The organism is Synechococcus sp. RS9902, assembly GCF_014279635.1.
Classification (GTDB): Bacteria; Cyanobacteriota; Cyanobacteriia; order PCC-6307; family Cyanobiaceae; genus Parasynechococcus.
The window spans coordinates 2,422,938-2,479,019 of sequence record NZ_CP047949.1; the positions used below are offsets into that span (position 1 = coordinate 2,422,938).

At 61.8% G+C, this 56,082-nt stretch carries 55 protein-coding genes and 1 pseudogene (2 of these 56 running past the window's edge); 35 read left to right on the plus strand and 21 right to left on the minus strand.

Translation table 11 applies throughout. The annotated features are described in order from the left end of the window. A protein-coding gene (locus tag SynRS9902_RS13205; protein WP_255446146.1) for a molybdenum cofactor guanylyltransferase crosses the window boundary here: on the minus strand, window positions 1-445 show its 5' portion. 152 nt of this gene lie to the left of the window's left edge; the window shows 445 of its 597 coding nt (coding positions 1-445); it begins with the start codon at window positions 443-445; the stop codon falls past the left edge of the window. Window positions 446-707: 262 nt separating this feature from the next. Here SynRS9902_RS13205 and SynRS9902_RS13210 point away from each other — a divergent pair. Both SynRS9902_RS13210 and SynRS9902_RS13215 read left to right on the plus strand, forming a co-directional pair. After that, window positions 708-2,248: pseudogene (locus SynRS9902_RS13210) on the plus strand (NarK family nitrate/nitrite MFS transporter). 82 nt (window positions 2,249-2,330) lie between these two features. Beyond that, a complete protein-coding gene (locus SynRS9902_RS13215) occupies window positions 2,331-4,562 on the plus strand; it encodes a nitrate reductase (protein ID WP_186509467.1) in 2,232 nt (743 codons plus the stop codon). Here SynRS9902_RS13215 and SynRS9902_RS13220 read toward each other — a convergent pair. Then, complete coding sequence (locus SynRS9902_RS13220) at window positions 4,543-5,010, minus strand: nitrate reductase associated protein (protein WP_186509468.1); 468 nt, start codon at window positions 5,008-5,010, stop codon at window positions 4,543-4,545. The two genes, SynRS9902_RS13215 and SynRS9902_RS13220, sit on opposite strands and share 20 nt — an antisense overlap. A 278-nt stretch (window positions 5,011-5,288) precedes the next feature. On the opposite strand from SynRS9902_RS13220, the gene SynRS9902_RS13225 reads away from it, so the two are divergent. The 4 genes from SynRS9902_RS13225 (at window position 5,289) to glp (ending at window position 8,072) form a co-directional block, all read left to right on the plus strand. After that, window positions 5,289-5,600 carry a hypothetical protein gene (locus SynRS9902_RS13225; protein WP_186509469.1) on the plus strand — a complete coding sequence of 104 codons (312 nt, stop codon included), beginning with the start codon at window positions 5,289-5,291 and terminating at the stop codon, window positions 5,598-5,600. A 66-nt stretch (window positions 5,601-5,666) separates the two neighbouring features. Beyond that, window positions 5,667-6,365 carry a carbonic anhydrase gene (locus tag SynRS9902_RS13230; protein WP_186509470.1) on the plus strand — a complete coding sequence of 233 codons (699 nt, stop codon included), beginning with the start codon at window positions 5,667-5,669 and terminating at the stop codon, window positions 6,363-6,365. Continuing rightward, window positions 6,362-6,838 carry a cyclic pyranopterin monophosphate synthase MoaC gene (gene moaC / locus SynRS9902_RS13235; protein WP_186509471.1) on the plus strand — a complete coding sequence of 159 codons (477 nt, stop codon included), beginning with the start codon at window positions 6,362-6,364 and terminating at the stop codon, window positions 6,836-6,838. The genes SynRS9902_RS13230 and moaC overlap by 4 nt, the downstream gene beginning before the upstream one ends. After that, window positions 6,822-8,072 (plus strand): gephyrin-like molybdotransferase Glp, encoded by a 1,251-nt coding sequence (gene glp / locus SynRS9902_RS13240; RefSeq protein WP_186509472.1) that lies wholly within the window; start codon window positions 6,822-6,824, stop codon window positions 8,070-8,072. The genes moaC and glp overlap by 17 nt, the downstream gene beginning before the upstream one ends. Here the strand turns inward: glp and SynRS9902_RS13245 are convergent. Then, window positions 8,057-8,866 carry a hypothetical protein gene (locus SynRS9902_RS13245; RefSeq protein ID WP_186509473.1) on the minus strand — a complete coding sequence of 270 codons (810 nt, stop codon included), beginning with the start codon at window positions 8,864-8,866 and terminating at the stop codon, window positions 8,057-8,059. The genes glp and SynRS9902_RS13245 overlap by 16 nt on opposite strands. Before the next feature lie 59 nt (window positions 8,867-8,925). Here SynRS9902_RS13245 and SynRS9902_RS13250 point away from each other — a divergent pair, with 59 nt between their 5' ends. Continuing rightward, window positions 8,926-9,789, plus strand: a complete 864-nt coding sequence (locus SynRS9902_RS13250; RefSeq protein WP_186509474.1) for an NAD-dependent epimerase/dehydratase family protein — start codon at window positions 8,926-8,928, stop codon at window positions 9,787-9,789. On the opposite strand, the gene SynRS9902_RS13255 is transcribed toward SynRS9902_RS13250, so the two are convergent. After that, on the minus strand, window positions 9,753-10,181 hold the full coding sequence (locus SynRS9902_RS13255; RefSeq protein WP_186509475.1) for a molybdenum cofactor biosynthesis protein MoaE: 429 nt from the start codon (window positions 10,179-10,181) through the stop codon (window positions 9,753-9,755). The two genes, SynRS9902_RS13250 and SynRS9902_RS13255, sit on opposite strands and share 37 nt — an antisense overlap. A 3-nt stretch (window positions 10,182-10,184) precedes the next feature. Further along, the gene (locus tag SynRS9902_RS13260) at window positions 10,185-10,421 is read right to left on the minus strand and encodes a MoaD/ThiS family protein (protein ID WP_186509476.1); all 237 of its coding nucleotides are present in this window, start codon (window positions 10,419-10,421) and stop codon (window positions 10,185-10,187) included. 45 nt (window positions 10,422-10,466) lie between these two features. Here SynRS9902_RS13260 and moaB point away from each other — a divergent pair, with 45 nt between their 5' ends. Next, on the plus strand, window positions 10,467-10,964 hold the full coding sequence (gene moaB / locus SynRS9902_RS13265) for a molybdenum cofactor biosynthesis protein B (RefSeq protein WP_115009764.1): 498 nt from the start codon (window positions 10,467-10,469) through the stop codon (window positions 10,962-10,964). A 21-nt stretch (window positions 10,965-10,985) separates the two neighbouring features. Here the strand turns inward: moaB and cobA are convergent, their stop codons facing one another. Both cobA and SynRS9902_RS13275 read right to left on the minus strand, forming a co-directional pair. Continuing rightward, window positions 10,986-11,774, minus strand: coding sequence for a uroporphyrinogen-III C-methyltransferase (cobA, locus tag SynRS9902_RS13270; RefSeq protein ID WP_006851537.1), 789 nt, complete (start codon window positions 11,772-11,774; stop codon window positions 10,986-10,988). Next, a complete protein-coding gene (locus tag SynRS9902_RS13275; RefSeq protein ID WP_255446149.1) occupies window positions 11,771-12,418 on the minus strand; it encodes a DNA mismatch repair protein MutS in 648 nt (215 codons plus the stop codon). Before SynRS9902_RS13275 ends, cobA begins: the two co-directional genes overlap by 4 nt. Before the next feature lie 42 nt (window positions 12,419-12,460). Between SynRS9902_RS13275 and SynRS9902_RS13280 the strand changes: the two genes are divergently transcribed. The 5 genes from SynRS9902_RS13280 (at window position 12,461) to SynRS9902_RS13300 (ending at window position 16,433) form a co-directional block, all read left to right on the plus strand. Continuing rightward, window positions 12,461-12,775, plus strand: a complete 315-nt coding sequence (locus SynRS9902_RS13280; protein WP_186510686.1) for a hypothetical protein — start codon at window positions 12,461-12,463, stop codon at window positions 12,773-12,775. A 258-nt stretch (window positions 12,776-13,033) separates the two neighbouring features. Then, window positions 13,034-14,575 (plus strand): ferredoxin--nitrite reductase, encoded by a 1,542-nt coding sequence (locus SynRS9902_RS13285; protein WP_186509478.1) that lies wholly within the window; start codon window positions 13,034-13,036, stop codon window positions 14,573-14,575. A gap of 70 nt (window positions 14,576-14,645) precedes the next feature. Then, on the plus strand, window positions 14,646-14,780 hold the full coding sequence (locus tag SynRS9902_RS13290; RefSeq protein WP_006851080.1) for a hypothetical protein: 135 nt from the start codon (window positions 14,646-14,648) through the stop codon (window positions 14,778-14,780). Window positions 14,781-14,815: 35 nt separating this feature from the next. Further along, window positions 14,816-15,703, plus strand: a complete 888-nt coding sequence (locus tag SynRS9902_RS13295) for a formate/nitrite transporter family protein (protein ID WP_186509479.1) — start codon at window positions 14,816-14,818, stop codon at window positions 15,701-15,703. Window positions 15,704-15,710: 7 nt separating this feature from the next. Then, the gene (locus SynRS9902_RS13300; RefSeq protein ID WP_186510672.1) at window positions 15,711-16,433 is read left to right on the plus strand and encodes a HEAT repeat domain-containing protein; all 723 of its coding nucleotides are present in this window, start codon (window positions 15,711-15,713) and stop codon (window positions 16,431-16,433) included. A gap of 56 nt (window positions 16,434-16,489) precedes the next feature. On the opposite strand, the gene cynS is transcribed toward SynRS9902_RS13300, so the two are convergent. Then, the gene (cynS, locus tag SynRS9902_RS13305; protein WP_186509480.1) at window positions 16,490-16,924 is read right to left on the minus strand and encodes a cyanase; all 435 of its coding nucleotides are present in this window, start codon (window positions 16,922-16,924) and stop codon (window positions 16,490-16,492) included. Between the two features lie 218 nt (window positions 16,925-17,142). On the opposite strand from cynS, the gene SynRS9902_RS13310 reads away from it, so the two are divergent. Both SynRS9902_RS13310 and SynRS9902_RS13315 read left to right on the plus strand, forming a co-directional pair. Beyond that, window positions 17,143-17,292 (plus strand): cyanate hydratase, encoded by a 150-nt coding sequence (locus SynRS9902_RS13310; RefSeq protein ID WP_370586309.1) that lies wholly within the window; start codon window positions 17,143-17,145, stop codon window positions 17,290-17,292. A gap of 72 nt (window positions 17,293-17,364) precedes the next feature. After that, window positions 17,365-18,435 carry an anthranilate phosphoribosyltransferase family protein gene (locus SynRS9902_RS13315; protein WP_186509482.1) on the plus strand — a complete coding sequence of 357 codons (1,071 nt, stop codon included), beginning with the start codon at window positions 17,365-17,367 and terminating at the stop codon, window positions 18,433-18,435. Here SynRS9902_RS13315 and SynRS9902_RS13320 read toward each other — a convergent pair. After that, window positions 18,396-18,863: a GNAT family N-acetyltransferase gene (locus SynRS9902_RS13320; protein WP_186509483.1), complete on the minus strand. Its 468-nt coding sequence runs from the start codon at window positions 18,861-18,863 to the stop codon at window positions 18,396-18,398. The two genes, SynRS9902_RS13315 and SynRS9902_RS13320, sit on opposite strands and share 40 nt — an antisense overlap. Between SynRS9902_RS13320 and SynRS9902_RS13325 the strand changes: the two genes are divergently transcribed. From SynRS9902_RS13325 to SynRS9902_RS13340, 4 genes are all read left to right on the plus strand, one after another. After that, entirely contained in the window at window positions 18,862-20,151 is a 1,290-nt protein-coding gene (locus tag SynRS9902_RS13325) for an MFS transporter (RefSeq protein WP_186509484.1), read from the plus strand. The genes SynRS9902_RS13320 and SynRS9902_RS13325 overlap by 2 nt on opposite strands. Window positions 20,152-20,196: 45 nt before the next feature. Further along, window positions 20,197-22,335 (plus strand): polyphosphate kinase 1, encoded by a 2,139-nt coding sequence (ppk1, locus tag SynRS9902_RS13330; RefSeq protein ID WP_186509485.1) that lies wholly within the window; start codon window positions 20,197-20,199, stop codon window positions 22,333-22,335. 202 nt (window positions 22,336-22,537) lie between these two features. After that, complete coding sequence (locus tag SynRS9902_RS13335; RefSeq protein WP_186509486.1) at window positions 22,538-23,524, plus strand: RpoD/SigA family RNA polymerase sigma factor; 987 nt, start codon at window positions 22,538-22,540, stop codon at window positions 23,522-23,524. Between the two features lie 5 nt (window positions 23,525-23,529). After that, window positions 23,530-24,180, plus strand: coding sequence for a diacylglycerol/polyprenol kinase family protein (locus SynRS9902_RS13340; protein WP_255446150.1), 651 nt, complete (start codon window positions 23,530-23,532; stop codon window positions 24,178-24,180). 16 nt (window positions 24,181-24,196) lie between these two features. Here SynRS9902_RS13340 and SynRS9902_RS13345 read toward each other — a convergent pair whose 3' ends face one another. After that, window positions 24,197-25,264 carry a 3-deoxy-7-phosphoheptulonate synthase gene (locus tag SynRS9902_RS13345; RefSeq protein ID WP_186509487.1) on the minus strand — a complete coding sequence of 356 codons (1,068 nt, stop codon included), beginning with the start codon at window positions 25,262-25,264 and terminating at the stop codon, window positions 24,197-24,199. Between the two features lie 96 nt (window positions 25,265-25,360). On the opposite strand from SynRS9902_RS13345, the gene acnB reads away from it, so the two are divergent. The 3 genes from acnB to SynRS9902_RS13360 are packed head-to-tail and all read left to right on the plus strand — an operon-like array spanning window position 25,361 to window position 31,050. After that, window positions 25,361-27,943, plus strand: coding sequence for a bifunctional aconitate hydratase 2/2-methylisocitrate dehydratase (gene acnB / locus SynRS9902_RS13350; RefSeq protein WP_186509488.1), 2,583 nt, complete (start codon window positions 25,361-25,363; stop codon window positions 27,941-27,943). 18 nt (window positions 27,944-27,961) lie between these two features. Continuing rightward, window positions 27,962-29,407: a ClC family H(+)/Cl(-) exchange transporter gene (locus SynRS9902_RS13355; RefSeq protein WP_186509489.1), complete on the plus strand. Its 1,446-nt coding sequence runs from the start codon at window positions 27,962-27,964 to the stop codon at window positions 29,405-29,407. 56 nt (window positions 29,408-29,463) lie between these two features. Further along, window positions 29,464-31,050: a radical SAM protein gene (locus tag SynRS9902_RS13360; RefSeq protein WP_255446151.1), complete on the plus strand. Its 1,587-nt coding sequence runs from the start codon at window positions 29,464-29,466 to the stop codon at window positions 31,048-31,050. Here SynRS9902_RS13360 and SynRS9902_RS13365 read toward each other — a convergent pair. Together SynRS9902_RS13365 and purU are read right to left on the minus strand one after the other, a co-directional pair. Next, the gene (locus SynRS9902_RS13365; RefSeq protein WP_186509490.1) at window positions 30,968-32,245 is read right to left on the minus strand and encodes an O-antigen ligase; all 1,278 of its coding nucleotides are present in this window, start codon (window positions 32,243-32,245) and stop codon (window positions 30,968-30,970) included. The genes SynRS9902_RS13360 and SynRS9902_RS13365 overlap by 83 nt on opposite strands. Continuing rightward, window positions 32,242-33,096: a formyltetrahydrofolate deformylase gene (gene purU / locus SynRS9902_RS13370; RefSeq protein ID WP_186509491.1), complete on the minus strand. Its 855-nt coding sequence runs from the start codon at window positions 33,094-33,096 to the stop codon at window positions 32,242-32,244. Before purU ends, SynRS9902_RS13365 begins: the two co-directional genes overlap by 4 nt. Window positions 33,097-33,169: 73 nt before the next feature. Here purU and psbQ point away from each other — a divergent pair, with 73 nt between their 5' ends. Next, window positions 33,170-33,619, plus strand: a complete 450-nt coding sequence (gene psbQ, locus SynRS9902_RS13375; protein ID WP_115081364.1) for a photosystem II protein PsbQ — start codon at window positions 33,170-33,172, stop codon at window positions 33,617-33,619. 14 nt (window positions 33,620-33,633) lie between these two features. Next, window positions 33,634-34,701 (plus strand): FAD-binding oxidoreductase, encoded by a 1,068-nt coding sequence (locus tag SynRS9902_RS13380; protein WP_186509492.1) that lies wholly within the window; start codon window positions 33,634-33,636, stop codon window positions 34,699-34,701. 44 nt (window positions 34,702-34,745) lie between these two features. Here SynRS9902_RS13380 and dnaK read toward each other — a convergent pair whose 3' ends face one another. Next, window positions 34,746-36,659 (minus strand): molecular chaperone DnaK, encoded by a 1,914-nt coding sequence (dnaK, locus tag SynRS9902_RS13385; RefSeq protein ID WP_186509493.1) that lies wholly within the window; start codon window positions 36,657-36,659, stop codon window positions 34,746-34,748. A 116-nt stretch (window positions 36,660-36,775) separates the two neighbouring features. On the opposite strand from dnaK, the gene SynRS9902_RS13390 reads away from it, so the two are divergent. The 4 genes from SynRS9902_RS13390 (at window position 36,776) to SynRS9902_RS13405 (ending at window position 38,991) form a co-directional block, all read left to right on the plus strand. Further along, the gene (locus SynRS9902_RS13390; RefSeq protein ID WP_186510675.1) at window positions 36,776-37,645 is read left to right on the plus strand and encodes a shikimate dehydrogenase; all 870 of its coding nucleotides are present in this window, start codon (window positions 36,776-36,778) and stop codon (window positions 37,643-37,645) included. Next, the gene (locus SynRS9902_RS13395) at window positions 37,635-38,147 is read left to right on the plus strand and encodes a Tic20 family protein (protein ID WP_255446152.1); all 513 of its coding nucleotides are present in this window, start codon (window positions 37,635-37,637) and stop codon (window positions 38,145-38,147) included. Before SynRS9902_RS13390 ends, SynRS9902_RS13395 begins: the two co-directional genes overlap by 11 nt. 80 nt (window positions 38,148-38,227) lie before the next feature. After that, entirely contained in the window at window positions 38,228-38,602 is a 375-nt protein-coding gene (gene rpsF, locus SynRS9902_RS13400) for a 30S ribosomal protein S6 (protein ID WP_114988800.1), read from the plus strand. Between the two features lie 41 nt (window positions 38,603-38,643). Beyond that, window positions 38,644-38,991: a hypothetical protein gene (locus SynRS9902_RS13405; protein WP_186509494.1), complete on the plus strand. Its 348-nt coding sequence runs from the start codon at window positions 38,644-38,646 to the stop codon at window positions 38,989-38,991. On the opposite strand, the gene SynRS9902_RS13410 is transcribed toward SynRS9902_RS13405, so the two are convergent. Together SynRS9902_RS13410 and SynRS9902_RS13415 are read right to left on the minus strand one after the other, a co-directional pair. Further along, window positions 38,983-40,194, minus strand: coding sequence for an argininosuccinate synthase (locus SynRS9902_RS13410; protein ID WP_114988802.1), 1,212 nt, complete (start codon window positions 40,192-40,194; stop codon window positions 38,983-38,985). The genes SynRS9902_RS13405 and SynRS9902_RS13410 overlap by 9 nt on opposite strands. Further along, window positions 40,194-40,334: a hypothetical protein gene (locus SynRS9902_RS13415; RefSeq protein ID WP_186510687.1), complete on the minus strand. Its 141-nt coding sequence runs from the start codon at window positions 40,332-40,334 to the stop codon at window positions 40,194-40,196. The genes SynRS9902_RS13410 and SynRS9902_RS13415 overlap by 1 nt, the downstream gene beginning before the upstream one ends. A gap of 152 nt (window positions 40,335-40,486) precedes the next feature. On the opposite strand from SynRS9902_RS13415, the gene SynRS9902_RS13420 reads away from it, so the two are divergent. The 4 genes from SynRS9902_RS13420 (at window position 40,487) to SynRS9902_RS13435 (ending at window position 42,622) form a co-directional block, all read left to right on the plus strand. Next, window positions 40,487-40,756 (plus strand): DUF3134 domain-containing protein, encoded by a 270-nt coding sequence (locus tag SynRS9902_RS13420; RefSeq protein ID WP_006850710.1) that lies wholly within the window; start codon window positions 40,487-40,489, stop codon window positions 40,754-40,756. A gap of 138 nt (window positions 40,757-40,894) precedes the next feature. Then, window positions 40,895-41,929: a phospho-N-acetylmuramoyl-pentapeptide-transferase gene (gene mraY / locus SynRS9902_RS13425; protein ID WP_255446286.1), complete on the plus strand. Its 1,035-nt coding sequence runs from the start codon at window positions 40,895-40,897 to the stop codon at window positions 41,927-41,929. A gap of 277 nt (window positions 41,930-42,206) precedes the next feature. After that, window positions 42,207-42,455: a hypothetical protein gene (locus SynRS9902_RS13430; RefSeq protein WP_186509496.1), complete on the plus strand. Its 249-nt coding sequence runs from the start codon at window positions 42,207-42,209 to the stop codon at window positions 42,453-42,455. Next, window positions 42,455-42,622, plus strand: coding sequence for a hypothetical protein (locus SynRS9902_RS13435; RefSeq protein ID WP_170951322.1), 168 nt, complete (start codon window positions 42,455-42,457; stop codon window positions 42,620-42,622). Before SynRS9902_RS13430 ends, SynRS9902_RS13435 begins: the two co-directional genes overlap by 1 nt. A gap of 4 nt (window positions 42,623-42,626) precedes the next feature. On the opposite strand, the gene SynRS9902_RS13440 is transcribed toward SynRS9902_RS13435, so the two are convergent. Continuing rightward, the gene (locus SynRS9902_RS13440) at window positions 42,627-43,049 is read right to left on the minus strand and encodes a M23 family metallopeptidase (protein ID WP_186509497.1); all 423 of its coding nucleotides are present in this window, start codon (window positions 43,047-43,049) and stop codon (window positions 42,627-42,629) included. Between the two features lie 171 nt (window positions 43,050-43,220). On the opposite strand from SynRS9902_RS13440, the gene SynRS9902_RS13445 reads away from it, so the two are divergent. Continuing rightward, window positions 43,221-43,820, plus strand: a complete 600-nt coding sequence (locus tag SynRS9902_RS13445; RefSeq protein ID WP_186509498.1) for an alpha/beta hydrolase — start codon at window positions 43,221-43,223, stop codon at window positions 43,818-43,820. 101 nt (window positions 43,821-43,921) lie between these two features. Here the strand turns inward: SynRS9902_RS13445 and SynRS9902_RS13450 are convergent, their stop codons facing one another. Continuing rightward, window positions 43,922-44,512: a L,D-transpeptidase gene (locus SynRS9902_RS13450; protein ID WP_370586344.1), complete on the minus strand. Its 591-nt coding sequence runs from the start codon at window positions 44,510-44,512 to the stop codon at window positions 43,922-43,924. A 119-nt stretch (window positions 44,513-44,631) separates the two neighbouring features. On the opposite strand from SynRS9902_RS13450, the gene purT reads away from it, so the two are divergent. Further along, window positions 44,632-45,810: a formate-dependent phosphoribosylglycinamide formyltransferase gene (purT, locus tag SynRS9902_RS13455; RefSeq protein WP_186509500.1), complete on the plus strand. Its 1,179-nt coding sequence runs from the start codon at window positions 44,632-44,634 to the stop codon at window positions 45,808-45,810. Here purT and SynRS9902_RS13460 read toward each other — a convergent pair. The 4 genes from SynRS9902_RS13460 to recN form a co-directional block, all read right to left on the minus strand. Then, window positions 45,796-47,919: an HAD family hydrolase gene (locus SynRS9902_RS13460; protein WP_186509501.1), complete on the minus strand. Its 2,124-nt coding sequence runs from the start codon at window positions 47,917-47,919 to the stop codon at window positions 45,796-45,798. The genes purT and SynRS9902_RS13460 overlap by 15 nt on opposite strands. A 207-nt stretch (window positions 47,920-48,126) precedes the next feature. Next, a complete protein-coding gene (locus SynRS9902_RS13465) occupies window positions 48,127-49,623 on the minus strand; it encodes an alpha/beta fold hydrolase (RefSeq protein WP_186509502.1) in 1,497 nt (498 codons plus the stop codon). Continuing rightward, complete coding sequence (gene uvrA, locus SynRS9902_RS13470; protein ID WP_186509503.1) at window positions 49,623-52,586, minus strand: excinuclease ABC subunit UvrA; 2,964 nt, start codon at window positions 52,584-52,586, stop codon at window positions 49,623-49,625. Before uvrA ends, SynRS9902_RS13465 begins: the two co-directional genes overlap by 1 nt. A gap of 45 nt (window positions 52,587-52,631) precedes the next feature. Further along, entirely contained in the window at window positions 52,632-54,314 is a 1,683-nt protein-coding gene (recN, locus tag SynRS9902_RS13475) for a DNA repair protein RecN (protein WP_186509504.1), read from the minus strand. 77 nt (window positions 54,315-54,391) lie between these two features. On the opposite strand from recN, the gene SynRS9902_RS13480 reads away from it, so the two are divergent. Beyond that, a protein-coding gene (locus SynRS9902_RS13480; RefSeq protein ID WP_186509505.1) for an AarF/ABC1/UbiB kinase family protein crosses the window boundary here: on the plus strand, window positions 54,392-56,082 show its 5' portion. The gene runs 169 nt beyond the window's last position; 1,691 of the gene's 1,860 nt are visible here — the first part of the coding sequence; it begins with the start codon at window positions 54,392-54,394; its stop codon lies off the right edge, out of view.

The following is a 56,082-nucleotide window of genomic DNA, read 5'->3' on the forward strand; positions in this document are numbered from 1 at the left end:
GAGAACCGGAGGGGATCACCGCCAGCAACGGCTGCAGCCGTTGCCCGTCATGGGCCACCGCTGCTTGATCCGGGGCACGATTCCAAGCTGCGATGAGTTGCTGGACAACGGCGGTGTGCAAACGGGGCATGTCCACCGGCAGAACCAACAAAGCCTCCCCAGGCCGAGACGGCAACAGCCTGGCCAGCGCCTGCAGAGGGCCATTCCAGGGAGGGGGCTCCAGCAGCACGGAACATCCCGGCCGGTGGGCCAGAAGCTCTGCGTGGGCGGGATGACGACTCAACACCTGCACCGGATGACCGAGCGGCAACAGCTGGTCGACCAGGGCCGTGAGCCAAACACCACCCGAGGGATGCGGCAGAAGGGCCTTGTCACGCCCCATGCGACGGCTGCTTCCGCCACTGAGCACACAAACCCGCAAGCCTTGGTTCACATCGCCGACCAACAATCTGCACCAGCGGAGTCCAAGAACGCACAAAAGTTGCAACCGCTACCAAATCGCTGCGGCACAAGATCACCTGATCTGATCAATCAGCCCCATTGATGTTTGCTTGGCAACACAAAAACACAAATCGGTAACCAATCTGACCAAACAAGGGGTCGGCGAATTGATTAACTGCGCGGGTCAAACGGATTCTCTTTTCGACCGTTTTGCCATCCCCGGGCACCTTTCCTTTTGAAGCCCGAGGTTCCCTCTCTTCTCCTCAATGCTTGGCGACCTTTGGTCGTTCCAGGGCAGGTACCGAACCCTTCACCTGACCTGGATCGCCTTCTTCCTGACCTTCGTGGTCTGGTTCAACCTGGCCCCTCTGGCCACCACCGTGAAAGCGGACCTCGGTCTGACCGTTGGTCAGATCCGCACCGTGGCCATCTGCAACGTGGCCCTCACCATTCCGGCGCGCGTGCTGATCGGCATGCTGCTGGACAAATTCGGACCCCGGATCACCTACTCCTCGATCCTGGTGTTCTCGGCGATTCCCTGCCTGCTGTTTGCCTCCGCTCAGGACTTCAACCAGCTGGTGGTGGCCCGTCTGCTGCTCTCCATCGTTGGCGCCGGCTTCGTGATCGGCATCCGCATGGTGGCCGAGTGGTTCCCGCCCAAGGAAATCGGCCTGGCTGAAGGCATCTACGGCGGTTGGGGCAACTTCGGATCCGCCTTCTCCGCCCTCTCCATGGTGGCCCTCGCTGGCTTCCTCTCCTTCTCCGGCGGCTTCGAACTGCCCACCGGCGCTGTTCTGAACTGGCGCGGTGCCATCGCTCTGACCGGCATCGTCTCCGCCGTCTACGGCCTCTTCTACTTCTTCAACGTCACCGACACCCCCCCGGCAAGACGTATCAGCGCCCTGAGAAAACTGCAGGTCTGGAAGTCACCTCCATGCGCGACTTCTGGGGTCTGCTGGGCATGAACGTGCCCTTCGCAGCCATCCTCTGCGTGCTCTGCTGGCGCCTGTCCAAGGTGGGCTTCCTCACCGCAAGCACCTACCCCCTGGCCCTCGGTGCCGTTGCCGTCTGGTTTGCCTTCCAGACCTGGGGAATCATCCGCACCAACCGCGACCTGATCCTCGGCAACAAGGTTTATCCCAAGGAAGACCGCTACGAGTTCCGCCAGGTGGCGATCCTCGAGCTCACCTACATCGTGAACTTCGGCTCCGAACTGGCCGTGGTTTCGATGCTGCCCACCTTCTTTGAAACCACCTTCGATCTGCCGAAGGCCACCGCCGGAATCCTGGCGTCCTGCTTCGCTTTCGTGAACCTGGTCGCCCGCCCTGCTGGCGGTCTGATCTCCGACAGCGTCGGCAGCCGCAAGAACACCATGGGCTTCCTCACCGCCGGTCTCGGCGTGGGCTACCTGGTGATGAGCATGATCAAGCCGGGTACCTTCACCGGCACCACCGGCATCGCCGTTGCCGTGGTGATCACCATGCTCGCCTCCTTCTTTGTGCAGTCCGGTGAAGGCGCCACCTTCGCGCTGGTGCCCCTGGTCAAGCGTCGCGTCACCGGTCAGGTGGCCGGCCTGGTGGGTGCCTACGGCAACGTTGGTGCTGTGACCTACCTGACCATCTTCAGCCTCCTACCGATGTGGATGGGCGGCGGCGGCGAACCCACCCCCGAGGTGATCGCGGCTTCCAACAGTGCCTTCTTCCAGATCCTGGGTGTGGCCGGTCTGATCGTGGCCTTCTTCTGCTTCTTCTTCCTGAAGGAGCCCAAGGGGTCCTTCGCAGACCTGCACGAAGGCGAAACCGCCTGATCCATCAACCTCCGCAGCACTTTGTCGCTGCACAACGACCCGGAGCTTCGGCTCCGGGTTTTGTTCTTTTTTTGGTTCCTGCATGACCAACTCACCCCGCAGTGTGCGCAGCCAGTGCCCCTACTGCGGCGTTGGTTGTGGCCTGGAGCTCTTGCCTCCTGCCGTGAAGGGTGAGGCCGTGAAGCGGGATGCTGAGGGCAACCCGATGTGGACCGCCCGCGGCGACCGCGAACACCCCTCCAGCCTTGGCCAGGTCTGCATCAAGGGCGCCACCATCGGCGAAACCCTGGCCCCAGGCCGCCTGCGCCAACCCCTGTTCCGCCAGACCCTTGAGGACGACTTCGCGCCGATCAGCTGGGACAACGCCCTCAACAAAATCACCGGCCAGATCCAAGCGAGCGTGGCCCGGCGCGGCAACGCCGATGGCATTGCCATGTATGGCTCCGGTCAATTCCACACCGAGGATTACTACCTCGCCCAGAAACTGCTGAAAGGCGCCCTGGGCACCAACAATTTCGACGCCAACTCACGGCTGTGCATGAGCTCAGCGGTGGCGGGCTACACCCGCAGCCTGGGCTCCGATGGTCCCCCCTGCAGCTATGAGGACCTCGACCACTGCACAGTGGCGTTTCTGATCGGCACCAACACGGCCGAATGCCACCCGGTGCTGTTCCAGCGGCTGCTGAAGCGAAAACGCAAAAACCCCGGCAGCGTGAAGATCGTGGTGGTGGATCCACGCCGCACCGACACCGCCAAAGCCGCCGATATCCACTTGCCGATTGCACCGGGCAGCGACCTGGCCCTGCTGCACGGCATTGCCCACCTGGTGCTGCGCGAAAACGGCCAGGATCCGGCCTTCATCGACGACCACACCGAGAATTACGACGCCTTTTTTGACGTCGCCGCCCGCTGGACCCCAAGACGGGTGGCCCTGTTCTGCAACATCCCCGAAAAACGCCTGCGGGAAGTGGCGGCTCTGTTCCACCGGCGCGAGAAGGTGCTCAGCCTCTGGTCGATGGGGGTGAACCAACGCCGTGAAGGAACGGCCGTGGTGCAGGGGCTGATCAATCTGCATCTGCTCACCGGCCAGATCGGCAAGCAAGGAGCGGGCCCGTTTTCCCTCACCGGCCAACCCAACGCCATGGGTGGACGCGAAGCCGGAGGCCTGGCCCACCTGCTGCCGGGCTACCGCCTTGTGGCCAACGCCGAACACCGCGCGGAAGTGGAGCAGGCCTGGCAACTGCCGGCAGGACGAATCAACGCCAAGCCCGGATTGGCGGCCTGGCAGCAGATCGAAGCCATGGAACAGGAGGCGCTGGATCTGTGGTGGGTGGCCGCCACCAACCCCCTGGTGAGCCTCCCGGATCTCGACCGGGTGAAGTCAGCCATGCAGAAGTGCCCGCTGGTGGTGGTGAGCGAGGCCTACGCCGACTCGGAAACGTCCCACTACGCCCATCTGCTGTTGCCCGCAGCCCAGTGGAGCGAGAAGGCCGGCGCCATGACCAATTCCGAACGGCGGGTCACCTACTGCCCGGCCTACCGGCGTCGTTTCGGCGAGAGCCGTCCCGACTGGGAGGTGTTTGCCGAGGTGGGCCGGCGCCTGGGTTACAGCGAGCAGTTCAACTTCGAATCAGCAGCTGAGGTGTACGCCGAATTCACGGCTCTCACCCAGGGCAGGCTTTGCGATGTGAGCGGCCTCAGCCATGAACTTCTGGAAGGCGAAGGACCGCAGCAATGGCCCTATCCCAGCGGCAGCACCCCCACCACAGAAGCCAAACGCCTCTACGAAGACCATCAATTCGCCACCCCCAACAAACGCGCCCGCTTCAGCACCGATCAACCGCTGGGACTGGCGGAACCCCCCTGCGACACCTATCCGCTGGTGCTGACGGTGGGCCGCTACCTGGGCCAGTGGCACACGATGACCCGCACCGGCAAGGTGGAACGGCTGATGAAACAGCATCCCGAGCCGCTGCTGGAGATTCACCCCGGTGACGCGCAGGACTTGAAACTGCGCAACGGTGAACTGGCGGCGATCAGCTCACGCCGCGGCCACCTCACCGCCACGGTGAAAGTCACCGATCGCATCCGGCGTGGATCGGTCTTCCTGCCGATGCACTGGGGATTCACCCAGGAGAAGGCCTGCGAAGCCAACACCCTCATGCACGACGAGGCCTGCCCTGTGTCAAAGCAGCCTGAACTCAAGGCCTGCGCAGTGATCGTGGCTCCCGCCGTCTCGGTGGTGAAGCCCGTTGAACAGCAGAAAGGGCGGTTGGAGGCCCTGCGCCGGCTGCTCACACCAGCACTTCGCTGAAGGCTGCCTCAAGGTTGTGGTGGTCGTGCCCAGGCCGGGCCAACTTGCACAAGGCAAAGCGATCCAGCTCACTGAGCCGGGTCCACTGCTCCAGGGTCAGCACCACGCCCCGCACTGTGGCCGCCTCCTGCACCACAGCGGGCAGCTCCGCCTGCTGTTGCCAAGGGGCACCACTCACCGGAGGCAGATCCTTGGCCATTCCATCGGCCATGGAGCGCGTGCAATCGCGCAGGTGTTGGCGCAGATGCTCGAGAGCATCGGCGGCATCCGGCCAATCCACCAGGGCTTGACGTTGCTCCTGGGAAAGCTCAAGCCAGTGGTTGAGCTTTAACTTCACCCCACACAGATCCAATTTGCGTCGCACACACAAAGGGATGCAGCGCCAGTTGCCGATGAAGTCCTGTTCAAAGGCAAAGCAATGGCTGGCGGAATCACAACGGCTTGACATCAACCAAAGCCTTGATCGGTGTCAATGATGACAACGGAAGTCCACGAAAACAGAGATGTTTATATCGATACAAATCTCGGCCTGTGCGCTTCGCCCTCTCCCTCGGAATGCTGCTGGGAATGTCCCATGGATGGGTCACGGCTGAAGCACTCCAACAGCAACCCATGCAGGGCTTTGATTCCATAGAAACTGTTAATTCCGCTACACAATTCAAACCGTTTAGTAGTCGTCCACACCAATTTTTTCCATACTGAAGCTCTGTTCAAAGAGTTTCTGCCGTGACCAGCAGCATCTCGTCCGCTTCCGGCCGCAGCCCGATCACCCTGGCCGCCGGTTTCCTGGGTGCCTTCATCGTTGGTTCCCTCGCCGTACAGCTGGTGCGCAGCCAGACAGCCTCCGTTCAGGCTGGTGCCGCTGCAGTGGAACCGGTGATCGCCGGTCCTGCTGCTCTCTGGGCTCCCTTGGCCGAGCGCGACATCGCCAGTGCCACCGCAGGCGCGACAGCCCAACCAACTGCTGCCATCCAGCCCGCTGTTGAGCCTGTTGTGGGCTCCGAAGCCACCCTCTGGGCTCCCTTCGGCGAGCGCTGATCGCAGGGCCCAAATAAAACAGCCCAGATCGCACGTCCCACCAGCCGGCCCGCATAAGGTGCCGGCATGGGGATTCAGCGCCGTCACTTCCTACAGCGAACGGGCGGCCTGGCCTTGGCCGCCCTGATCCAAGCGCGCCCCGTTGAGGCAGCAGAGAAGGGGTTCTGCATCCCGAATGATCCACTCGAGGCCCTGATGGCGGGAAACCGCCGGTTTGCCAAGGCCTGGCGCCTGGCCGAGCAAAACAACGGAACGACGCCCCGAACGGCGGGCGCTAACCCGCGCTGCTTCAACTCCCCCAGGGCGTTGGCCACCAACCAACATCCCTGGGCCACCGTGCTCACCTGCTCTGATTCACGGGTGTCGCCGAGCTGGGTGTTCGACACCACGCCTGGCGAGCTGTTCGTGATCCGCAACGCCGGCAACACCGCATTCACCGAAGCCATTGCCTCGGTTGAATACAGCGTCAGCGTTCTCAAGACGCCACTGCTGATGGTGATGGGACACAGTGGCTGCGGAGCCGTGACGGCGGCGATGGACACCAACCCGCTGACCCCCTCCCTGGACCGACTGATCCAACCCATCCGGGAGAACATCAACGGCAGCAGCGATATCGAGGACGCCGTGAAGCGCAACGCCCTCGCCAGCGCCTCCACCTTGATTCAACGCAGCGCCGTTCTGGCTGAAGCCAAAGCCAGCGGTGCGCTGAAACTGGTGGTGGGTTGTTTCCAACTCAATAGCGGTGTTGTGAGCTTGATCGAATGACGCAAGACCTGAGTCACCTGAACCAGCAAGGCGAGGTTCACATGGTGGACGTGGGGGACCGGCCGACCAGCCACCGCGAAGCCCATGCCCGTGGCGCCATTCGCATGGACGCCTCAACCCTCGGCCTGATCCAGCGGGGCGAGACACCGAAAGGAGATCTGCTGGCGGTCGCCCGGGTGGCAGCGATCCAGGCCGCCAAACGCACCTGGGAGCTGATTCCCCTGTGCCATCCGCTGCCACTCAGTGGCATGGATGTGTCGATCGACGCCGACGCCTCCCTGCCTGGCCTGGTGGTCCACTGCCGTTGCCGCACCACAGGTCAGACCGGGGTGGAAATGGAGGCGATGACGGCCGTATCCGTGGGGCTACTGACCCTTTACGACATGCTCAAGGCGGTTGATCCAGCCATGACGATCGAGGCGATCCAGCTGGAGTTCAAAGAAGGAGGGCGGAACGGTGTCTGGAAACGCTGAGCCCTACGGACGCGAAGGGCTACCTCTGGAAGAGGCACGTCGACGGGTTCTGGCGGCGCTTCAGCCGATCACAGCCAGCAACACAGTGCCGCTGCAGCAAGCCCTCGGCAGGGTGAGCGCTGCGGATGTGCTGGCCAGCGCGGCCGTTCCGGGATTCCGGGCTTCGATCATGGACGGCTACGCCCTGGGGCAGAGCCACCAGCCCAAACCTGGGGACACCTGGCAGCTGAAGGGACGCTCCGCCGCCGGCCAGCCCTTCAACGGGACCCTGGCCAACGGCGATGCGATCCGCATCCTCACCGGCGCTCCACTGCCGGACGGTGCCGGCTGGGTGCTGCCCCAGGAGCTGATCAGCGTGGAAGGCACCAGCGTCCAGCTGGTGAAAGAGGCGTCGGATCGTGCCTGGATTCGCCCCGAGGATGAGGAATGCCGACCGGGGGACCTGCTGCTGGCCGCTGGACAGCGCCTCGGTGCCGCCGATCTCGCACGCCTTGCCAGCTGCGGCATCGCCGACCTAACCGTTGCGCAGCAACCCCGCATCGGACTGCTGATCAGCGGGGACGAGCTGGTGCCACCCGGCACAGCGCGGCAACCCGGTGCCATCTGGGAGAGCAACGGCACGCTTCTGGAGACGATGCTCCGGGCCCTCGGGCAATCGGTGACCAAGCGACGGGTGGTGGCCGATCAACCCGACGCCCTGCGCCAGGCCCTGCTGGATCTGGCCCATGACTGCGACGTGGTGGTGAGCACCGGCGGTGTCTCCGCTGGCGACACCGATTGGATCCGACCACTGGTGGCTGAGCTGGGTGCCGTGGACTTCTGGAAACTGTTCCTACGCCCGGGGCGCCCCTTCGCCTTCGGCAGCATCGGCGAAGGCGTGCCATTTTTCGGTCTGCCGGGCAATCCCGTGGCGGCGGCGGTCACCGCCCTGCAACTGCTCTGGCCCGCCCTGCAGGTTCTGGAGGGCCAGAGCGAACCGGAACTGTTCCCCCGGGTGATGGTGGAACTGGCCGACCCGTTGTCCCGCCGACCGGGACGACCGGAATTGGCTCGGGCCCGCCTCGACACCAACGCCGCAGGAACGCTGCTGGCACGGGTGGATGGCTCGCAGGCCTCGTCCAGGATCGGTTCCCTGCAACAGGCCGATCTGCTGCTGGAACTGCCAGCGGAAGCAGGCCCGCTCGAAAGCGGCACCCGTCTCTGGGCCCAGCTGATTCGTCAGCGGATTTTCTGAGCCGGATCAGGCTGAAAGCAGCGGCGCTCCCAGGCCATGAGCTGGCCCGATGAATCGAAATGGATGCTGATCTGCTGAAACAGGTCAGCGCCGAGACGGCCACCGATCTCGAGGCTGAAGGGCGCACTGGGGAGCTCACTGGGCACCGAGAACACCAGGCCGTCGGGCATCACCGCTGAGCAGACGTTATGCAACAGCTGGCTTGGATCGAACACCAGCGAAGCGGCGTCCTCCGCCTGGCCGTTCACCCCCGCCTGCGGCTTGAGCATCTGCCGCTCGCCACTCCATCCCTGCAGCGGCGCCAGCAGGGCCTCGGGTGTCCCGCATGCGGGACGGTCGGGTTCGGGATCGGTGCTGTTCAAGCAACGGAAACCAACCGCCCCAACACGCTGCAAACGCCAGCCGCCGTCAAGCGGTTCCCAGAGCAGCACCAGCATCGAGCGGGAACGACCGCAGAACAGGTTGATCTCATGGCCGAAGCGGGGACGCTCGGCATCCAACCCCCGGCTGGACTGACCGCCCGCCCCGGGGAACTGCCAGCAGCCTCCGCCGGCGTTGTAGGTGGCCCGGCTGATGGGATAGGTGGCCTTACCCCCGGGGGCAAAGGCCAGACCCGATCCATCCCACACCCCGTGGTCGTCATCGGAAAAGGAAATCGCGTAGGTGGTGGGGTCGATCCGACGAGTCGGATGCTGCAGATCCAGCCGACCGCTGCCGTCCCGCTCAAACCAAGAACCACAGCCCTGCCAATGGCCCGAGAAATTGCGGCGGTTGAGGGTCCATTGATCAGTCATGTCCGTGACGGCATGGAACGGTCGATCTCCTTAGGGTCGCGCCAACAGCCATCTCGGCCATGGACCTGACGATCGTTGGCTGCGGCTACGTGGGACTCGCTCTGGCGGAGCGGCTGCAACCAAGACGCCCCCAGCTGAAGCTGACGCTGACCACCACCACCAGCGCACGGCTGGAGCAACTCAGCTCCCTGGCCGATCGGGTGGAGCTGTGCGACGCCACAGACCCCGTGCAATTGCGGAACGCCCTGCGGCAGAGCAGCAGCGCCGTGTTCTGCCTCGGGCCTAAGGGAGATCGCCAGGTGGATGCCAACGGCTACCGCCGCACCTTCGTCGACAGCTTCCATTGCCTGAAGTCGCTGTTGCCACAACTGCCGAAACTGCGGCAGATCGTCTACACGGGCAGTTGCTCGGTGTACGGCGATGCCGCGGGGGACTGGGTGGATGAGCAAACGCCTCCCGCGCCAGGCCGCGGCCATGGCGATGTTTTGCTGGAAAGCGAACGACTGCTCAGCGGCATCAGCGGCCTGCGGGTGTGCATCCTGCGCCTCGGGGCGCTCTATGGCCCTGGCCGCGATCTCAACCGACGCCTGCGCGGGCTCGCCGGACTGGAACGCCCTGGCAGCGGCTCTACCTACAGCAACTGGCTGCATGTGGCGGATGCTGCCGGTGCCCTGGAAGCAGCTCTCGATGCTGAATGGGCCGGCCTGGTGAATGTGGTCAACGACGAGCCGATTCGGCTGCGGGACCTAGTGGGGCGCAGCCTGCAGCGCCAGGGCCTGGCGCCCGTGCGCTGGCTTGGGCAGGACGAACCGGGCTCAGGGGGCCGGCGGATCCGCAACAACCGGCTCAAACAGCTGGGCTACCAGCTGCAGCACCCACGCCTTGATCAGAGTGGCGTGTTGGCCTCCAACCAGGTGCCCTGACCAGCGCACCACTCCCGCTTCCAGAACGGGGCCTGGTGCTTGAGTTGCTCCAACAAGGCGGCGGCGCAGCGCTGCGCCGCCCCACGACGATCGGCCTGCACCGCCACCAGCACGATCGGCTCACCGGGGGCGAGCTTGCCCACCCGATGCAGCACCAAAATCGGCCCCGTCCGGTGCTCCTGCTGCAGGCGCTGCGCCATGGCCGTGATCTGACGTTCGCAAAGGCCGGGGAAGTGCTCCAGCTCAAGTGCCTCCAGAGGCCGGCCATCCATCGTGGAGGGACGCACCCGACCAATGAAGATCGCCGCGGCCGCGGCATCCCCGCTCCAAAGCGCCAGTTGCTGCCAAGGATCAAAGGGATCCGGGCACACCTCCACACGGCAATCGGTCACGCTTCACCCCCCCGTGAACGGTGGAAGAAAGGCCAGCTCATCACCGGCCTGCAACGGCTGATCGGCACCGACCAACTCCTGGTTCACCGCAATGCTGATGCCCTCCAGCGGACCAAGATCCAGCTGATTCCAGACCTCACGAGCCGTCGAGACGCTTGGTGTGAAGGGAAGGGAACGATCGGCCCAACCGGCGCGTTCTCGCAGGGAAGCGAACAGCAGCACCTTCAGCACCGCGTCCATTGCAGCTGGAGTGGTTCTAGCGTCCGAGGGCTCCGCCGCTGTGCCATGGGCCTCTCCATCGCCCTGCTCACCATCTCCGACACACGCACCCTGGCGGACGACAGCAGCGGAGATCAGCTGCAGCGCAGCCTTGAAGACGCGGGGCATCGCCTTCAGGAGCGACAACTCTGCCCGGATGATCGCTATCAAATCCGCCGTGAACTGAGCCGCTGGATCGCCGATCCTGCGGTTGATGTGGTGATCACCAGCGGCGGAACCGGGCTCACCGGCCGCGATGGCACCCCCGAAGCGGTGGCACCGCTGCTGGACAAAACCATCGAAGGATTCGGTGAACTGTTCCGTGTGCTCTCCTTCGAGAGCATCGGCACCAGCACCCTGCAAAGCCGCTGCCTGGCCGGCGTGGCCAACGGCACATTCGTGTTTGTGCTGCCGGGATCTCTGGATGCGGTGACCACCGCTTGGAACCGGCTCATCCGGGCTCAACTCGATGCCGACACCCGACCGTGCAACCTGGCCCAGCTCCGGGCTCGCTTGAAGGAATAGAGCGGAATCAAACGGAGCCGTTCAGAACGGAATCGGCATCGTGACCGCTGCCGGTGTTGGCATGCAGGCTTCAACCTGCTGATCAATCACCTCACCCACCACAACGATCGAGGGTGATTTGAAGGCTTCGGCTCGGCATTGGTCGGCAACGTCAACCAAGGTGGCTTTGAGGCAGCGTTGCCCCGCCACCGTGCCCTGCTGGATCACCGCCACGGGGGTAGTCGCAGCCAAACCACCCGCCATCAGCTCCTCTGCGATCCGAGGCAGGTTGTGCAGCCCCATGTAGATCACCAATCCGTCACTGGCCGCAGCCAGGGCACGCCAATCCACGGAAGGACGGCGCTTGTCGATTTCCTCATGACCGGTGACGAAGGTCACCGATGACCCCGCCCGCCGGTGGGTGACGGGAATTCCGGCGTAGGCAGGGGCAGCAATGCCAGCGGTGACACCAGGCACCACCTGAACAGGAATGTTTCGCTCCGCCAGGTAAGCGGCTTCTTCCCCTCCACGACCAAACAGGAAGGGATCACCCCCCTTCAAGCGCACCACGGTGCTGTGCTTCTGGGCCATTTCAACCAGCACGGCATTGGTGCTGGGTTGGGGCACCGAATGATGTCCGCGACGCTTGCCGACAAAACGACGTTCGCAGGTTGCCGGCACAAGATCCAGCACTTCCTCGGGCACCAGCGAGTCGTACACCAGGGCATCGCACTGGCTCAGCAGCCGATGCGCCTTCAGCGTGAGCAACTCGGGATCACCGGGACCGGCTCCCACCAGATAAACGGTTCCGGTTTGTTCAGCGGTGGTCACGGCAGAGAAACAAGCAGATCGATCAGGGCCTGACGGGTGGGGGGATGCTCCAGCAGAGGAGGCAATCCACCAGCTTCGCTCAACGCATCCGTCATGCGGTTTGGCGCGAGGGTTAATGGAAGTGGCCAAGCCCTGGGGTGGCGCTGCTGGAACGCTGGCCAGGCATCAAAGGGAACCAACGGCAAAGCCAGGCGAGACGCCAGCATCGCGAGGAAGCGATCCGCCACCCCCGGGCGCAGGGGATGGTGCACCAGCACGGCATCAGCACGATCAGACGACGGCAGTGCTGAGAGCACAGCGTTCCACCACGTGGTCCAAGAGCCCAGAAAGGGCAGCAACCGCACACTGGCTCCGGATCCACGAAGCCTGCTGCGAATCGCCGGCACATCCGTGCGGGCGTGCGCCCCAGGCAGCAGTAGCAACGGAACGATCCAAGAGGATTGGGGAAGCGCCGATACGGGTTGTTCAGCCGTCAGCACCTCCAACTGCACGGGCGCTGAGCGCCGCTGAGCCAGAAGGTCCGGCAGAGAAGCCAGACACTCAGGAACAACACCGCCACTGCGGCCATGCACCACCAGATGCAACCCTTGCCGCCCCCCATCGGAAGCATCATTCCGTAGCAATGGCCACGGATTGATGACCATGCCGGCTGATGTCATCGGGTTGTTGTGAACGTTGGATGAGTCATGGCGCCCCGCCGTCGTTTTGATCGTGCCCCATTGGACAGCCGCTCCTACCGGGAGCCGCTGGACGGACGGATGGAGCGGTACGACTCCCGAGACGACAGGTACGACGCCCGGGACGACCGGTACGACAGGTACAACTGGGGATACGAGCCCAGGGAGGCCCGTTACGACCGGCATGACCGGTACGACCGAAGCTTCGACCGCCCCGCTGGACCCTCCGAACTCGACCAAGACTTCGCTGCGATGAAGCGGGTTTGGCAGATGCTCCGGGCCGGAGCGGTACGCATGGTTGGCGAAATCGGACGCCAATACTGAGGCAGAAACAAGTTGCCTTTTACGGCCTCGCGGGAACCGTCAGATGTAGCCGGTTTTACAAATCCGAGAGGACAAAGCCCCTGGAATGGATCAACACCAAAAGTGTTCCATTTGTTACGGACCAGGGTTGCCGTCGCAGTGTTTATTCAGTCAACCCAACGCTCCCCTTCGTTTTGAAGCGTTGTCGGTCTTCGGGCCATCTCGATTGATTCGCGCCTCGTCTTTGAGCAATCAATCCGCCCACTCGTTAATCGACTTATGACCCTTAGCTCTCCCTCCAGGCCATATCTGGATGGCAAGAAGCTCAACAAGATCGAGCAGAACAAGGCGGCCAAAGATGGCCTGTTGGTCGGCAGCGAAATCGAAAAGTTTGCCGAGCTCGGCTGGGAGCAGGTGGATGAAACCGACCTTCAATTGCGTTTGAAGTGGTACGGCATGTTCTGGCGTCCGAAAACGCCAGGCAAATTCATGCTGCGCCTGCGGGTGCCCAATGGTGTGCTGACGGCCGATCAACTGCGGGTGGTTGGCTCCATCGTTGAGCGCTACGGCGAGAACGGCAGCTGCGACATCACCACCCGTCAGAACCTGCAACTGCGGGGAGTGCTGCTGGGAGACCTGCCGGAAATTCTCAAGCGTCTGAAGGAAGCCGGCCTCAGCACGATCCAATCCGGCTTCGACAACCCCCGCAACGTCACCGGCAACCCCATCGCCGGCATTGATCCCAACGAGATCGTCGACACGCGTCCTTACACCACCGAGCTGCAGAACTTCCTCACCAACAACTGCCAGGGCAACCCTGAATATTCGAACCTGCCCCGCAAGTGGAACACCGCCGTTGCCGGTGCGAAGGACAACTTCCTCCTGCACAACGACATCGTTTTCCACCCCGTGGAACGGGACGGGGTGATGGGATTTGGCGTCTGGATCGGCGGTGTTCTGTCATCGCAGATGAACGCCTATGCCGTTCCCCTGAACGCCTGGGTGAAGCCAGAGGAAATCTGCAAGATGACCGATGCCGTGATCCGGCTCTGGCGCGACAACGGTGAGCGCGACAAGCGCCCCAAAGGCCGCTTCCGCCTCTACCTGGATCAGGTGGGCCACGACGTGTTCCGCAGCCAGGTGGAAGAACTCTTCGGTCCGTTGACCCCAGACCCGGGCTCTGTTTTCAACACCACGCCCCGCTCCCATTACGGCTTCCATCCCCAGAAACAGGAAGGTCTCTCCTACGCCGGACTGCACGTTCCGGTGGGTCGCCTGACCGCCCAGGATCTGCAGGATCTGGCAACCGCAAGCCTCAGCTACGGCAGTGGTGAGGTGCGTCTTACCGAAGATCAGAACGTCATCCTCGTTGGCCTTCCCAACGACAAACTCGACGCCCTGAAGGCAGACGCCCTAGTGCAACGCTTCCCGCTGGAGCCCGGTCACATCTCCGCAGGAACGGTGTCCTGCACCGGCAACACCTACTGCGGATTCGCCCTCACTAACACCAAAGACCAAGCGCTCGAAGCAGCCAAGGAACTCGACCATGAGCTCAATCTTCCTGAAGAGCTGAAGATCCACTGGACCGGCTGCCCCAACACCTGCGGCCAGGCCTACATGGGTGCCATCGGCCTCACCGGCACCAAGGCCAAAAACAGTGAAGGCGTGATGGGAGAGGGCTACACGATGACCATCGGTGGGTCCCAAGGCGCCAACCCGAGCATCGGCGAAATCCACCGCAAGGCCATCCCCGCCGATGAGATCAAGGCCGCTCTCAAAGAGGTGTTGATCGAGAAGTTCGGGGCCACCCCGAAGGCCTGATCGCAGCGGTTGCCGTGACGCTTCCTTTTGAAGTCACGGCTCCCCGCATCGACCACTTCCCCTCACCGTCATGGCCAACCGCAACGACGTGTTCTCTCGTTTCGTCAACTGGCTCAGCGCCAGTGGTCGCGATGGAGCCGCCATCAACCGTCAGGGCGGAAGCCCTGATCTGTTCTCCCGCCTGATGAACCGCATCAGCGGCTGACATCAAAACCTTCGTCCAACTCTCAATCTCATCTGATGGACTACGTCCTTCCCAATGAGCTTGTCGACGGCATGATTGCCGCCGGCGGCAAAAAATCAACGGTCAGCGTGAAGAACCTGCTGATCCGTGGCTTTTACTCCGGGGCCATCCTTGGCCTGGCGGTGATCCTGGCCCTCACCGTGGGCATCACCGTCAAAGCCCCCTTCGTGGGCTCGCTGCTGTTCCCCTTCGGCTTCGCCAGCATCGTGCTGTTCGGCATGGAACTGGTGACCGGCAACTTCGCCCTGCTGCCGATGGCCACATGGGCTGGTAAGAGCACCTGGGGTGCCACGTTCCGCAACTGGGTCTGGGTGTGGATCGGCAACTGGATCGGCACCGCCGTTGTGGCCGTGATCATGGCCATCAGCCTCACCAGCGGCACCATGGATGGCGCTGGTGAGGCTGATGGCCCGCCGATCTGGGATGCCGTGGCCCAGAAGATCATGGCCCTCAATCAAATCAACGTTGAGAAGAAGTACGAGGCCCTGGGAAGCATGGGATTCTTCCTCGCCTTCCTGCGCGGACTCGTTGCCAACTGGTTGGTTTGCCTGGGCGTGACCATGGCTCTGGTGAGCAAAAGCGTTCCCGGCAAGATCCTGGCCTGCTGGCTTCCGATCACCGCCTTCCAATCGATGGGCATGGAGCACATCGTGGTGAACCAGTTCCTGCACACCGCTGGCCCAATCCTCGGTTCAGGCGTTCCCTTCACCAAGGTGATCTTCTGGAACTTCCTGCCAGTCACCCTCGGCAACATCGTGGGCGGCATGGTGTTCATCGGCATGCTCTTCTACAGCACCCATCGCACCCCGATGGAGAACGTGCTGCCCACCGAGCACGATGAAAAGCTGGAGCGTGAGCTCGCTGCTGAACTGGGTGCCCGCTGATCCATCCATGAACGACGAAGCCGTTCTCTGGGAACGGCTCGCCCGATCTCGACGCGCTCCGTTGGAGCCCGCTTGGCTGGGGGAGGTCTACTCTCCCAGCCTTTCTGTTGATCTGAGGCGAGCCCTCTGCGAAAAACTTGGCATGCAGGCCGAGCGTGGCTGGCCCGTGATCCAAGACCTCCTCGCCAACCACGGAGTTCTTCCCGACTTGGTGATGGCGGCAGGGCTGTGCCACCAGAGCGAAGCCCGCGATTGGTTGTTGGCTCAACTCGAGCAAACCTCGGACAATGAAGCCGCCAACCTGATGGTGGTGCAGGCTCTCGCCTGTTGGGGCGCCGAAGTACCCGAATCAGTGGTGGTGAATTGCCTACATCACCCGGGCCAACTGCACCGACTTGCCGGCCTGCAACTGCTCAGCTTCCGGTCCCACTGCCTGGACGACGGTGAACTGCTGCAGTTCTGCCAAGAGGTTTTGAATGATTTTCGCGATCCAGTCGTTGTGGCAGCCATTCGGGTTCTGCAACGCCGCGATGGCGTGTTAATCAGCGAAAAGCTTGCAGAGCTTTGTGAAAACGGTTCCCTGCCTGTTGCCGAAGCCGCCTTCCGCGCGCTCGGTTGCATTGCCACACCTGCCAGTCAGCGCTACCTGCTGGAGTTGAGCCAGGAGCTGAATGACGACGTTCGGCGGAAAATGGCCAGCACCCAACTGAGCCAACAATTCCGCCAATAAAAAAGCCCCGCTGTTGCGGGGCTTGGTGACTGACTTCAATCAAGACACTTGGTTGTTTACCACTTTTTGTAAGGCAGGAACTTGCCGCACATGGTGATTTTGACGCGATCACCTTTGGGATCCTCCACTTTGTCGACATCAAGCGTGAAGTCGATCGCGCTCATGATGCCGTCACCAAAATGCTCCTGGATCACATCCTTCAGGGGCATGCCATAGACCTGCATGATCTCGTAGAAGCGATAGATCAAGGGATCAGTTGGGATCACCGGATCGAGGCTTCCCTTGGTGGGGAACTCCTGCAAAGCAGCGGTGATGGCCGGATCAAGGGAGAGCAGCTCAGCCAGCTTTTCAGCCTCTTCCTTGGAGGCCGTGGCTTGTCCATAGAACAAGGAAGCAATCCAGACCTCATCAAGGCCCATGGCCGCCTCCAAATCGGCAAAGCTCATGCCTTTGGCTTTCTTGGCAGCCATCAAGGCAGCAGTAACAGTCATGATTGAACGAAAAAATGTTGTGGCCGCTTCAAAAACAGCATTCCAGGCAGGAACGTCTCAGCAGCTTGGAAACTGTTGCGCATACGCTGACTGAACAATGAAACATCAGCTACAAAACAACAGCCTTTTTTGAAGCAACAAGCACAGCCAGAAGGCCAATGATGAGTGTGAGATTATTCCTATTGAAGACATTTAAAATGAGTCAATTTTTCCAATCCATGGCGACCCTGCTTCAGACACAATTTTTGCCACCAACCACCGCTCCCCAGCTGATCCTGGAGCGGCTCTACTACGCCGAAGGACGCCACCACCCGCAGCATCCACGCCACGGCAGCTTCGAGGGGTTATCCCGACTGAGCAAGCCGTGAGCTTTCGTAGCAATTGCTACCCCTGCTGGGTCAGTCGCTCCTGAAGACTGAACTCAGCCTGAGGCCGGACCTTTGACGAGCACAGTTCTCTCCGGCCGCGACCGCTTCAAGCAGCACCTGCGCAAGGTGGGAAGCGGTGAACACACCAGCAAAGGCATGAGTCGCGAGGAAGCGGCTGATGCCATGGAGCTGATGCTGCAGGGCGAAGCGACCCCGGCACAGATCGGCGCCTTCCTGATTGCCCATCGCATCCGACGGCCCGAACCCCAGGAACTCACGGGGATGCTCGACACCTACCGAGCCCATGGCCCGGTGCTGCAATCCACCGCTGGCAGTCGAGCACCGCTGTGTTTCGGGATGCCCTACGACGGACGCACGCGCACAGCGCCGATTTACCCGCTCACCGCGCTGGTGCTGCTGGCCTGTGATCAGCCAGTGGTTCTGCAGGGCGGTGACCGGATGCCGATCAAATACGGCGTCACCGCTGTTGATCTGTTCCGCCTTCTCGATCTCGACCTCACAGGTCTGCCGATCAGCGCCGTTGCCGACGGGTTCCAGCAGAACGGTTTCGCCCTGATTCACCAGCCGGATCACTTCCCGATCGCGGAAACCCTGATCGGCTACCGCGAAGAACTGGGCAAGCGTCCCCCGGTTGCCAGCCTGGAACTGCTCTGGACACCCCACGAGGGCGACCACCTCCTGGTGAGTGGCTTTGTCCACCCACCAACAGAAGCCCGCGCCTGGGAAGCCCTCAAGCAAGCCGGCGAAACCGATATTCTCACCGTGAAGGGGTTGGAAGGAGGCACCGACCTGCCCATCGGACGCGCCTGCATCACAGCCCGGGTGCGGAACGGCAAGGCGGAACGATTGATCCTGCACCCCCGTGACCATGGCTGTCACGACGCCGACGTGGAATGGGCTGACGACAACACCTGGGCCGATCAGGCACGCAACGCCCTGCGGAACAAAGGCCCTCTCTGCGACGCCCTGCGCTGGAACGCCGGCACCTATCTGTGGTTCGCCGGCTGCAGTGAATCCCTGGAACAGGGCATTCAACGGGCAGCATCCGTTCTGCAGACGGGTCAGGCCCAATCCATGCTCGATCAACTCTGCACTTGGCGGAGCAGCTTGACCATCCGATAGCGCTCGAACGGAACGCCTCCGATCAGGATCGTTTCCGGCGCCTCCACCACCCAGCCACGGCGCTCCAGCAACGGTCGGCTGAACTGGCTGGCCTCCGTTCGGAATTGTTGGACGCCGGACTCCAGGGCATCCCCTTCGACCTGGTTCAGAAGGGCACTGCCATGCCCCCGCCTCGAGGCACAACCACGGCAATAGAGCAGCGAGAGACGATCGTCGGGATGGCGGATCGCAAAGGCCGAACCATCGGTGGTGAGCCATCCCGAGCCCTCCCGAAAACTCGCATCGAGCACGCCGGGCAACCAGGCCAAAGCCGCCCAGGCCCTGACTTGTTCCTCTGAATAAAGGAGGGGAGCCTGCGATTCGATCGCATCGGCATAGATCTCCCGCAACAGCGGTTGATCCTCCGGAGCGATCGGACGCAAAGCCATGGCAGCCGCCTGTGGGAATGTGAGTCTCTCCTGCGTGGCAGCAAGCTTGCAGCGTCCTCGGATTCCCACACTGCTCAGCGCGTTTCTCACGCTGCTCAACGACCGGCTCAGCGAAAGCATTGTTTTTCCGCTGTTGCCCTTTCTCCTGGCCCAGTTCGCCCCAGACGGACGCACCCTGGGGCTGTTGGCGGGAAGCTATGCCCTGGCTCAGTTCCTGGTCACTCCCTTGATCGGGGCGCTCAGTGATCGCTACGGCCGCCGCCCCGTGATCAGCATCTGCGTCGCAGGATCCGTGGTGGGGCTCGGCCTTTTTGCGGTGACGGTTTCACTGCCTTGGCCCAGCCAAAGCCTGCTACCCCTGCTGTTGCTGTTCGCAGCACGAATCATTGACGGCATCAGTGGAGGTACGGCGGCAACAGCCAGCGCCGTGCTCGCTGACATCACTCCTCCCGACAAGCGAGCCCGTGCCTTCGGCTTGATCGGCGTGGCCTTTGGATTGGGTTTCATCCTTGGCCCCTTCGTTGGCGGGCAACTGGCTCGAGTGGCGGTGTCGCTTCCCGTTTGGGTGGCCACAGGCTTCGCTGCACTCAACCTCTTGGTGGTGCTCAATCTGCTGCCGGAAACCCATCCCCAGGAGTCCCGCAAAAACCTGCCCAGAAAACGCGACCTCAATCCGTTTGCACGGCTGAGCCAGGTGCTGATGAACCCCAGCGTGGGGCGACTGTGCGGAGCTTTTTTCCTCTTCTTCCTGGCCTTCAACGGCTTCACCGCCATCCTGGTGCTCTATTTCAAGCAGCGCTTCGGCTGGGGCCCTGAGCTCGCCACCACCGCCTTCCTTGTGGTGGGGGTGGTCGCCACCGTGGTGCAAGGAGGGCTGATCGGGCCGCTGGTGAAACGGTTTGGTGAATGGCGTCTGACCTTGCTGGGCCTGGGCCTGGTGATCATTGGATGCCTGCTGATCCCCAGCGTCGGCGCATCCGATCGGGCCGGTGCGATCTTCACCGCCGTCGGCATCCTGGCCCTGGGCACCGGCTTGGTCACACCAAGCCTGCGCAGCCTGGTGTCACGGCGCCTGGGTCGGGAGGGGCAAGGCAGCGCCCTCGGCAGCCTTCAGGCCCTGCAGAGTTTGGGCAGTTTTCTCGGCCCCCCCTTGGCGGGATTGAGCTACGACCTGCTGGGTCCAGTGAGCCCGTTTGCGGCTGCAGCAACCGTGCTGGTGATCGTGATCGGCCTGGTGGCCGGCAGTCCTCTGCCGGACATCTCAGACACACAACCAAGCCAGTCCTGATTGCTACGTTTCGGCTAACGACACCAGCGCCGAGCCGTTCAGCCCATGTGCGCAGCAGCCTTAGCCCCGGAGCACTACATCAACCGGGAGCTGAGCTGGATCGCCTTCAACAAGAGAGTGCTGGCCCAGGCCCTGGATCCGCGCACACCTCTGCTCGATCAAGCCAAGTTCAGCGCCATCTTCAGCAACAACCTCGACGAATTCTTCATGGTTCGCGTGGCGTCACTGAAGTCTCAGGTGGAGGCGGGCGTCAGCAAGCCAAGTGAGGATGGCAAATCGCCGTTGGAGCAGCTGCTGGCGATCCGAGAACGGCTGATTCCCCTGCTGCGAGAGCAACAGGTGCATTACCGCCAGCACCTGAGGCCGAAGCTGCTGGAACACAGGGTTGAGCTGCTCGATTACAAACAGCTGAACGACGACCAACGCCAGTGGGTTGACGACACCTTTCAGACCTCAGTGTTTCCGGTGCTCACCCCCCTGGCGGTGGACCCGGCCCATCCGTTCCCCTTCGTCAGCAACCTGAGCCTCAACGTTGCGGCCGTGGTTGTTGATCCGGAAACAGGGCAACGGCAATTTGCCCGGGTGAAAGTTCCCCAGAAAAATCTGCCTCGCTTCATCGCCATCCCCTCGAATCTGAGCGGCCAGGAGCACAAACCGGTTCACACCGCCATCGCCCTCGAGCAGGTGATCGCCTTCAACCTGAAGGAGCTGTTCCCTGGAATGACGATCGAGGGGCACTACTTCTTCCGCGTGACGCGGGATGCGGATCTGGAGCTGAGGGATCTGGAAGCCGATGACCTGATGCTGGCCCTGGAACAGGGACTGCGAAAGCGACGCATGGGCGGTGAGGTTGTCCGCCTCGAGGTGCCCAACGAAATGCCTCAGGACGTGGTGGAGATGCTGATGACAGGACTCAGCGTTGAAGAGGAAGACCTCTATGTGATCGATGGCCCTCTGGGCCTGGACGACCTGCTCAGCCTGACCGCACTACCGCTGCCGAAACTCAAGAGCCAAAGCCACGGAGGCCAGACACCAACGGTGCTAGCCCGCAGTCAGCAGCACTTGCTGGATGAGGGAGCAATCAAGCCGGATGAGTTCAGATCGATCTTCTCGGTGATTCGCCGTCAGGACATCCTTCTGCACCATCCCTACGACCTCTTCTCAACAACCGTCGAAGAGTTCATCAACCAGGCAGCGGACGATCCCCAGGTGATGGGCATCAAGATGACGCTCTACCGCACCTCCAAAGACTCGCCGATCATCGCTGCACTGATCCGTGCCGCCGAAAACGGCAAGCAGGTGATGGCACTGGTGGAATTGAAGGCACGATTTGACGAAGACAACAACATCCAATGGGCCCGGCACCTGGAGCAGTCCGGAGTGCATGTGGTCTACGGGGTGCTGGGGCTGAAAACCCACACCAAGATTGTCCTGGTGGTGCGCAAGGAGAAGGACAAGCTGCAGAGCTATATGCACATCGGCACGGGCAACTACAACTCCAAAACCTCCAAGCTCTACACCGACCTAGGCCTGCTCACCGCCAACCAGGAGCTGGGTCAAGACCTGGTGGAACTGTTCAATTACCTCACCGGTTTTTCCAAGCAGCAAAGTTTTCGTCGCCTGCTCGTGGCCCCCGTCACCCTGCGGAAAGGCATGGAGCTGTTGATCCGCCGCGAAATTGAACATGCCCAGCAGGGCCGAGAGGCCGTGATCCGAGCCAAGATGAATTCCCTGGTGGACCCAACGATCATTGCGCTTCTTTATGAAGCCTCCCAAACCGGAGTGACGATCGAATTGATCATTCGCGGGATGTGCAGCCTCTATCCCGGTTGTGAAGGACTGAGTGAAAACATTCGGGTGATCAGCATCATCGGCCCGTTCCTGGAACACTCGAGAATCTTTTCATTCGCTAACGGCGGCTCACCGGAGGTGTACATCGGTAGTGCCGACTGGATGAGCCGCAACCTCGACCGCCGCATTGAAGCAGTCACACCGATCGAAGACCCCGAGCATCGCCAGAAACTGGAACGCCTGCTGCAGCTGTACTTGAATGACAACCAGGCTGCCTGGGACATGCAGAGCGACGGCACATTTGTGCAGCGCAAACCCGAAAACGACACCTCGGAACGCAATTCCCAGATTCAATTGATCAAGGAATGGAGCAACGGCATCCAATCCTTGTGATTCTTTTGGTTTTCAAAGGGATTGCGTCTGTGACATCCGATACAACATTCCTTCAAAAACAAACTTGAAGCCTGCACGATCACAGCCAAACCAGTTGTTTTGAAAGCCCAAAGATTCAGCTCCTGAAATTCTTTCGATTCGAAACAGTCAACACTGTTGCCTGGTGCTAAATTCGGCCCAAATTCATCAGGAGACCAGGGTGATGGGGATCCCTCTGGAATCTTCCGGCACGACAAAACAGTCGCGCCGGAAGGAACCTGCGTTGCCGTCCACCGGACGTCGACCTTCAACTCGACAAGGAGGGCGGCTTGCCACCGACTCCATCGGTTTTTATCTGAGCAGCATCGGACGTATCCCCTTGCTTACGGCAGCTGAAGAAATCGAACTTGCACACCATGTGCAGGCGATGAAGCAACTTCAGGAGCTACCGGAAGAGGAGCTGACCTCCCGGCATCGCCACAAGATCCGCATGGGCAAACGGGCCCGCGACAGGATGATGGCCGCCAACCTCCGCCTCGTGGTGAGCGTGGCGAAGAAATATCAGAACCAGGGCCTGGAGCTGCTCGATCTGGTTCAGGAAGGTGCCATCGGCCTGGAGCGAGCGGTCGACAAGTTCGACCCCGCCATGGGCTACAAATTTTCCACCTATGCCTACTGGTGGATTCGCCAAGGCATGACGCGGGCCATCGACAACAGCGCCCGCACCATTCGCCTGCCGATCCACATCAGCGAAAAGCTCTCCAAGATGCGTCGCATCTCCCGGGAGCTGTCCCACCGCTTCGGTCGTCAACCGAATCGGCTGGAGTTGGCGAGTGCCATGGGCATCGAGCCCCGGGAACTGGAGGATCTGATCTCCCAGAGCGCACCCTGTGCATCCCTGGATGCCCATGCCCGTGGCGAGGAAGATCGCAGCACCCTGGGTGAACTGATCCCGGATCCCAACGGTGAAGAACCGATGGAGGGGATGGATCGCAGCATCCAGAAGGAACATCTGGGGGGCTGGCTCTCGCAGTTGAACGAGCGCGAACAGAAGATTCTGAAGTTGCGGTTCGGCCTTGGTGGTGAAGAGCCTCTGACCCTTGCCGAGATCGGTCGTCAGATCAATGTTTCGCGTGAGCGCGTCCGACAGCTGGAGGCCAAAGCGATACTTAAGCTGCGCGCCATGACCAACCACCAACAAGCCGCCTAAGCCACTTGCTTCCCATCACCGGACCCATCGCCATCCTGCTCTGGATGGCGATGGTGGTAGCAGGCGCCGTGTTGTGCCGCCGGCTTCGGCCGAACCAACGGGAACTGAGCCGAAAAATTGTGCACATCGGAACCGGAGCCGTGGTTCCTTTGGCCTGGTTCTTTGAAATTCCCTTCGTTGTTGCCCTGCCTGTTGCGGCGGTGATCACCGTTGTGACGACGATCAACCACCAATGGCGCTTCATCCCCTCCGTTGAGGATGTTGATCGCAACAGCTACGGCACCATCGCCTACGGCATCGCAATCACAACGCTGCTTCTGCTGTTCTGGCCAACCCGAGCCGATGCGGTGTCCGCCGGGGTTCTCGTGATGGCCCTGGGGGATGGGCTTGCAGGGTTGATCGGCCGCAACGTCGCGTCCCCGAAGTGGGTTCTGTTTGGTCAGACCAAATCAAGCGTCGGCACGATGACCATGGCCGTTGTCTCAGGCCTGGTGCTGATCGGCCTGGCGCGATGGTCGGGGGTGGACCTGTCCCTGCCAGCAGCCCTTGGCATGGTGGCCATGGCAACCGGTTTGGAGCAGCTCAGCTGGCGCGGTCTCGACAACCTCAGCGTTCCCCTCAGCGTGGGGGTGCTGTGGAGTCAACTGGTGGTTTGAACCAAGACGTTGATGCTCAGGCGGTAACTGTCTGTTTGCGACTGGCCACAGCCGCGGCCAGATCCTCCAACAGGGTTTCGGTGGTCTCGAGGCTGATGCAGGCATCCGTGACGCTCTGGCCATAGGTCAACTGCGTCAGGTCTGCGTTGAGCTTCTGATTGCCTTCCACCAGATGGCTCTCGATCATCACGCCCATCACGTGATTGGAGCCCCCACGCAACTGCTCGGCAACGCTGGCCAGCACCTCCGCCTGTCGGCGGAAGTCTTTGTTGCTGTTGGCATGGCTGCAATCCACCATCAGACGATCCTGCAGACCGGCTTTGCTCAACTCGGCTGCGGCTTCCTGCACAGCTTCCAAGTGGTAATTGCTGCCCTGGCTGCCGCCGCGCAGCACGAGGTGGCCGTAGGGATTGCCCGTGGTGCTGACGATCGAGGCATGACCATCGCGATTGATGCCGAGGAAGTGATGCGGCTTGGCCGCCGCCTGCATGGCATTGATCGCGATGGTGGCGCTGCCGTTGGTGCTGTTCTTGTAGCCGATCGGCATCGACAACCCTGAGGCCATTTCGCGGTGGGTCTGACTTTCCGTCGTCCTGGCACCGATCGCGGTCCAGCTGATCAAATCAGCGATGTACTGCGGGACCACCGGATCGAGCAGTTCCGTTGCAGCAGGCATCCCCTCCCGGGCGAGATCCAACAGCAGTCCCCGGGCCCGGCGCAGGCCGGTGTTGATGTCGTAGGAGTCGTCGAGATGGGGGTCATTGATCAGTCCCTTCCAACCAACCGTGGTGCGAGGCTTCTCGAAATACACTCGCATCACCACCTCGAGCTGATCCTTCAGGCGCTCGCGGATCGGAGCCAGGCGCTGGGCATACTCCCGGGCAGCCTTGACGTCATGAACAGAGCAGGGGCCCACCACCACCAGCAGACGCTGATCACAGCCACTGAGGATCTCTTGAATACGCCGGCGGGCTGACGCCACGGTCTCGAGCGCCGCCGCGTCCATGGGCAGCTCCTGATGCAACACAGCAGGGGCTACCAAGGGACGTGTCTCCACCACATGCAAATCGGAGGTGGTGGCCATGACTGGACGCGAGACTCCGACCAAGGCTACGCACCCCGCTCACTGGCAACAGACACGGTCCGGAAGAATGGTGGTCATCCCTAAACAGAGATCTCCATGCTGAGCGCTTACCGCGAGCTGGCCGCCGCCCGGGAAGCCAAGGGCGTTCCCGCTCTTCCGCTCAACGCGGAGCAAACCCAGGGACTGACCGAATTGCTGCAGAACCCTCCCGCCGGCGAGGAGGAGTTCCTGCTGCACCTGCTCAGCGAGCGGATCCCACCGGGTGTGGATGAAGCGGCTTATGTGAAGGCCACCTGGCTCAGTGCCGTGGCTCAGGGAGACGCCAAAAGCCCCCTGGTGTCACCACTGGAGGCCACCCGGCTGCTGGGAACGATGGTGGGGGGATACAACGTCGCCGCCCTGATCGAGCTGCTGAAGCACTCCGACGCTGCACTGGCTGGCTGTGCTGCTGAGGGACTCAGCCGAACGCTGCTCGTCTACGACGCCTTCAACGAAGTGATGGATCTGGCGGCGGACAACCGCTTCGCCAAGCAAGTTGTGGACAGCTGGGCCGCAGCCGAGTGGTTCACCGCCAAGCCCGAACTGGCCGAGAGCATCACCGTGACGGTGTTCAAGGTTGAAGGCGAAACCAACACGGACGATCTGTCACCGGCCACCCACGCCACCACCCGGCCGGACATCCCCGTCCATGCCCTGGCGATGCTCGAGACCCGCGATCCGGAGGGCCTGAAGACCATCGCGAGCCTGAAAGAGAAAGGCCATCCCGTGGCCTATGTCGGTGATGTGGTGGGAACCGGCAGCTCCCGCAAGAGCGCCATCAATTCGGTGCTCTGGCACACCGGCAATGACATTCCCCATGTGCCCAACAAACGGGCAGGCGGTGTGATCCTCGGCGGCAAGATCGCCCCGATCTTTTTCAACACCGCTGAAGACTCCGGTGCCCTGCCGATCGAATGCGATGTCACCGACCTGAACACCGGTGATGTGATCACCATTCGCCCCCACGCCGGCACGATCGAACGGGACGGCAAGGTGGTGAGTCGGTTCGAGCTGAAGCCCACCACGATCAGCGACGAGGTGCAGGCCGGCGGTCGCATCCCTCTGATGATCGGTCGCGCCCTCACCGACAAGGTGCGCGCCAAGCTTGGCCTCACCCCTTCGGATCTGTTCATCCGCCCCTCAGCCCCGGCAGACACTGGCAAGGGCTTCACCTTGGCGCAGAAGATGGTGGGCAAGGCCTGTGGTCTTGCAGGCGTCCGACCCGGCACCAGCTGCGAACCGCTGATGACCACCGTCGGCTCTCAGGACACCACCGGCCCGATGACGCGGGACGAGATGAAGGAACTGGCCTGCCTGGGCTTCTCCTCCGACCTGGTGATGCAGAGCTTCTGCCACACCGCCGCCTATCCGAAGCCGGTGGATCTGCAGACCCAGAACGAACTGCCCGACTTCTTCGCCCAGCGCGGTGGCGTGGCCCTTCGGCCCGGTGACGGCATCATCCACAGCTGGCTGAACCGGATGCTTCTGCCCGACACCGTCGGCACCGGCGGCGACAGCCACACCCGCTTCCCCCTCGGCATTTCCTTCCCAGGCGGCTCTGGGGTGGTGGCCTTTGCAGCCGCCATCGGCGCCATGCCACTGGACATGCCTGAATCGGTGCTGGTGCGCTTCAGCGGGTCCCTGCAACCGGGCGTCACGCTCCGGGACGTGGTGAACGCCATCCCCTGGGTGGCCATCCAGCGGGGACTGCTCACCGTTGAAAAGGCCAACAAGAAGAACCTGTTCAACGGCCGGATCATGGAGATCGAAGGTCTGCCCGACCTGAAGCTGGAACAAGCCTTCGAACTCACCGATGCCAGCGCCGAACGCTCCTGCGCCGGCTGCACGATCAAGCTCTCCGAAGACACGGTGAGCGAATACCTGCGCAGCAACGTGGCGCTGCTGAAAAACATGATTGCCCGCGGCTACAGCGACGCCCGCACCCTGGCCCGCCGGATCAAGGAGATGGAGGCCTGGCTGGCGAATCCCCAGCTGATGAGTGCTGACGCAGATGCGGAGTACGCGGAAGTGCTGGAGATCAACCTCGACGAGCTCACCGAACCGGTGGTGGCCTGCCCCAACGATCCCGACAACGTGAAGCTGCTCAGCGAGGTGGCTGGTGACCCAGTGCAGGAGGTGTTCATCGGCTCCTGCATGACCAACATCGGCCACTACCGCGCCGCGGCAAAGGTGCTGGAAGGGGCCGGCCAGAACACGGCGCGCCTGTGGGTCTGTCCCCCAACGCGGATGGACGAAGAGACCCTCAAAGGGGAGGGCTACTACGCCACCTTCGAAGCCGCCGGGTCCCGCATGGAGATGCCGGGTTGCTCCCTCTGCATGGGCAACCAGGCCCGCGTTGAAGACAACACCACCGTGTTCTCCACCAGCACCCGCAACTTCAACAACCGCCTTGGCAAGGGTGCTCAGGTGTACCTGGGCAGCGCCGAACTGGCCGCCGTCTGCGCCCAGCTGGGACGCATTCCCACCCCGGAGGAATACCGCAGCATTGCGGCCGAGAAGATCGATCCCCTCTCCGATGAGCTCTACCGCTACCTGAACTTCGATCAAATCAGCGGCTTTGAAGACCAGGGGCGCGTCGTCAGTGCTGACGACGAAGCAACCGTTCTGGCTCAGGCCTGATCCCGGACCACCTCATCTGTGCCATCCCTAAGCGAACCCAAACAACGACGCCACCTCCTGGGCTCCAGCCGGAGCATCAGGAGGTTGTTGGAACGCCGCTGGCTGGTGGTGGTTCTGGCTCTGGCGCTCACGGGCCTTGGGGCTGCCATCACCGGCCTGCTGTTCACCAGCGGCATCAACCTGCTGCGGGATTGGCGGCTCGACCTGCTCGATGAATTTCCAGCCTGGGTGGTGCTCCCCGCCCTCGGCGCCATCGGCGGCATGGTCTCGGCCTGGTTGATCACCAACCTGTCTCCGGCCGCTGGCGGAGCCGGGATCACCCACATCATGGGCTTCCTGCGCCACCGGTCAGTTCCCATGGGGCTTCGGGTGGGCCTGGTGAAACTGGTGGCCGGCATCATTGCCATCGGCTCGGGTTTCCCCCTGGGCCCGGAAGGCCCCGCCGTTCAGATGGGCGGCTCCGTGGCCTGGCAGATGTCCCGCTGGCTGCGGGCACCGGTGGCCTTTCGCCGGGTGATAGTGGCCGCAGGTGGTGGTGCCGGTATTGCCGCCGTGTTCAGTGCTCCCATCGGTGGATTCATCTACGCGATCGAGGAGCTGCTCCACTCCGCCAGGCCCGTGGTGCTGCTGCTGGTGATCATCACCACCTTCTCGGCCGACACCCTGGCGGATGTGCTGGGCTTTCTCGGCCTCAACCCCGGGGGCGGCGGGCTCAACAGCACCATCGGGTTTCAACTGGAACGGGAATACACCCCCCTGGTGCGCTTCCTGCCGGTGGATCTGCTGTATCTGGTGGCTCTAGGTGTGGTGATCGGTGTGCTGGCGGAGCTTTACACCCGCTACGTGCTCACCATGCAGCGGCAGGGCAACCGTTGGTTCGGAGACCGTCTGATCCTGCGCATGACCGTGAGCGGGCTCGTGCTGGGCTGCGTCTATGCAGCCCTGCCGGATGCCTTCCATAACCCCAGCGAACTGAAGCACCTGATTGGAGCCGGCAAGGCCGATATCAGCCTGGCCCTCGCCAGCTTTGTGGTGCTCTTCTTCAGCACCGGTCTGGCGGCGGGCTCAGGAGCGCCAGGGGGACTGTTCATGCCGATGCTGACGCTGGGAGGGGCCATTGGCCTGGCCGGTGGATCCGGCGTTGAAGCCCTCACCGGCCATGTGCCCACCACCTATGTGTTCGCGGGCATGGGCGCCTTCGTGGCCGGCTGTTCCCGCACGCCGATCTCGGCGATGTTCCTGGCCTTTGCCCTCACCAAGGATCTGCTGATCCTCAAACCGATCCTGGTGGCCTGTCTCACCAGCTTCGTGATCGCCCGACTGTTCCACCCCCACTCGATCTACGAACGTCAGATGGGCATGGAACTCGACGCTGAAGATCGGATGGCCATGAAGCTCAACCGGTACAGACGGCCGTTCACACCGCCAACCCCGCCATCAGGCCCAACAGGAGGCCCCAGCTGAACCAGGAAACGCTGCTGTTCGATCCGGCCAGGCCGGACCCCGATGCCCTGAAGGCCGTGCTGGCCTTTCCCAGCACCTATTCCGTGGGGATCACCAGCCTCGGCTATCAGATCGTCTGGGCGACGCTTGCGCAGCGATCGGATGTGGACGTGCGCCGGCTGTTCACGGATCAGGGTGATGCGATGCCACGCCACATCGATCTATTCGGGCTCTCCCTGAGCTGGGAACTGGATGGACCGGTGCTGCCGGAACTGCTGCAGAACCAGCGGATTCCGGTCTGGGCCCTGGAGCGAGGAGATGAGGACCCGATCGTGTTCGGCGGCGGACCGGTGCTCACGGCCAACCCCGAGCCGCTGGCTCCGTTTTTTGATGCCGTGCTGCTCGGTGACGGTGAACTGCTGCTGCCCGCCTTCATCGATGCGCTGCAGAACTGCCGAAAGGCACCGCGAGCGGAGCGGCTGCAACAGCTGGCTCAGGTGCCGGGGGTGTACGTGCCGTCGCTCTATGCCCCGCAGTACGACTCTGACGGGGAGCTGATGGGCGTGGAACCGATCGATCCAGCAGTTCCAGCCCAGGTGGAAAAACAGACCTGGCGCGGCAACACCCTGAGTCACTCAACGGTGGTCACCCCCGAGGCTGCCTGGCCCGACATCCACATGGTGGAGGTGGTGCGCAGTTGTCCTGAACTGTGCAGGTTCTGTCTGGCCAGCTACCTGACGCTGCCCTTCCGGACACCGTCGTTGGATGACGGCCTGATCCCGGCCGTGGAGAAAGGTCTTCAAGCCACCAAACGCCTTGGGCTACTGGGGGCCTCCGTCACCCAGCATCCCCAGTTCGCCGATCTCCTGCACTGGCTGGATCAAGACCGTTTCGATGGCACCCGCGTCAGCGTCAGCTCGGTGAGGGCAGCCACCGTGACCCCTGAGTTGGGTCGGATCCTGGCCAAACGGGGCAGCCGCTCCCTCACCATCGCCATCGAAAGCGGCAGTGAGCGGATGCGCGAGGTGGTGAACAAAAAACTCACCACGGAGGCCATCCATGAAGCGGCTCGCCATGCCAAACAGGGCGGCCTCACGGGTCTCAAGCTCTACGGAATGGTGGGCCTGCCGACGGAATCGGATGACGACGTCGAAGCAACGGCGGATCTGCTGCTGGCACTCAAAAAAGGAACCCCTGGACTGCGCTTCACCCTTGGGGTGAGCACCTTTGTGCCCAAAGCCCAGACCCCCTTCCAGTGGCAGGGCGTCCGACCGGAAGCCGAGAAGCGCCTCAAACGTCTGGCCAAACGGTTGAAACCGAAGGGGATCGAATTCCGCCCGGAGAGCTATGGCTGGAGCGTGATTCAGGCCCTGCTCTCCCGCAGCGATCGTCGCCTGGCGCCGGTGATCGCTGCCGTTGGAGAGGGCCGCGAAAGCATGGGCGGCTGGAAGAAGACCTACCGGGCTGCCCTCAATGGGGAACTCGAGCCGCTGCCAGGCCCAGCCCTACCGCCACCGCCGCCCTGGAGCACGGTGATCCAGGAACCATGGGAGGCCTCAACAACCCTCCCCTGGACCCACCTCAGGGGGCCCCTGGCTCCGGCGACGCTGCGGGAGCATCACGATCAGGCCTTGGCAATGGAGTCTGTTCCCGCTCCTGATTGAAGGCAGCCAAACCGGCCAACAGGGTCCAGCCCAGGATGTTGAGCCGACTGTCGAACAACGGCAGGTCGGTGGCATGCATCGCCACCAGCACCAGCGTGGCGGCCCACCAGGCCCGTTCCATGGGTGCTTTCTGCAGGATTCCACGCCGCAGAGCCACCACCAGTAACAGCAACACCGTTCCGACGATCAACAGCATCACCGGAAGGCCATGGCTGATCGCCAACTCCAGGGGGAGATTGTGGGAATGGCCATGCCAACGCTTGGCCGCATAGATCGGGTACAGCACACTGAAAGCAGCAGCCCCCCAGCCCAGCCAAGGACGGGCGGCAACCAACTCCAAGGCATACCCCCACTGCCCCAGACGGGTGTGTTTCCAGGCAGTGGGCCCTCCTCGTTCCAGGAGTCGATCAAGAATCGGTTCGGGTATTAAGGCCATCGCCAATTGGCGCCATCCGGACGGGACACCGGGCAGCAACACCAACACCAACGGCGAGGCCAGGAGCAGCAGCAGGGGGAACAACCAGACCCACTGCATGGGCCCCATCACAAAGGGAACCGACAAGGCCAGCGCTCCCATGGCATTGCGCGACTGAGTGAGCACAACCGCAACAACCGTTGAAAGCGTGAGCACCAGGGCAGCACCGCGCCGCCACCAACCATCCGGCCGCAGCACAGCCGCCAGCATCAACGGCCAGACCACCCCGAGCCAGGCACCTGCGATGTTGGCGTAATCAAACAGGGCCGAGAGTCGTCCCTGCGGCTCACCACCGGGCGCGACGAACCAGATGATGGCGCCACCTCCAAGTTGCCAGGGTCCCTGCCAACCCAGAAACATTTGCCCAAGGCCGGTGAGCAGCACCGGCAAGGTGCCGGCCACCAGCATCCAAGCGGCCTGACGGCGCTGCTGTTCGCTGGCCAGATGGGGCTGAAAAGCCCAGAAGGCCCAAAACAAAGGCAACCAATTGCCCAGCCCAGCCCAACCCAGCGCCCCTGTTTCCGCCCCCAACGCCCCCACCAGCATCAACACAGCCGCAACCAGAAACGGCTGGGTCCAGCGGGCCTGCCAAACAGGCCGATCCCTGCCCCGACTGCCGCTGACACAAGCCACAAAGAGACAGATGCCCGAGAGCAGAGCACTGGAGGGGAGCAGAAACAGGCCAAGCCGGAAAGCCTGACCGCCACGATCAGAGGTCATGCAAAAACAGCCGTACGGCCGCGATAGACCATCACCTGACGGCGCAGATGCAAGCGAAGGGCGCGCGCCAAGGCAAGGCGTTCCGTGTCACGGCCCTTGCGGATCAGATCCTCCACTTCGTCCCGATGGCTGACGGAAACGGTGGTTTGCTCAATGATCGGGCCGTCATCCAGATCTTCGGTGACGTAGTGGGCTGTAGCGCCGATGAGCTTGACCCCACGGTCCCAGGCCCGGTGGTACGGCTGAGCACCCTTGAACGCTGGCAGAAACGAATGGTGGATGTTGATCACCTGGGGGAAACACTCAAGGAAATCACTGCTCAGCACCTGCATGTATTTGGCCAGCACCGCAAGTTCAACCTTGTTCTTTTCAAGCAGCTCCAGGATCCGCTGCTCCGCTTCCGCTTTGGTGTCCCGACTGACGGGAACACAAATAAACGGAATCTCAAAGGATGCACACAGGGGTTCCAGATCCGGATGGTTGGCGATGACGAGGGGAACCTGCATCGGCAGCTCCCCGCTTTGAACCCGCCAGAGCAAGTCCTGCAGGCAGTGGCTCTGCTTGCTGGCAAAAATCGCCACACGGGGATACTCGTCTGAGAAGTGGAGCTGCGCTTCGCCACCAAGCCGCTGTCCCAGAGCCTGAGCCGCTTCAGGAAGCACATCGCGGGGAATGCCGAATCCCTGGAGCTGCCACTCAATCCGGCTGAGAAACACCCCAGCTCCCGCATCCGTGTGGTGATCGGCATGGCGAATGCTGCCGCCGTTGGCCGCCACCCAACCCGCCAATTCACTGACCAGACCCGGCCGATCGGGGCAGATCATCTGAAGGATGACCGTGGCGTCACTCACAACAACGCTTTGAAAAACAAAATTCTCCCGCGCAGGAGGGGCTGGTTAGAGTCTCAGGGAATTTTCGATCACCATGCTGAAGGCTCTGAGCCGCCTTGCCGCGTTCTGCCTCTGCGTCGCTTTGAGCCTGGGTCTGATGGCCCCGGCTGCTGCCAATGCTGCCGGCATCAGTCCTGACGACCTGGGCGTGATCCGCCGCCAGGCCGCAGCCTTTGAAGACGCAAAGTCCCGTCTGCCTGATCTGGCACGGCTGGTGAGTGAAAAGGATTGGGTGTTCACCCGCAACCTTCTGCATGGCCCCATGCAAGAAGTGAGCCGGGAAATGCTTTACATCAATCAGCGCCTCGACAAGAGCGAGCGCAAGGAAGCCACCAAGGTGGCCCGCTCCCTGAAAGAAGCTCTGGCTGATCTGGATGAAGCAGCACGCCTGCAGGACTTCAGCCGTCTGCAGAAGTCCTACAGCGCCGTGGCTGCCGGATTTGATGCCTACAGCGATCTGATCCCCGCTGAGGCCTTCAACTGAGCCGCTCCATTGGAGTGATTGGTGCCGGGGCCATCGGCCTCGGCACCGCTTGGCATCTGGCCCAGCGAGGGCACGATGTTTCTGTTTACGACCCTCGCCTGAACCAGTCCGTTGATCGCGAGGGATCAGCAAACGATTTGAGTGGAACCTCTGCATCCCTCGGGGTGTTGATGGGCCACGTGTTTCGCCGCAGAAGCGGGCGGGGCTGGAGGCTGCGCCGCCGGAGCATGGAGCTTTGGCCGCAGTGGATCGACAAGCTGCAGGCTCACCAGCCAGATCTCAAAATCCATCCAGGCCTGCTGCAAATCGCCGAGGACGAACGAGCGAATGAGCGGATGGAAGCACTGGCCGCCCAGCGCGTTGACCTGGGCCTGCAGATGGTCACCAACGCCGACCTGGCAGCGATCTGGCCGACAGCCAATCACGGTGGCCTGCACTCGCGCCACGACGGTCGCGTGGATCCCCTGCTGCTGCAACTGGCCCTGCGACAGGCGCTGGCAGGGCAAAGCGTGGAGCTGAATGCCACGGCGGTGATCCGTCTGGAGCGCAACGACAACCACTGGCGTGTGCATCGCGCCGATGGAGACAGCACCGTTCACAACCTTGTGGTGCTCTGCACAGCCCTGAGATCGGACGTCTTGCTGGAACCGCTGGGTCAGGCCCGACCGATGACACCGGTGTTGGGCCAGGCCCTGTCACTGGAGCTGACAACGGGTCCGACATCGTGGAGCAACTGGCCCTCGGTGCTGGTGGATCAGGGCTTCAATCTGATTCCAACCGCACCCGGGCGATTGCTGCTCGGGGCCACCGTGGAACCGGGCGATCACGCTTCGGAGGATCCTCTAAGCCTGATGCGCAACCTGAATGAGCGGGCACCGGAGTGGCTGCGCTCAGCCACGGTGGTTGGCCATTGGAGTGGCCTGCGAGCCAGGCCCGTGGATCGCCCGGCCCCTCTGCTGGAGGAGCTGGAACCAGGGTTGATCCTCGCAAGTGGGCACTATCGCAACGGCGTTCTGCTCACACCTGGCACCGCCGAGTGGGTCGCCGGTGAACTCGAGCAGAGATCACTTGAGCAGGCATAAAAAAAGGGCCCCGCAGGGCCCTAGTGCGTTGGTGAATCAACAGATCACTTGGTCTCGGTGAACTCCGCGTCGATGACGTCATCACTGGCATCGCCACCACCGGCGTTAGCTCCGGCACTGGCGTCAGCACCAGGCGCACCAGCACCAGCTGCAGCCCCTTCCTGCTGATAAACGGAAGCGCCCACGGTGTAGAGCTCCTGCTGCAGTTCCTCCAGCAGGGTCTTCATCGCGTCGTAGTCGTCCTTCTCGGTGGCTTCCTTGAGCTTGAGGCGCTTCTCCTCCAGCTTCGCCTTGGCGTCTGCATCAACCTTGTCACCCAGTTCGCCCATCTGCTTTTCAGCCTGGTAGACGAGGGTTTCGGCCTGGTTCTTGAGATCGATCTTTTCGCGCTTCTCCTTGTCAGCGCTGGCGTTGGCCTCGGCGTCCTTGACCATCTTGTCGACCTCGGAATCCGAGAGGGTCGACGCACCGGTGATCGAGATGGACTGCTCCTTGCCGCTGCCCTTGTCCTTGGCGGTGACGCTCAGGATGCCGTTGGCGTCGATGTCGAAGGTCACTTCGATCTGAGGCACGCCCCGGGGAGCCGGGGGAATGCCATCGAGACGGAAGGTGCCAAGCGACTTGTTGTCAGATGCCATCTCGCGCTCACCCTGGAGCACGTGGATTTCCACGTTGGTCTGACCATCCACAGCCGTGGAGTAGGTCTCAGTCTTCTTGGTGGGAACCGTGGTGTTGCGGGTGATCATCTTGGTCATCACACCGCCGAGGGTTTCCACACCCAGGGAGAGGGGCGTAACGTCAAGCAGAAGGATGTCCTTCACCTCGCCAGCCAGCACACCGCCCTGAATGGCAGCACCGACAGCCACCACCTCATCGGGGTTCACCGTCTGGTTGGGGTCTTTGCCGGTGATGCGCTTCACCAGTTCGAGCACGGCCGGGATGCGGGTGGAACCACCCACCATCACGATCTCGTCCAGCTCGCCGGAGGAGAGCTTGGCGTCCTTGAGCGCCTGCTCCACAGGCATGGCGCAGCGGTCGATCAGCTTGGAGGCCAGTTCCTCGAACTTGGCGCGGGTGAGGGTGAGATCCAGGTGCTTGGGGCCCTCAGGCGTGGCCGTGATGAACGGCAGATTGATCTCGCTCTGGGTGGCGTTGGACAGCTCAACCTTGGCTTTTTCAGCGGCTTCGGTGAGGCGTTGCAGGGCCTGCTTGTCCTGACGCAGATCGATGCCTTCATTGGATTTGAAGGTCTCGGCCAGGTGATCAACGATCACCTTGTCGAAGTCATCACCACCGAGGTGCGTGTCACCAGCGGTGGACAACACCTCAAACACGCCATCGCCAACTTCCAGAACGGACACGTCGAAGGTGCCGCCACCCAGGTCGAAGACCAGGATGCGTTCGTTGCTCTTCTTGTCGAGGCCGTAGGCCAGAGCCGCAGCGGTGGGCTCGTTGATGATGCGAAGCACCTCAAGGCCAGCGATCTTGCCGGCGTCCTTGGTGGCCTGGCGCTGGGAGTCGTTGAAGTAGGCGGGAACGGTGATCACCGCTTGGCTGACGGTTTCACCGAGATACTTACCGGCGTCCTCGGCCAGCTTGCGCAGCACCTGGGCGGAAACCTCTTCAGGCGCGAATTGCTTGTCGAGAACCGGGCACTTCACCTTCACGTTGGAGCCGGCCTTTTCGACGCCGTAGCTCACCTCTTTCGATTCCTCGTTCACCTCATCAACCCGACGGCCGATGAAACGCTTGACGGAATAGAAGGTGTTATCCGGGTTCATCACCGCCTGACGTTTGGCGATCTGACCCACCAGCTGATCCTGGTTCTTGGTGTAAGCAACCACGGAGGGCGTGGTGCGGAAGCCCTCGGCGTTCGCGATCACGGTGGGCTTTCCGCCCTCCATCACGGAAACACAGCTGTTCGTGGTGCCAAGGTCAATGCCGACAACCTTGCCCATCGGTGCCCACCTCCAGAAATAGTGATTTGAATGGGCTCATCCTCCACAGCAGACCCGGTGACAGGCGAGGTGTGGTTCCCGAACAGGCAGGCTGGTGGAGCAATCCGGCCCTGGCAATGATCAACGGCGACACCAGCCTTGTGGGCCTGCTTGGCAATCCAGTGCGCCACTCGCTTTCGCCGGTGATGCAGAACGCCGCCATCGGAAGCATGGGGCTCAACTGGCGCTACCTGGCCCTGCCCTGCAGAAGCGAAAACCTTGATCAAGTGTTGAAGGGTCTCAGGGCCGTGGGCTGCCAGGGCCTCAACGTCACCATCCCCCACAAACAAGCCATCGCCGAGCTCTGCGAAGAGCTGAGCCCACTGGCGAAACGGCTCGGTGCCGTCAACACCCTGATTCCGGGAGCGGGCGGTGGCTGGTTCGGCACCAACACCGATGTGGAGGGCTTTCTGGCACCCCTTGGTGCCAACGACGCCTGGGCCGGACGCCATGCCGTGGTGATCGGCTGCGGCGGATCAGCTCGAGCCGTGGTCGCCGGTCTGCAGACCCTGAACCTCAGCAGCATCACCGTTGTGGGACGGCGCAGCGAAGCACTGCAAGCCTTCATCACTGATCTGCAGCAGAGCCACGCCCCCCTGACGGCCTGTCTCGACAGCGCTGTTCAGCTCAACGAGAGCGTGGCTCAAGCGGCTCTCGTGGTGAACACCACCCCGGTGGGCATGGCCCAGCACGGTGACCCCGAGGCGATGCCACTGGGGGCCGAGCTCTGGACAAGCCTGAACGGAGAAGCGGTGTTGTACGACCTGATCTACACACCAAGGCCCACCAGCTGGCTCGCCGCTGGGCAACAACGGGGTCACCGCTGCATCGATGGTCTCGAGATGCTGGTGCAGCAGGGCGCTGCCTCGCTGCGGCTCTGGAGTGGACGTGACGACGTTCCTGTCGCGGCGATGCGCAGCGCCGCCGCCACTGCTCTTGCGACCTAAGGTCCCAACAATCCCTAGCTCCACCGTGCAGATTCCCCTCTGGCAGCGGCTGCTTGCACCGCTGGTGTACCTGCTCCCCTGGAGTGACGCCATTCCCTTTGGCCTCGGGGCTGACGGTGTGTTCAACCAGATCCCGTTGCTGAGGCTGCTGATCGTTCCTGCAGTGCCGCTAATCCAATTGGATCGTGGGGTTCCCTTCGGTGGCCTGCTGCTGTTCTTCGTGCTGTTTCTTGCGGTGGTGCGGAATCCGGCCGTTCCCTACTTCCTGCGCTTCAACACCCTGCAGGCCCTGCTCACCGACATCGTCATCGTTGTGCTGAGCTTCGCGTTTGGGATCCTTCTCCAACCGATTGCCGGAGGCAGCCTGCTGCTCAGCACCCTGTCCAGCACGGTTGTGGTGGCGGTGCTGGCGATCCTTCTGTTCGCCCTGGTGGAGTGCTGGCGCGGTCGCGAACCGGATCTGCCCGGCATCAGCCAGGCCGTACGCATGCAGCTCTACTGAAGCTTCGGGGGCACGCCAGGGGATATGGTGTGGGATCCGTCGCTCACTTCGGTGAGCCTGATGCCCCTTCGGTGCTGCCCATGACGCACGATCCGTATTACGAAACCATGTACATCCTTCGTCCGGACATTCCGGAGGAGGAAGTTGAAAGCCATCTCACCAAGTACCGCGACATGCTCGTGGAAGCTGGTGCCGACGTGCTGGACAACCAGATGCGTGGCAAGCGCCGTCTGGCCTATCCGATTGCGAAGCACAAGGAAGGCATTTACGTGCAACTGAGCCACAACGGCGATGGCCAGCACGTTGCTGTTCTCGAGAAGGCCATGCGCCTTAGTGAGGATGTCATCCGCTACCTGACCGTGAAGCAGGAAGGTCCCCTTCCCGCACCTCGGGTGATGCCTGGCAGCGAAGCTGCTCAACAGCAGCAAGCCGAAGCAGCTGCATCAGCTGACTGATCAGCATTGTTGGATTCGTGGGTGGGCGATACCGTCCGCCCATGGATTCGAAACACGACCACCCTCAACCAACCGAACCTGTTTGGAACGAGCGTCATGGCGACGCTGAAGTCATTCGGTTGCTGAAACTAAGAATTTCAGAGCTCGAGGGCGAGATCGAGGCCTACAACAAACTTTTGGCCAAACTGCCGGACGTCTTTGAACGCCGTTTCCAACAGCGACTTGAGCCGTTGATGGAGCGTTATCAACTGCTGGCTGAACAGGTTGATCAAGACCAAATCGAACGATCTCAGCCAGCCCTGCCTGGAAGCTCAGAACCGGACAACGTTGTGCGTTTTCCGGGCCTGAGGCTTCTCAACTTCCTGCAGAAGCGGCAGCGCTCAGCTTGAACGGCGCTGGGATGCTGACCAGAGTCGGGTCGGCAGACCCCAGACGTAGATGAAGCCCTCCGCAGCGCGGTGATCGAACTGATCCTCACTGCCGTAGGACGCCATTTCGGGGACGTACAGGCTGCTGTCTGCTGAGCCGCGGCCGGTGACCGTGGCCGTTCCTTTGTGCAGCCGGAGACGAACGACACCATTGACGGTGGTCTGGGTGCGGTCCATGAAGCCGTCCAGAGCATCCTTGAGAGGGCCAAACCAAAGGCCCTGGTAGACGAGATCGGCCCACTGCATTTCCAATTGCCGCTTGCTACGCAGCACATCGGCGGCCAGGGTCAGGCTTTCCAGTTCCTGGTGGGCCTGGATCAACAGCAAAAGGCCGGGCGTTTCGTAGATCTCCCGGGATTTGATCCCCACCACGCGGTTCTCGATCATGTCGAGACGGCCAATGCCATGGGTGCCCGCCAGACGGTTGGCTTCACGGATCAGGGCCACCGGGTCCAGCTGCTGACCGTTGATCGCCACAGGATTGCCTGCTTCAAAAGCAATCTCGATCTCTTCAGAGGCATCCGGAGCAGCCTCCACCGATCGCGTCATCGCAAACACCTCCTCCGGAGGAGCCACCATCGGGTCTTCAAGGGGTCCGGCCTCAATGCTGCGGCCCAGCAGATTGAGATCGATCGAGTAGGGCGACTTCTTGCTTACCGGTGCGGGCAGACCAAAGCGTTCGCCGTAAGCGATGGTCTCCTCACGGCTCATGCCCCACTCACGGGCTGGGGTGAGCACCTTGAGGTCCGGTGCCAACGCAGCAATGGCCACATCGAAACGCACCTGATCGTTGCCCTTGCCTGTGCATCCATGGGCGACAGCATCGGCACCCACTTCCCGGGCCACCTCCACCAGGCGCTTCGCGATCAGAGGCCTCGCCAAGGCCGTGGAGAGGGGGTAACGGCCTTCGTAGAGGGCGTTGGCACGAATCGCCGGAAAGGCGAAATCCTTGATGAAAGGCTCGATCAGATCTCCTACCAGCGACTGACTGGCACCGGCATCCAGCGCTTTCTGACGAATCGGCTCCAGCTCATCGCCCTGGCCGAGATCAGCGGCAAAGGTGATCACATCCTCAACACCCCATTCCTGCTTGAGGTATGGGATGCAGACACTGGTATCAACTCCCCCGGAATAGGCGAGTACCACCTTCTTGGCGCGGCCCATCAATGGGTCTCCTGATCACAATCATCTGATTCTCTCGTCTCGCCGGCCGCCACCTGTGGAGAAGCCACAAGCAACCATGCAGCCAACACCGCAGCCGGGACAAAGACCAGCAGCAGCGCCAGAGTCCAGGAGGTCTGCAACGGTTCAGGCCGCTGCAAACCCCACCAATGCAGACCAGAACTGATGATCAGGGCCAGACCCCACAGAAGAACGAGCAGCGCAGATTTGTTCAGTGGAGGGTCAAAAACAGCACATGGTCTATCTTGGTTGATTGGCCCGCGTCCCTCCCTGCATGAGTGCTCTGGTTGATTTAAACGCCCTGGACAGCGTCAACCCGTCCCTCACCCGCTACGGGCGCCGCGACCCGGCACCCGTGCTGCCCCTGCGTGAGGAGCCTGACCTTCTGTCTTGGCTGGAAACCAGCGGCCGTCTCGTTGCCGACGAAGAATCCGGTTCACCTGAAGTGAGCACCGTCGAAGAGGAGGAACTCTCCGCGCTCATGGGTGAGAAAGAGGATTACAACAAGGACGACGAGCAAAACGAGGAGCAGTGGGAGGACTGATGTCCCCCCAAGCACTGACTGGTCGCCACTGAGCGACTCACCTAGGGTCCCAGCGATCAGTCCAGTGCAGCTTTGCAATCCACGGATTTGAACCACCGTCCTTGGTGGGAGAACGGCTCATTGAGTGCCAGCTTGCTGATGCTGGTGGTCTTGATGACCAGCTTTGCAGCCGACAAGTGGATCACCAATGCACAACTGAGCCTGCCGCTCTTGATTTCAGCGGTCTGCGCAACAGCGACTGCAGCCTTGGGAATTCCCCTTCTGCGGTGCTTGAAGATGGGGCAGTTCATCCGTGATGAAGGCCCCAAAGCCCATCAGAGCAAGGCTGGAACGCCAACGATGGGGGGCCTTCTGGTGGTTCCCGTCGGGGTCATTCTCGGGAGCCTGATCACACGGGACGCCGTGGCGTCACAACAACTGCTCTGCTTGGCAGCCCTGACCCTGGCGTTCATGCTGATCGGCGGCATCGATGACTGGAGCAGCCTCACCAAACACACCAATGCTGGCCTGACGGCGCGAGGAAAATTGCTGCTGCAAGCCATGGCAGCCGCAGCCTTTCTGGCCATCGCTGCCTGGCAGGGCTGGATCAGCAGCAGCATTGCCCTGCCCTTTGGCCTTGAACTGCCCTTAGGGCTTCTGATCTGGCCGCTGGGGCTGTTTGTGGTTCTGGCGGAGAGCAACGCCACCAACCTCACCGATGGCCTGGATGGCTTGGCTAGCGGCTGCGGAGCACTGGTGTTTACCGGTCTGGCACTTCAACTAATGCTCCGGGGAGACAACGGAGATCCCGCCTTGGCTGGCTTCTGCATGACCATGACCGGGGCATGGCTTGGGTTTCTGGTGCACAACCGAAACCCGGCTCGGGCCTTCATGGGCGACACGGGATCCCTGGCGATGGGAGCCGCCCTCAGCGGTGTGGCTCTGTTGTCCAACAGCCTCTGGCCCCTGCTGGTGATGGGAGGCGTCTTCGTCGCGGAATCCCTCTCCGTGATCATCCAGGTTTGGGTGTTCAAGGCCACAAAAGGCCCTGATGGTCAGGGGCGACGCGTGTTCCGCATGGCGCCGCTGCATCACCACTTTGAGCTGGGCGGCACCGATGAGCGAAGCGTAGTGCCCGCGTTCTGGCTGGTCACAGCAGGGCTTGTCCTCCTCGGACTGGTGCTGCGTCCCTAAGCGCCGATCGTTTGATCCAATCCCGAGGACCATCATTGAAGTGAGCTGAAGGATGCAGTTGCTTCAGATCGACAACGAAATTGAACTTGGTTGCGTAGCGCAGAAAGTCAATACCTTCTTAAAAATGGCCCTGATACAGAAAAGAATGACCGACATTTTCAAGCTTTTTGAGTGACCACATCACTGTGTCTCTTTGAATGGAGGCCTAAACGGCATAGCCGGTAGTCGGGGGATTGTTGATATCCCCTAAAGTCCTGTTTTCAGGTGGCAAGGCAGGATGACCTACTTCACCTGGCGTGAATCCGGTCTCACAGCTGACTGCTCAAGCCTCGAGGCGATGGCTGCCCGTTTTGAGGAGTCAGCGAGTTTGATGCGGCGCATGTCAAGCGAAGGGTTCCAACTGGAACGCGAGGGGACGGAGCAGCGCATCACGCATCCCGATCCCACCGTGTTTGAAGCCTGGGGTTTCGTCAGCGAAGAATCGCCGGTCCGCCAACTCACGCTGATCCCCGATCTTCAGAACTAATGGACAACCTGCTTGCCAAAACCGCTGAGCTGCTCGCCAGCGCCGCTGCAGATCCTGATCGGGTTCTGCGGTGGGTGCTGATCTATTTCGGTGTGTCGTCGCTTGGATTCATGGGCGTGTGGCTGATCGGCGAAGTGCGCCGTCAGAGCAGCACCGATTCGAATTGAGCCCTCAGCGGCTCGCTTCCACCGAGCGCTGACGCCATTGAGGGGTTTGCTCCATCGATTTCAGCTGCTCTGCACTGGGGCTCTCAAGCACGTCCAGGAGATGCAGGGGTTCTGCTTCGAAATGCAGGTGAGGCCCGGTCGACCAACGGCCCGTGTTGCCGCAAAGACCAATGATCTGGCCGCGGTCATAGGAGCCTGCTGGGGCACCAGCGTTGAGATGGCTGTAACGCGTCTTGATCCCTGCCCCGGCCAGATGAAACGTCCATCCGTGGGTGGCTGTCCAGCGACTCCGACCGACCCCATCATGGGCGGCACGCACCGGGCGACCCACACGACAGGAGATGTCCAAGGCTGGATGGTCCTGTTCGACGCCCTGGGTCACCACACCCGACATCGGCACAAGCAACGCGGCAAACAGACCCAGCAAGCAATCAAAACGAGAATTGGAAGAGAATCTTAAGACAAGAACCCTTCCGGCAGAGAAAAGACAGCATTCCCGTTTTTCGTTAACGCTCTCTTAAAAGGAAAAAAACCCTGTGGTTCTGGGCCACTGCGCCAACGGTCTGGCGACGGTTCGAAGGCAAATCAACTGCAGCTCATGCGCAGAGCACTTCTGTTCACCGGTGCCGGCCTGATGGTCGCCGCTGCTGGCCTCCCCAGCTTCGCCGCCCCCAAACAAACCGCCCGCACCGTCACCAACGGTTTCGTTCGCTCCAACGTGCTGTTGCCCATCGGTGGCAAAAAGGCCGTCTCCAATCCCGTTCCTCAGGATCTGAGCGATCTCTCCGGTTGGACCCGCGAAGAACTCGAGGTGGGTCTGGAGAAGCAATACGACGTTGACGTTGCTGACGTCACTCGCTTCCTCTACTCAGAAGAAGGCGAGGCCTTCCTCAAGGAGAGCATCAACGGCAACTATCACCCGTACTACAGCCAGCAAAACGATCTGCAGGCCGTTCGCAGCTCCATCATTCTCGATGCTGAAGATGGCAAGCTCTCCAGCTACGGAATGATGGCCAAGCTGCCGACCGACCAGCGCCTGCAAGGTGCCATGAAGGTCTGCAATGCCGAAGTGCAAGGTGATTTCCACAAGGACACCTCGCTGCTCAGCTGGTACATGAACACCCCGGCCTGCATCCAGGCGTACACCGCCAAGGCCGAAGAGCCCGCCCCTGCTGCTCCCGTTCAGGGACTCTGGTGATCTAAAGGCAGAACGACAAAATACGTCCACCAAGCCCTGGGTTAACCCAGGGCTTTTTTCATGCCTCCTTTTTTGTGCCTTGGTGTGTCACGACACAACCATCAAGGCAGGACCACCACCGGAGTCCCCACATCCACAAGGTCAAAGACCCTGCGGATGTGTTCGTCATAAAGGCGAACGCATCCATGCGAAACGGCCCGTCCAACGGTCCAACGGTGGGGCGTGCCATGCAGGCCGACGTGGGAACAGCCACGGACCTGCACCACCTTCTCGCCATCCCAACCACCGGGATTGGAGCAGTCCTGATAAAAAGCAATCCAGCGCGATCCCAGGGGGTTGCGGCCTCCGGGGGGTACAACGACACCGGTACCGGGATGCCGCCAGACGGGATCCACCGCTTTGAACAGCACCCGATGCTCGCCGAGAGGCGTTTCCCAGCCTTGTGTGCCGACAGCAGCGGGCACACGCAAACGAAGCTGTCCCTGCTCCAGAAGGATCAGTTGACGGCTGGAACGATGCAGCACCAGCTGTTTGTTGGAACGACTACGAACAGCAGTGGGCAGCAAGGCCAGTGCCTCCGCATCACTGAGCCAGGGGGCAACCGGTGGAATCGGATCCGCAGGCCTGGCCTGAACAGGCTCGAGCTGGAGACAGGCTCCAGCAAGAACCGCCAACAACGTCGCCCGAAGCACTGGACTCAATCAAGAACACATCCTTGACCTAGCGGGAGATCGAGCGCTCCACCCCAGGCTGCGGAAAGTCTCAGGACTTGCGTTGATTGATGATGCAGGCAGGCCGTTCGTAGATCACCATGCCATCGTTTCCACGCACCGTGATGCTGCTGGGCAGCGGGGAGCTGGGCAAGGAAGTGGCCATTGCTGCCCAACGGCTTGGCTGCAGGGTGATCGCCTGCGATCGCTATGCCGCTGCCCCCGCCATGCAGGTGGCGGACGTGGCCGAAGTGCTGCCGATGACCGATGCCGATGCCTTGCTGGAGGTGGTCAGGCGCCACAAACCCGACGTGGTGATCCCGGAGATCGAAGCACTCGCCGTGCATGCCCTGGCGGAACTCGAACAAGAGGGGATCACCGTGATTCCCACGGCCCGCGCTACGGCCGTCACGATGAACCGAGACCGCATCCGCGACCTGGCAGCCGACGAACTCGGTCTCCGCACCGCCCGGTTCGCCTATGCCTCCAGTGCTGAAGAACTCACAGCAGTGGCGGAACCACTGGGCTGGCCCGTCGTGGTGAAACCGGTGATGAGTTCCTCCGGCAAAGGCCAGAGCGTGGTGACCTGTGCAGACGATCTGCCCAAGGCCTGGGAGGCCGCCATGGCCGGTGCACGGGGTACCTCAACCCAGGTGATCGTGGAGGAATTTCTCCATTTCGATCTGGAGATCACCCTGCTCACCATCCGTCAGCGCAATGGCGAAACCCTGTTCTGTGCGCCGATCGGCCACGAACAAGAAGGAGGGGACTATCAATGCAGCTGGCAGCCGGCTCAACTCAGCGACCAACAACTGCGTCAGGCCCAGGCCATGGCCAAAACCGTCACCGACAACCTGGGCGGTGCCGGTCTCTTCGGGGTGGAATTTTTCCTCTGTGGCGATGAGGTGATTTTTTCTGAACTGTCGCCCCGGCCGCACGACACAGGCCTGGTGACCCTGATCAGCCAGAACCTGAGCGAGTTCGAACTGCACCTGCGCGCTGTTCTCGGTCTGCCGATCCCCACCATCACGGCAGCTGATGCGGCCGCCAGCCGCGTGATCCTGGCCCAAACGAACATGGACTCCGTGGCTTTTGAAGGGGTCGAACAAGCGCTCACGGAAGCTGACACCCAAGTGCTGCTGTTCGGCAAGCCCACAGCCCGCCCCGGTCGACGCATGGGTGTAGCCCTGGCAAGGGGGAGAAATCGGAAGGAAGCACAGGCCAAGACCGATAGGGCAGCCGCCTGTGTGACCGTGATTCCAGGATCAACGGCTGCCTGAAAATCGGTAGTGGGTTAAGCCATCCAGCACGGCTCCAACACTGGGGCGTTTCGAGACGTACACCCGCTGCTGGGTCCGTTGCCCCAGCAGGCAGGGATCGTGATCCGCAGGAACCACCGTGGCGGGCAAACCATCCAGCAACTCTCCATCCCCCTGCTGACTGGCCACCACCAGAACCTGCTGCAGAGGGAGCTGCCAAGACTGGGCCAGAAAACGGATGGCCTCACTGCGGGACGCGCGCTGGGGAAGAACATCCAGGAACCAATGGCAACGGAGCTGGGGTTCCGCCTGCAGACCATGGCGGCGCAGGCACTGACGGGCCAAACCAATCAGGCCGCGGTTGGAAGCACGCAACAGGTAGCTGACCTTGAAGGGACTCTGATGATCCGGGTCCTGAAGCTGAAGGTGTTCCTGGAGTTGACCCATCGCTGCGAGCACAGCCTCGCGATCCCAGGCTTGGCTGATGCGCTTCGCCCACACGGGATCTTCCGCGCGATCCGAACTGTGGTGAATCTCGGTTCCAGCCCTGCAGATCCAGGCCTTGGGGTCGGGAAGATGCAACTCCTGGTAGCGCTGACGCGCCTGATCCAGCGACCGCCCCGTGAGGATCACCAAGCCTGTCGAAACGGCGAAGGGTTCGGCCTGAAGCCGATCGCGCAGATGCGCCAGGGAGCGTTCCTCCGGCAGCTCCAAGCAGCAGTCGAGATCCAGCGCCAACAACCTGGAGACGGGGCTGGGCCGCCGCACCACCGACATCCCACGCACAGGTGACACGCGGACTTTCTGCTGCATCAGGGCGAGGTACTGACACACATGGGCATCCCAGCTGAAGTGCCGACTGATGGCCTCAACCCCGTTGTCACTCCAACGGCGCCAACGGGAGCGATCACTTCCGGCCAATTCCAGGGCCTCCTGAAGTGCCCCGGGATCGGTGACGTCTGCCAGAAGACCGTTGTCGCAACGGTGTTGGATGTCACGTGGACCGCCATCGTCGGTGGCCACCATCGGCAAACCACAGGCCGCGGCCTCCAGAAGGGTGAGTCCGAAGGGTTCGGTCAACGCCGGGTTCACAAACAGCCCCCCACGTCGCGCCGCCCAGCGATAAAGGGCAGGAATCTGGGCACGACTGTGTTGTTTGGGATAGGCCACCTGGCCATAGAGATCAAAGCGATCCACCAGATCGAACACCTGCTGGAGCACATCGCGCTGCTGCTTCTCGAGCTCACGCGGGTCATCCCGACAGCCCAGCACAAGCAACAGGTTGTGACGCTGCCGCAGCACCGGCGACTGACCAAAGGCTTCCACCAGAGCGGGAATGTTCTTGCGCCGCACCGCACGGGAAATCGCCAGCAGTGGCGGACGATCCGGCTCCCTGAGGAAAGGCTGCAACAGGCTTTGCAACGCGGAGCATTCCTGGGATGAACCGTGGGGATGGAACCGGGAAGCATCAACTCCAGGGGGCACCACCGCCGCCTGATCCGCCTGAAAGTGGCCGTAGCGGCAGTACTGCTGATCCGCCTCTTGACGGGTGCTGGTGATCACCAGATCCGCCTGAGCCAAGGCCCGCTCTTCGGCGTCAATGCGCCGGCTGATGGCATAGGTCTGCTCAAGTTGAGAGCGATCCAAGCCACCGGCCAGAAGACGACGCTGTTTCTCCCGGCCGAGGGAATGACCCGTGAAAACAAGCGGAATCCCCAACCGCTGACTGACGAGAGCACCCACCAGACCGGCATCGGCGTAATGGGCATGAATCCAATCGACCCTCTGACCGGGCTGGCTCAGATGTTCCACCAGCTGATCAGCCAGCTCCTCAAGATGGGGCCAAAGCAACTCCTTGCGCAGATACCGCTTGGGACCGAAGGGAAAGCGCAGGATGCGGGCCCCTGGAGCAATGGCTTCGACCCGTTGGCTGTAATCGAGATCGACCCGACGATCCTGAATCAGGCGGGTGACCACATCAACCTGCTCAACCTCCGCCCGCTGCGCCAGGCTGCGCACGAGCTCCAGCACATACAACGTCTGACCACCGGTATCAGCATCACGTCCCAGTTCGAGCTCATGGGAACGGAACAGACCGTGAAGGTGCAGATGCAACAACCGGATCCCCATTCGCTCCACTCACAAACAACAACGGGACGCAGATTCGGTGCCGTTGTTTTTTTCTTTAGAGGCGGAAGAAGGCGTAAAAAATGAAAAAAACCTTAGAAGACCAACCAATCAAACCGAATAAAAAAGCCGAGTCACCCTGTCCTGCAAAGGATCTGGGCCCAAGTGATAACAGTCATGCCCTAGGCTTGATGTAACAAGCCAGCAACGTCAGAGGCGGTCGCTGACATCGACAAGGCTGCCCTGCTCGTCACCCCAACCACCAGCAGAGAAGTTGACGGCGCCATCCACCTCGAGCTGCTCGTTGATCCAGCCAAGGATGACCGGCCCAACCTGTGCCGGGGACGGCTCACCGCGAAAACTGCGAAGGCTGAAGTGGTCTGCCCCCTGCACCAACACCAAGCGGTGACCCAAGCGCGCGGCCTTGCTCTCACGCATCGGAGCGATCGCTTCCGGACCCGAAGGCACCACCCAATCGCGGGTACCGCTAATCAGCAGCATCTTGGCCGGACGGCTCTCCAGGCGACTGCCGTCGAACAACAAACGCAAGGGCGGACTGACGGCCACAACAGCCTTGACCCTTGGATCAGCAACAGCGGCTTGGTTCACCCCCGACAGCCAACTGCACTGCAGCACCCAACTGATGTTTCGCTCCGAATCCTTAAGGTCGTTGCAACGGGCTTTGAGTCTGGAATCAACAGGAACCCCACCGGCCAGCTGGAGCGTGGTGGTGGCTCCCCAGGAGTGACCCACCACCGCAACGGCGTTGGTGTTCAACGTGGCGCCTGGCAGAAGACGCCCTGAACTGACCGCATCCAACAAAGCGGACACATCAAGGGGCCGAAGCCGCAACTCTTCAGGTCCAGGCGGCGGCGCATCACCGGCGAGCATCGCCTTCTGCTGATTGAAATCACTGCCAGGGTGGTCTGGCAGCAGCACGGTGTAGCCATGGGCAGCCAGCACCTCACCCCACTCTTCAAACGACTCCGGATCGTCCCAGAGCCCGTGGGACATCACAACCAAACGACCATTCCCAGGAGCCGCAGGCTGAAGCATGAGAACCCGCATGGGTTTGGGCCGATGGGGCACAGGCACCTGAACAACTTCACGGGACCAGGTGAGCCGCAATGGCTCCCGCAGAACGGCCGTCACGGATGCAGCCTCAACGGAACGGGCCAGGGCAACCCCCTCCTCAAGATTGGTTTTAAGCCGGTTGGCCACCTCAGCGAGGCGGGATAAATCGATCGACGCCTGCTCTCCCGGCAACTCCCTCAAAAAGCCAAGAATGTTGGGTTGCCCCCGGCGTTCAGCGCGAATCAGGGCTTCGGTCAGCATCCTCCCGCTGTCGTCCAGCTCAACCCCCTCCAGATCCACAACCTGAGTCGCCGCATGGAGGGCCTGCTCCAGCAGCGGCTGACCGGTCGATCGCGCCAGCAATGCCTTGGTCTCCAGGGGCAGTGGCGTAAGGAACACCTGGCGCAGCAGCGGCAACAACTTGCCTCCACTGGCCAATTCCAGATCCTGCAGATCCGGACTGGCCTGAATCAGTTGTTCAGCCGACTCACCGTCGGCGAAGTTGATCGTGATCTCCGTTTCCAGAAACGGAAGACGCAACACGAACCGCTCCAAAGCTGAAGCGGGAGCCCCACCAAGCGCCAGTGACATGCCAAACGCCAGAGCCGCCAGGTGGGTGCGAAGTCGGGCCATCAAGCCGCCAGGGAAACGGGGAGTTCTGGTGGATGCTGCTCCAAAACTCGAGCAAGGTAGCGGCCGGTATGACTGGTGGGGTGCTGGGCGACCTCTTCTGGAGTGCCGGTAACCAGGATCTCGCCACCTTTGTCACCGCCCTCAGGGCCGAGATCAATAATCCAGTCGCTGCAGCGGATCACGTCAAGATTGTGCTCGATGCAGATGATCGAATTGCCCTTGTCCACCAACCGCTGCATCACATCCATCAGCTTGTGCACGTCATAGAAGCTGAGGCCGGTGGTGGGCTCATCAATCAGATAAAGAGTCTTGCCAGTGGCCCGCCGTGACAGCTCCGTCGCCAGCTTCACCCGCTGGGCCTCACCCCCCGAAAGGGTTGGCGCCGGCTGGCCGAGCTTCACGTAGCCCAGGCCCACATCCACCAAAGTGCGCAAGCGATCAGCCGCCTGAGGGATGGCATCAAACACCTCAGCGGCCTGCTCCACCGTCATCTGCAGCACATCCGCGATGGTGTAGCCCTTGTATTTCACCTGCAGGGTTTCGCGGTTGAAGCGGGCGCCCTTGCAGACGTCGCACTGGACGTACACATCCGGCAGGAAGTTCATCTCAATCACGTTCACGCCCTGGCCACGGCAAGCCTCACAGCGGCCACCCTTCACGTTGAAGCTGAATTGCCCCACCTGGTAACCGCGGGCCTTGGCCTCCACCGTGGCGGCAAACACCTGACGGATCGGATCAAAGGCACCCGTGTAGGTGGCTGGATTGGAGCGGGGCGTGCGTCCAATCGGGCTCTGGTCGATGACGATTACCTTGTCGATCGACTTCAACCCCCGCAACTCCCCCAGACCCTGCGGAAAGGGCACCTTCAGACCCAGGCCGTTCTCCAGGGCGGGATGCAGAAGCTCATTCACCAGGGTGCTCTTGCCGCTGCCGCTCACACCGGTCACGGACACCAACCGGCCCAAGGGGAACTCAACCGAAACGTTCTTGAGGTTGTTGCGGTTGCAATCGATCAACTTGAGTGAGCGCGAACCGCTCTCGCGGCGTTCGGCCGGCGTTGGAATCGAGCGACGGCCACTCAGGTAAGCGCCGGTGAGGGATTCACTGCTGGCCACGAGGTCATCGAAACTTCCCTCCGCAACGATGTGGCCCCCATGGACGCCAGCACCAGGGCCGATGTCCACCACGTGATCGGCAGCACGGATGGTGTCTTCATCGTGTTCCACCACCACCAGAGTGTTTCCGAGATCCCGGAGCCGCACCAAGGTGTTCAGGAGACGGTCGTTGTCCCGCTGATGCAAACCAATGCTCGGCTCATCCAGCACGTACAGCACCCCGGTGAGACCAGCACCGATCTGAGTCGCCAGGCGGATGCGCTGGGCTTCACCACCGGAGAGCGTCATCGCCGGTCGGTCCAGGCTCAGATAGTCGAGACCAACATCAAGCAGGAATTTCAAACGAAGGCGGATTTCCCTGAGCACCAGATCACCGATCTGGATTTGACGGGCATTCAGCAAAGGCTCTGAACCCTCATGAGCCCCCACACCCATCAGTTTTTCGATCCGTTCCAGGGTCTGACCGACGCTGACGGCCGTGAGTTCTGGAATCCGATACGGCCCCACCTTCACCGCCAGGGCCTCGGGACGAAGCCGCTGACCGGCACAGCTGGCACAGGGCACCAACTCCAGATATTTCTCCAGCTTCTGGCGCTGGGACTCGCCACTGGCATCACGGAGCTGCCGCTCGAGGATCGGAAGAATGCCTTCGAAGGGTCGGGTGTATCCGCCTTTGCCTTTGCGGTAACGGCTGTCGGCCTGGATCAGAATCGGTTCGCGGCTCCCATTAATCAGCACATCCCGCTGCTCATCCGTGAGCTCATTCCATGGGGTCTTGATCTCGAAGCCGAAGGCCTCACCCACCGAATACAGCAACGAGAAGTAGTAGCTGTTGTCCTTCTCGGCCCAGGGAGCGACTGCGGAATACACCGGCTGCGTTGGGTCCGGAATCACCCGGTCCACGGTGAATTTGCGCAGATGGCCAATGCCATGGCAGGCCTCACAGGCGCCGTAAGGGCTGTTGAACGAAAACAGCCGCGGCGACAGCTCCTCCATCACAGCGCCATGAACAGGGCAGGCGAAGTTCTCGGAGTAGAGACGCTCCCGTTCAACGCCGTCGGGAAGCTCCTCCCCTTTCTTGGGAACCACCTCCACCAAGGCCAGACCATCGCCGCGTTTGAGGGCCGTGCGCAATGAATCGGTCAGCCGTTCCTGGATCCCCTCACGGGCCACAAGACGATCGACCACCACCTCAATGTTGTGGGTGTGGTTCTTGTCGAGCTCGATGTTGTCGGCCAGCTCGCGCACCTCACCGTTAATGCGCACCCGGGCGAAACCTTCGGCCGCCAAACCACTGATCAACTTGGTGTGGGTGCCCTTCTTGCCGCGCACCACCGGCGCCAACAGCTGATAGCGGGTTCCCTCCGGTAGCAGAAGGATCTGATCGACCATTTCGTCGATGCTCTGTGGCTTGATCGAACGGCCACACTTGGGGCAGTGGGGCTCTCCGGCGCGGCCGAACAGCAGACGGAGATAGTCCTGAATCTCCGTGACCGTGCCCACCGTGGAGCGCGGGTTGTGACTGGTGGATTTCTGATCAATCGAAATCGCCGGAGACAGGCCCTCGATGGCATCGACGTCGGGCTTATCCACCTGCCCCAGAAACTGGCGGGCATAGGCCGACAGACTTTCGACGTAGCGGCGCTGTCCCTCGGCAAAGATCGTGTCGAAGGCAAGTGAACTCTTGCCGCTGCCACTCACTCCGGTGAAGACCACCAGCTTGTTGCGGGGGATGGTGACGTCGACGTTCTTGAGGTTGTGCTGCCGCGCACCCCTCACTCGAATCACATCGTCCTGAGTCGCCAGCGGGCCAGCTGATTCAGCGATCTTGGCAGCAGCTCGCGCCATCAGGACCCGTTGGAAAGCTCAAGATCTTAGGAAGAACTCAAGCCTTCAAGCTGTTCGCTGGTCCAGCAGGCTCGCTGCATATGCATCGGCTTGATCGCCACCAGCGAGGTCTGCCAGCTCCTGGCGGCGTTCCTGAGTGTCCCGCAGTCGGGACACTCGCGAATGGGTAATGCCGTCTTCCACATGCTTGCTCACTCGGAAATGGTGATCGGCCACTGCCGCCACGAGCGGTTGGTGGGTGATGCAGAACACCTGACGCTGACGGGCCAGAGTCTGAAGCAAATCGGCCATGGCTCCACTGACGCGTCCACTGACGCCAGCATCGATTTCATCGAACAGCAGCGTGCTGGAGCCATCCACCGCGGCAAGGGTGGTCTTGAGCGCGAGCAGAAAACGGGACATCTCACCGCCGGACGCCACCTCCGTTAGCGGTGCCATCGGTTGGCCGGGATTGGCGGAGAACAAGAATTGAACAGCGTCCGCCCCATGCTCAGCCGGATCACAGGGGGTGAGATCAACCTTGAAACGCACGTTGGCCAGACCCATAGGTGGCAACAGCTTCAGCAACGAGGCCTCTAAGGCCTCCGCCGCCTTAAACCGCTCGCGACGCAGGGCCGCATTGGCCTGATCACGCGTCTGGCGACGGACGGTTTCGGCCTGTTGCAGGCGAGCGAGATCCGCCGCGAAGCCTTCCGATCCCAAACGATGAAGCAGCTCGTCGCGCCGCTGAATCAAACCGGCCAGATCAAAGCCGTAGCGGCGTTGCAAGCGTTTTAAAACCGACAGACGGTCCTGAATCCGCTCCAGCTGGTCTGGATCGCTCTCCAGCGCCAGACCGTATTGATCGAGGGAGCGCAACAAACCGTCCACACCAGCCTCGAGATCCAGCGCCTGATCCCGCAGGGGCTCAAGCGAACCATCCAGCTGCGCCATGGCCTGCAACTCCTGGATGCACGCCGCGAAATGATCCTGCAGGGAAGGCGCCTGATCCACGCCGTCCCGGAGACGCCCAAACAGCAAGGCCAAACCCTCCAGCAGCCTCACACCATGGACGAGGCGGTCTTGATCCTGTTCCAGCCGCTGCTGCTCGTCGGGGTCGTCGAGATCGGCAGCTTGCAGCTGCTCCAACTGCTCTTCCTGTTCAGCCTGCTCCTGTTCGGAGCGCTGCTGCTCCTGCTCAAGTGCAGTCAGGGCATCTGCAGCCTGGCGCCATTCGGTCCAGGCATCAGCCACCTGAACTTTGAGCTCAGCCAATGCAGATCCACCGAGACGATCAAGCCAGAGCCGTTGCTGCCCCGCCCGCGACAACAACTGGGTCTGTCCCTGAACCGTGAGATCAATCAACAACGGCCTGAGCTCAAGCAACTGCTGACGGTTCACCGTGCTGCCATTCAGCCGACAGCGACTGGAGTAACGATCACCCTCCTGCCGTTTCCATTCGCGGCTGATCAAAAGCTCCTCTTCGGGATCAAACTCCGCCGCGATCAACCACTGCTCGAGGGCTGGGTTGAGTTGAAACGCAGCCTCGATCCTGGCGCGATCCGAACCCGTCCTCAGCAGACGAATGCCGCTGGAACCCTGCGCTCCACCCAGTACCGCATCGAGGGCATCAAGAAGGATCGATTTACCGGCACCGGTCTCACCGGTGAGCACCGTGAAACCCGAGCTGAACTCCAGTTCAAGACTCTCAATCAGAGCGATGTTCTGCAGCAGCAGACCGGTGAGCACGTCCAGCCCTGTGATGATGCCGACCGTAGCGGCAGCTTGGTTCGTTTAGAAGGGGTGTCGGACATCCCGATGAATTGATGGCGCAGGAGCTCGGGGATTTCATCGAAGCCGCGGGGTTGCTCGAGTACGACCCCGCCGCCATCACACGTATCTATGCCGGCCATCCCCAACGGCTGATCCGCCGGCTCTGGCAAACCCTCGTACCCATCGGCCTATTGCTGCTGGGCGTCGCCTTCGACTGGATCTTCCAGTTGCTGAAGGATGAGGAACGGGCCCGGGCTCGAGCTCGCGAATGCGCTGAGCTTCTCGTGGATCTTGGTCCCGCCTTCATCAAGGCCGGCCAGGCCCTCTCCACCCGACCGGACATCGTCCCCCCGCTGCTGCTGGAGGAACTGGCCCAGCTCCAGGACCAACTGCCCGGCTTCGACAGCGGCCTGGCCATGGCCTGCATCGAGGAGGACCTGGGCGCACCGGTGGATGACATTTTCGAGCAGCTGGACCGGGAACCGATCTCAGCCGCCTCCTTGGGTCAGGTGCACAAGGGAACCCTCAAGGGTGGCGCAAGGGTGGCGGTGAAGGTGCAGCGCCCGGGGCTACGCGAACAGATCACCCTTGATCTGTACATCGTGCGCAACATCGCCGCCTGGTTGAACAGCAACATCGGATTGATCCGCAGCGACCTCGTCGCCCTGATCGATGAACTGGGGCGACGGGTGTTCGAGGAGATGGATTACCTCAACGAGGCCTCGAACGCTGAGACCTTCGCTGAACTGCATCAACACAACCCTCGCATCGCTGTTCCGACGATCTATCGCAACGCCACCAGCCGCCGGGTGCTGACGATGGAGTGGATCGACGGCGTCAAGCTCACCAACCTTGATGCGGTTCGCGAGCTCGGTGTGGACCCGGACGACATGGTGGAAGTGGGCGTGAACTGCAGCCTTCAACAGTTGCTGGAGCATGGCTTCTTCCATGCCGACCCCCACCCCGGCAATCTCCTGGCTCTGGAGGACGGTCGCCTCTGTTATCTGGACTTCGGGATGATGAGCGAAGTGAGCCGCGAGTCACGCACCGGCTTGATTCAGGCGGTGGTTCATCTTGTGAACCGAAACTTCGGGAAGCTCTCCAAAGATTTCGTCACCCTGGGATTCCTAGCGGAAGACGTGAACCTGGAACCGATTGTTCCCGCCTTTGAGAAGGTCTTCAGCCAGGCCCTGGAGGCCGGCGTCAACCGCATGGATTTCAAAGCGGTCACCGACGACATGTCCGGTGTGATGTACAAATTCCCCTTCCGGGTGCCGCCTTACTACGCCCTGATCATTCGATCACTGGTCACCCTGGAGGGCATCGCCCTCAGTGTTGATCCGAACTTCAAGATCCTCGGTGCTGCCTACCCCTACTTCGCCAGGCGGCTGATGGAGGATCCCGATCCCCAGTTGCGTCAGAGCCTTAAGGAGATGCTGTTCGACGGGGACGCCTTCCGTTGGACCCGTCTGGAAAATCTGGTGTCCAGTGCTGCAAGTCAAGCCCAGCTGGATCTGGAAGCCTTGCTCGATCAACTGCTCGACTTCCTGTTCTCACCCAAGGCAGGATTGCTTCGAGATCAACTGGTGACCGCCACAGTTGATCGGCTGGATGCTCTGGGTTGGTCAACGATGCAACGCCTGGGTCGACGCCTCCCCAAACGACTGCAACCCTCCGCCCTTGGCCAGACACCTCCTGGGCTCTCCGATCCACTGATGCAATTGGAGCCGGTGCGGGAGTTAAT

Bases quoted from the DNA above. Each gene is read 5' to 3' on its own strand.
- SynRS9902_RS13215 (WP_186509467.1), top strand. From the start codon at position 2,331: ATGACCAACTCACCCCGCAGTGTGCGCAGCCAGTGCCCCTACTGCGGC.
- SynRS9902_RS13220 (WP_186509468.1), bottom strand. From the start codon at position 5,010: ATGTCAAGCCGTTGTGATTCCGCCAGCCATTGCTTTGCCTTTGAACAG.
- SynRS9902_RS13230 (WP_186509470.1), top strand. From the start codon at position 5,667: ATGGGGATTCAGCGCCGTCACTTCCTACAGCGAACGGGCGGCCTGGCC.
- moaC (WP_186509471.1), top strand. From the start codon at position 6,362: ATGACGCAAGACCTGAGTCACCTGAACCAGCAAGGCGAGGTTCACATG.
- SynRS9902_RS13245 (WP_186509473.1), bottom strand. From the start codon at position 8,866: ATGACTGATCAATGGACCCTCAACCGCCGCAATTTCTCGGGCCATTGG.
- SynRS9902_RS13250 (WP_186509474.1), top strand. From the start codon at position 8,926: ATGGACCTGACGATCGTTGGCTGCGGCTACGTGGGACTCGCTCTGGCG.
- SynRS9902_RS13260 (WP_186509476.1), bottom strand. From the start codon at position 10,421: ATGGACGCGGTGCTGAAGGTGCTGCTGTTCGCTTCCCTGCGAGAACGC.
- moaB (WP_115009764.1), top strand. From the start codon at position 10,467: ATGGGCCTCTCCATCGCCCTGCTCACCATCTCCGACACACGCACCCTG.
- SynRS9902_RS13275 (WP_255446149.1), bottom strand. From the start codon at position 12,418: ATGGTCATCAATCCGTGGCCATTGCTACGGAATGATGCTTCCGATGGG.
- SynRS9902_RS13280 (WP_186510686.1), top strand. From the start codon at position 12,461: ATGGCGCCCCGCCGTCGTTTTGATCGTGCCCCATTGGACAGCCGCTCC.
- SynRS9902_RS13285 (WP_186509478.1), top strand. From the start codon at position 13,034: ATGACCCTTAGCTCTCCCTCCAGGCCATATCTGGATGGCAAGAAGCTC.
- SynRS9902_RS13290 (WP_006851080.1), top strand. From the start codon at position 14,646: ATGGCCAACCGCAACGACGTGTTCTCTCGTTTCGTCAACTGGCTCAGC.
- SynRS9902_RS13295 (WP_186509479.1), top strand. From the start codon at position 14,816: ATGGACTACGTCCTTCCCAATGAGCTTGTCGACGGCATGATTGCCGCC.
- SynRS9902_RS13300 (WP_186510672.1), top strand. From the start codon at position 15,711: ATGAACGACGAAGCCGTTCTCTGGGAACGGCTCGCCCGATCTCGACGC.
- cynS (WP_186509480.1), bottom strand. From the start codon at position 16,924: ATGACTGTTACTGCTGCCTTGATGGCTGCCAAGAAAGCCAAAGGCATG.
- SynRS9902_RS13310 (WP_370586309.1), top strand. From the start codon at position 17,143: ATGGCGACCCTGCTTCAGACACAATTTTTGCCACCAACCACCGCTCCC.
- SynRS9902_RS13325 (WP_186509484.1), top strand. From the start codon at position 18,862: ATGGCAGCCGCCTGTGGGAATGTGAGTCTCTCCTGCGTGGCAGCAAGC.
- SynRS9902_RS13320 (WP_186509483.1), bottom strand. From the start codon at position 18,863: ATGGCTTTGCGTCCGATCGCTCCGGAGGATCAACCGCTGTTGCGGGAG.
- ppk1 (WP_186509485.1), top strand. From the start codon at position 20,197: ATGTGCGCAGCAGCCTTAGCCCCGGAGCACTACATCAACCGGGAGCTG.
- SynRS9902_RS13335 (WP_186509486.1), top strand. From the start codon at position 22,538: ATGGGGATCCCTCTGGAATCTTCCGGCACGACAAAACAGTCGCGCCGG.
- SynRS9902_RS13345 (WP_186509487.1), bottom strand. From the start codon at position 25,264: ATGGCCACCACCTCCGATTTGCATGTGGTGGAGACACGTCCCTTGGTA.
- acnB (WP_186509488.1), top strand. From the start codon at position 25,361: ATGCTGAGCGCTTACCGCGAGCTGGCCGCCGCCCGGGAAGCCAAGGGC.
- SynRS9902_RS13365 (WP_186509490.1), bottom strand. From the start codon at position 32,245: ATGACCTCTGATCGTGGCGGTCAGGCTTTCCGGCTTGGCCTGTTTCTG.
- psbQ (WP_115081364.1), top strand. From the start codon at position 33,170: ATGCTGAAGGCTCTGAGCCGCCTTGCCGCGTTCTGCCTCTGCGTCGCT.
- dnaK (WP_186509493.1), bottom strand. From the start codon at position 36,659: ATGGGCAAGGTTGTCGGCATTGACCTTGGCACCACGAACAGCTGTGTT.
- SynRS9902_RS13390 (WP_186510675.1), top strand. From the start codon at position 36,776: ATGATCAACGGCGACACCAGCCTTGTGGGCCTGCTTGGCAATCCAGTG.
- rpsF (WP_114988800.1), top strand. From the start codon at position 38,228: ATGACGCACGATCCGTATTACGAAACCATGTACATCCTTCGTCCGGAC.
- SynRS9902_RS13405 (WP_186509494.1), top strand. From the start codon at position 38,644: ATGGATTCGAAACACGACCACCCTCAACCAACCGAACCTGTTTGGAAC.
- SynRS9902_RS13410 (WP_114988802.1), bottom strand. From the start codon at position 40,194: ATGGGCCGCGCCAAGAAGGTGGTACTCGCCTATTCCGGGGGAGTTGAT.
- SynRS9902_RS13420 (WP_006850710.1), top strand. From the start codon at position 40,487: ATGAGTGCTCTGGTTGATTTAAACGCCCTGGACAGCGTCAACCCGTCC.
- mraY (WP_255446286.1), top strand. From the start codon at position 40,895: ATGCTGGTGGTCTTGATGACCAGCTTTGCAGCCGACAAGTGGATCACC.
- SynRS9902_RS13430 (WP_186509496.1), top strand. From the start codon at position 42,207: ATGACCTACTTCACCTGGCGTGAATCCGGTCTCACAGCTGACTGCTCA.
- SynRS9902_RS13435 (WP_170951322.1), top strand. From the start codon at position 42,455: ATGGACAACCTGCTTGCCAAAACCGCTGAGCTGCTCGCCAGCGCCGCT.
- SynRS9902_RS13445 (WP_186509498.1), top strand. From the start codon at position 43,221: ATGCGCAGAGCACTTCTGTTCACCGGTGCCGGCCTGATGGTCGCCGCT.
- purT (WP_186509500.1), top strand. From the start codon at position 44,632: ATGCCATCGTTTCCACGCACCGTGATGCTGCTGGGCAGCGGGGAGCTG.
- SynRS9902_RS13460 (WP_186509501.1), bottom strand. From the start codon at position 47,919: ATGGGGATCCGGTTGTTGCATCTGCACCTTCACGGTCTGTTCCGTTCC.
- SynRS9902_RS13465 (WP_186509502.1), bottom strand. From the start codon at position 49,623: ATGGCCCGACTTCGCACCCACCTGGCGGCTCTGGCGTTTGGCATGTCA.
- uvrA (WP_186509503.1), bottom strand. From the start codon at position 52,586: ATGGCGCGAGCTGCTGCCAAGATCGCTGAATCAGCTGGCCCGCTGGCG.